General features: G+C 67.9%; 54 protein-coding genes and 3 pseudogenes (1 of these 57 only partly in view). 31 read left to right on the top strand and 26 right to left on the bottom strand.

Features of this window, described 5'->3' with window-relative positions:
* The 3 genes and pseudogenes from FXN61_RS08755 to argS all read right to left on the bottom strand — a co-directional run.
* Positions 1-822, bottom strand: partial view of a homoserine dehydrogenase gene (locus FXN61_RS08755; protein ID WP_167972037.1) — the 5' portion only. It extends 483 nt beyond the left edge of the window; the window shows 822 of its 1,305 coding nt (coding positions 1-822); its start codon is at positions 820-822; the stop codon falls past the left edge of the window.
* 1 nt (position 823) lies between these two features.
* Positions 824-2,242 (bottom strand): diaminopimelate decarboxylase, encoded by a 1,419-nt coding sequence (gene lysA, locus FXN61_RS08750; protein WP_167972035.1) that lies wholly within the window; start codon positions 2,240-2,242, stop codon positions 824-826.
* Positions 2,242-3,869 (bottom strand): annotated as a pseudogene (gene argS, locus FXN61_RS08745) (arginine--tRNA ligase). Before argS ends, lysA begins: the two are co-directional and overlap by 1 nt.
* 169 nt (positions 3,870-4,038) lie before the next feature.
* Between argS and FXN61_RS08740 the strand changes: the two are divergent.
* The 3 genes from FXN61_RS08740 to FXN61_RS08730 all read left to right on the top strand — a co-directional run bounded on the left by FXN61_RS08740 (position 4,039) and on the right by FXN61_RS08730 (position 7,555).
* Positions 4,039-4,863, top strand: a complete 825-nt coding sequence (locus tag FXN61_RS08740; protein ID WP_167972063.1) for a thioredoxin-like domain-containing protein — start codon at positions 4,039-4,041, stop codon at positions 4,861-4,863.
* Positions 4,863-5,546: a DUF305 domain-containing protein gene (locus FXN61_RS08735; protein ID WP_167972033.1), complete on the top strand. Its 684-nt coding sequence runs from the start codon at positions 4,863-4,865 to the stop codon at positions 5,544-5,546. The genes FXN61_RS08740 and FXN61_RS08735 overlap by 1 nt, the downstream gene beginning before the upstream one ends.
* A 134-nt stretch (positions 5,547-5,680) precedes the next feature.
* The gene (locus FXN61_RS08730) at positions 5,681-7,555 is read left to right on the top strand and encodes an acyl-CoA dehydrogenase family protein (RefSeq protein ID WP_167972031.1); all 1,875 of its coding nucleotides are present in this window, start codon (positions 5,681-5,683) and stop codon (positions 7,553-7,555) included.
* Positions 7,556-7,774: 219 nt separating this feature from the next.
* Here FXN61_RS08730 and FXN61_RS08725 read toward each other — a convergent pair whose 3' ends face one another.
* Positions 7,775-8,944, bottom strand: a complete 1,170-nt coding sequence (locus FXN61_RS08725; RefSeq protein WP_167972029.1) for an ROK family transcriptional regulator — start codon at positions 8,942-8,944, stop codon at positions 7,775-7,777.
* 91 nt (positions 8,945-9,035) lie between these two features.
* Between FXN61_RS08725 and FXN61_RS08720 the strand changes: the two are divergent.
* Positions 9,036-11,984, top strand: a pseudogene (locus FXN61_RS08720) (GH92 family glycosyl hydrolase); the annotation flags it as partial.
* 545 nt (positions 11,985-12,529) lie between these two features.
* On the opposite strand, the gene FXN61_RS08715 reads toward FXN61_RS08720, so the two are convergent.
* The 4 genes from FXN61_RS08715 to FXN61_RS51690 all read right to left on the bottom strand — a co-directional run bounded on the left by FXN61_RS08715 (position 12,530) and on the right by FXN61_RS51690 (position 15,411).
* Complete coding sequence (locus tag FXN61_RS08715) at positions 12,530-13,330, bottom strand: SAM-dependent methyltransferase (protein ID WP_167972025.1); 801 nt, start codon at positions 13,328-13,330, stop codon at positions 12,530-12,532.
* A 102-nt stretch (positions 13,331-13,432) separates the two neighbouring features.
* Complete coding sequence (locus FXN61_RS08710; RefSeq protein ID WP_167972023.1) at positions 13,433-13,876, bottom strand: hypothetical protein; 444 nt, start codon at positions 13,874-13,876, stop codon at positions 13,433-13,435.
* The gene (locus FXN61_RS08705; RefSeq protein WP_167972021.1) at positions 13,854-14,471 is read right to left on the bottom strand and encodes an RNA polymerase sigma factor; all 618 of its coding nucleotides are present in this window, start codon (positions 14,469-14,471) and stop codon (positions 13,854-13,856) included. The genes FXN61_RS08710 and FXN61_RS08705 overlap by 23 nt, the downstream gene beginning before the upstream one ends.
* 109 nt (positions 14,472-14,580) lie before the next feature.
* Positions 14,581-15,411: a S8 family peptidase gene (locus FXN61_RS51690; RefSeq protein WP_312877604.1), complete on the bottom strand. Its 831-nt coding sequence runs from the start codon at positions 15,409-15,411 to the stop codon at positions 14,581-14,583.
* On the opposite strand from FXN61_RS51690, the gene FXN61_RS51685 reads away from it, so the two are divergent.
* Together FXN61_RS51685 and FXN61_RS08695 are read left to right on the top strand one after the other, a co-directional pair.
* Positions 15,382-16,272: a tetratricopeptide repeat protein gene (locus FXN61_RS51685; RefSeq protein ID WP_246291063.1), complete on the top strand. Its 891-nt coding sequence runs from the start codon at positions 15,382-15,384 to the stop codon at positions 16,270-16,272. The genes FXN61_RS51690 and FXN61_RS51685 overlap by 30 nt on opposite strands.
* Before the next feature lie 35 nt (positions 16,273-16,307).
* Positions 16,308-18,389: a CHAT domain-containing protein gene (locus FXN61_RS08695; RefSeq protein WP_246291061.1), complete on the top strand. Its 2,082-nt coding sequence runs from the start codon at positions 16,308-16,310 to the stop codon at positions 18,387-18,389.
* Here FXN61_RS08695 and FXN61_RS08690 read toward each other — a convergent pair.
* Positions 18,386-21,631, bottom strand: coding sequence for an NACHT domain-containing protein (locus tag FXN61_RS08690; RefSeq protein WP_167972018.1), 3,246 nt, complete (start codon positions 21,629-21,631; stop codon positions 18,386-18,388). The two genes, FXN61_RS08695 and FXN61_RS08690, sit on opposite strands and share 4 nt — an antisense overlap.
* Before the next feature lie 132 nt (positions 21,632-21,763).
* Here FXN61_RS08690 and FXN61_RS08685 point away from each other — a divergent pair, with 132 nt between their 5' ends.
* Positions 21,764-22,594 carry a helix-turn-helix domain-containing protein gene (locus tag FXN61_RS08685; RefSeq protein WP_167972016.1) on the top strand — a complete coding sequence of 277 codons (831 nt, stop codon included), beginning with the start codon at positions 21,764-21,766 and terminating at the stop codon, positions 22,592-22,594.
* Positions 22,595-22,606: 12 nt separating this feature from the next.
* Positions 22,607-22,780, top strand: coding sequence for a DUF397 domain-containing protein (locus FXN61_RS08680; protein WP_167972014.1), 174 nt, complete (start codon positions 22,607-22,609; stop codon positions 22,778-22,780).
* Here FXN61_RS08680 and FXN61_RS08675 read toward each other — a convergent pair.
* Positions 22,756-23,550: a hypothetical protein gene (locus FXN61_RS08675; RefSeq protein WP_167972012.1), complete on the bottom strand. Its 795-nt coding sequence runs from the start codon at positions 23,548-23,550 to the stop codon at positions 22,756-22,758. The two genes, FXN61_RS08680 and FXN61_RS08675, sit on opposite strands and share 25 nt — an antisense overlap.
* 93 nt (positions 23,551-23,643) lie before the next feature.
* On the opposite strand from FXN61_RS08675, the gene FXN61_RS08670 reads away from it, so the two are divergent.
* Positions 23,644-25,179 (top strand): FAD-binding oxidoreductase, encoded by a 1,536-nt coding sequence (locus FXN61_RS08670; protein ID WP_167972010.1) that lies wholly within the window; start codon positions 23,644-23,646, stop codon positions 25,177-25,179.
* On the opposite strand, the gene FXN61_RS08665 is transcribed toward FXN61_RS08670, so the two are convergent.
* Positions 25,160-25,432, bottom strand: coding sequence for a YggT family protein (locus FXN61_RS08665; protein WP_246291059.1), 273 nt, complete (start codon positions 25,430-25,432; stop codon positions 25,160-25,162). The two genes, FXN61_RS08670 and FXN61_RS08665, sit on opposite strands and share 20 nt — an antisense overlap.
* Positions 25,433-25,516: 84 nt before the next feature.
* On the opposite strand from FXN61_RS08665, the gene FXN61_RS08660 reads away from it, so the two are divergent.
* Together FXN61_RS08660 and FXN61_RS08655 are read left to right on the top strand one after the other, a co-directional pair.
* Positions 25,517-25,846: a TfoX/Sxy family protein gene (locus tag FXN61_RS08660; protein WP_167972008.1), complete on the top strand. Its 330-nt coding sequence runs from the start codon at positions 25,517-25,519 to the stop codon at positions 25,844-25,846.
* Positions 25,843-26,358, top strand: a complete 516-nt coding sequence (locus FXN61_RS08655) for a hypothetical protein (RefSeq protein WP_167972006.1) — start codon at positions 25,843-25,845, stop codon at positions 26,356-26,358. The genes FXN61_RS08660 and FXN61_RS08655 overlap by 4 nt, the downstream gene beginning before the upstream one ends.
* 2 nt (positions 26,359-26,360) lie before the next feature.
* Here FXN61_RS08655 and FXN61_RS08650 read toward each other — a convergent pair whose 3' ends face one another.
* The 3 genes from FXN61_RS08650 to FXN61_RS08640 form a co-directional block, all read right to left on the bottom strand.
* On the bottom strand, positions 26,361-27,839 hold the full coding sequence (locus FXN61_RS08650; RefSeq protein WP_167972003.1) for an Nramp family divalent metal transporter: 1,479 nt from the start codon (positions 27,837-27,839) through the stop codon (positions 26,361-26,363).
* 72 nt (positions 27,840-27,911) lie between these two features.
* The gene (locus FXN61_RS08645; protein WP_167972001.1) at positions 27,912-28,190 is read right to left on the bottom strand and encodes a S8 family serine peptidase; all 279 of its coding nucleotides are present in this window, start codon (positions 28,188-28,190) and stop codon (positions 27,912-27,914) included.
* Positions 28,187-28,363 (bottom strand): hypothetical protein, encoded by a 177-nt coding sequence (locus FXN61_RS08640; protein WP_167971999.1) that lies wholly within the window; start codon positions 28,361-28,363, stop codon positions 28,187-28,189. The genes FXN61_RS08645 and FXN61_RS08640 overlap by 4 nt, the downstream gene beginning before the upstream one ends.
* A gap of 186 nt (positions 28,364-28,549) precedes the next feature.
* On the opposite strand from FXN61_RS08640, the gene FXN61_RS08635 reads away from it, so the two are divergent.
* Both FXN61_RS08635 and FXN61_RS08630 read left to right on the top strand, forming a co-directional pair.
* Complete coding sequence (locus tag FXN61_RS08635; protein ID WP_246291054.1) at positions 28,550-28,996, top strand: nucleoside deaminase; 447 nt, start codon at positions 28,550-28,552, stop codon at positions 28,994-28,996.
* A 41-nt stretch (positions 28,997-29,037) separates the two neighbouring features.
* On the top strand, positions 29,038-29,724 hold the full coding sequence (locus FXN61_RS08630; RefSeq protein WP_167971997.1) for an SDR family NAD(P)-dependent oxidoreductase: 687 nt from the start codon (positions 29,038-29,040) through the stop codon (positions 29,722-29,724).
* 1 nt (position 29,725) lies between these two features.
* Here FXN61_RS08630 and FXN61_RS08625 read toward each other — a convergent pair whose 3' ends face one another.
* From FXN61_RS08625 to FXN61_RS08615, 3 genes and pseudogenes are all read right to left on the bottom strand, one after another.
* Positions 29,726-30,088: an STAS domain-containing protein gene (locus tag FXN61_RS08625; RefSeq protein WP_167971995.1), complete on the bottom strand. Its 363-nt coding sequence runs from the start codon at positions 30,086-30,088 to the stop codon at positions 29,726-29,728.
* A gap of 20 nt (positions 30,089-30,108) precedes the next feature.
* A complete protein-coding gene (locus tag FXN61_RS08620) occupies positions 30,109-30,876 on the bottom strand; it encodes an iron-containing redox enzyme family protein (protein WP_167971993.1) in 768 nt (255 codons plus the stop codon).
* Positions 30,876-31,942: pseudogene (locus FXN61_RS08615) on the bottom strand (carboxylate-amine ligase). The gene FXN61_RS08620 and the pseudogene FXN61_RS08615 overlap by 1 nt, the downstream one beginning before the upstream one ends.
* Before the next feature lie 49 nt (positions 31,943-31,991).
* Between FXN61_RS08615 and FXN61_RS08605 the strand changes: the two are divergent.
* Positions 31,992-32,915, top strand: a complete 924-nt coding sequence (locus tag FXN61_RS08605) for a DNA topoisomerase IB (RefSeq protein WP_167971987.1) — start codon at positions 31,992-31,994, stop codon at positions 32,913-32,915.
* Here FXN61_RS08605 and FXN61_RS08600 read toward each other — a convergent pair.
* The 3 genes from FXN61_RS08600 to FXN61_RS08590 are packed head-to-tail and all read right to left on the bottom strand — an operon-like array spanning position 32,902 to position 34,566.
* Positions 32,902-33,327: a DUF4383 domain-containing protein gene (locus FXN61_RS08600; RefSeq protein WP_167971985.1), complete on the bottom strand. Its 426-nt coding sequence runs from the start codon at positions 33,325-33,327 to the stop codon at positions 32,902-32,904. The genes FXN61_RS08605 and FXN61_RS08600 overlap by 14 nt on opposite strands.
* Positions 33,328-33,369: 42 nt before the next feature.
* A complete protein-coding gene (locus FXN61_RS08595) occupies positions 33,370-34,089 on the bottom strand; it encodes a SigB/SigF/SigG family RNA polymerase sigma factor (RefSeq protein WP_167971983.1) in 720 nt (239 codons plus the stop codon).
* 12 nt (positions 34,090-34,101) lie between these two features.
* The gene (locus tag FXN61_RS08590; RefSeq protein WP_167971981.1) at positions 34,102-34,566 is read right to left on the bottom strand and encodes an SRPBCC family protein; all 465 of its coding nucleotides are present in this window, start codon (positions 34,564-34,566) and stop codon (positions 34,102-34,104) included.
* A 200-nt stretch (positions 34,567-34,766) separates the two neighbouring features.
* On the opposite strand from FXN61_RS08590, the gene FXN61_RS08585 reads away from it, so the two are divergent.
* From FXN61_RS08585 to FXN61_RS08555, 7 genes are all read left to right on the top strand, one after another.
* Positions 34,767-35,540 (top strand): ABC transporter ATP-binding protein, encoded by a 774-nt coding sequence (locus FXN61_RS08585; protein WP_167971979.1) that lies wholly within the window; start codon positions 34,767-34,769, stop codon positions 35,538-35,540.
* Positions 35,537-36,316, top strand: coding sequence for an ABC transporter ATP-binding protein (locus tag FXN61_RS08580; protein WP_167971977.1), 780 nt, complete (start codon positions 35,537-35,539; stop codon positions 36,314-36,316). Before FXN61_RS08585 ends, FXN61_RS08580 begins: the two co-directional genes overlap by 4 nt.
* A complete protein-coding gene (locus FXN61_RS08575; RefSeq protein WP_167971975.1) occupies positions 36,313-38,133 on the top strand; it encodes an AMP-dependent synthetase/ligase in 1,821 nt (606 codons plus the stop codon). The genes FXN61_RS08580 and FXN61_RS08575 overlap by 4 nt, the downstream gene beginning before the upstream one ends.
* Positions 38,126-39,013 (top strand): branched-chain amino acid ABC transporter permease, encoded by an 888-nt coding sequence (locus tag FXN61_RS08570; protein ID WP_167971973.1) that lies wholly within the window; start codon positions 38,126-38,128, stop codon positions 39,011-39,013. The genes FXN61_RS08575 and FXN61_RS08570 overlap by 8 nt, the downstream gene beginning before the upstream one ends.
* Positions 39,010-40,128, top strand: a complete 1,119-nt coding sequence (locus FXN61_RS08565) for a branched-chain amino acid ABC transporter permease (RefSeq protein ID WP_223165348.1) — start codon at positions 39,010-39,012, stop codon at positions 40,126-40,128. Before FXN61_RS08570 ends, FXN61_RS08565 begins: the two co-directional genes overlap by 4 nt.
* Before the next feature lie 13 nt (positions 40,129-40,141).
* On the top strand, positions 40,142-41,428 hold the full coding sequence (locus tag FXN61_RS08560; protein ID WP_167971971.1) for an ABC transporter substrate-binding protein: 1,287 nt from the start codon (positions 40,142-40,144) through the stop codon (positions 41,426-41,428).
* Positions 41,429-41,490: 62 nt separating this feature from the next.
* Positions 41,491-41,745 carry a hypothetical protein gene (locus FXN61_RS08555; protein WP_167971969.1) on the top strand — a complete coding sequence of 85 codons (255 nt, stop codon included), beginning with the start codon at positions 41,491-41,493 and terminating at the stop codon, positions 41,743-41,745.
* A 115-nt stretch (positions 41,746-41,860) separates the two neighbouring features.
* Here FXN61_RS08555 and FXN61_RS08550 read toward each other — a convergent pair whose 3' ends face one another.
* Positions 41,861-42,166, bottom strand: a complete 306-nt coding sequence (locus FXN61_RS08550; protein ID WP_167971967.1) for a putative quinol monooxygenase — start codon at positions 42,164-42,166, stop codon at positions 41,861-41,863.
* Between the two features lie 128 nt (positions 42,167-42,294).
* Here FXN61_RS08550 and FXN61_RS08545 point away from each other — a divergent pair, with 128 nt between their 5' ends.
* Positions 42,295-42,897 (top strand): class I SAM-dependent methyltransferase, encoded by a 603-nt coding sequence (locus FXN61_RS08545; protein ID WP_223165347.1) that lies wholly within the window; start codon positions 42,295-42,297, stop codon positions 42,895-42,897.
* 9 nt (positions 42,898-42,906) lie between these two features.
* Here the strand turns inward: FXN61_RS08545 and FXN61_RS08540 are convergent, their stop codons facing one another.
* The 3 genes from FXN61_RS08540 to FXN61_RS08530 are packed head-to-tail and all read right to left on the bottom strand — an operon-like array spanning position 42,907 to position 46,420.
* On the bottom strand, positions 42,907-43,863 hold the full coding sequence (locus FXN61_RS08540; protein WP_167971963.1) for a TolB-like translocation protein: 957 nt from the start codon (positions 43,861-43,863) through the stop codon (positions 42,907-42,909).
* Positions 43,860-45,065 carry an MFS transporter gene (locus FXN61_RS08535; RefSeq protein ID WP_167971961.1) on the bottom strand — a complete coding sequence of 402 codons (1,206 nt, stop codon included), beginning with the start codon at positions 45,063-45,065 and terminating at the stop codon, positions 43,860-43,862. The genes FXN61_RS08540 and FXN61_RS08535 overlap by 4 nt, the downstream gene beginning before the upstream one ends.
* 20 nt (positions 45,066-45,085) lie before the next feature.
* Entirely contained in the window at positions 45,086-46,420 is a 1,335-nt protein-coding gene (locus FXN61_RS08530; protein ID WP_312877603.1) for a CBM96 family carbohydrate-binding protein, read from the bottom strand.
* Between the two features lie 196 nt (positions 46,421-46,616).
* Between FXN61_RS08530 and FXN61_RS08525 the strand changes: the two genes are divergently transcribed.
* On the top strand, positions 46,617-47,204 hold the full coding sequence (locus FXN61_RS08525) for a hypothetical protein (RefSeq protein WP_223165346.1): 588 nt from the start codon (positions 46,617-46,619) through the stop codon (positions 47,202-47,204).
* On the opposite strand, the gene FXN61_RS08520 is transcribed toward FXN61_RS08525, so the two are convergent.
* Positions 47,167-48,153, bottom strand: coding sequence for a PHP domain-containing protein (locus tag FXN61_RS08520; RefSeq protein ID WP_167971955.1), 987 nt, complete (start codon positions 48,151-48,153; stop codon positions 47,167-47,169). The two genes, FXN61_RS08525 and FXN61_RS08520, sit on opposite strands and share 38 nt — an antisense overlap.
* 74 nt (positions 48,154-48,227) lie before the next feature.
* On the opposite strand from FXN61_RS08520, the gene FXN61_RS08515 reads away from it, so the two are divergent.
* From FXN61_RS08515 to FXN61_RS08485, 7 genes are all read left to right on the top strand, one after another.
* Complete coding sequence (locus FXN61_RS08515) at positions 48,228-48,881, top strand: TetR/AcrR family transcriptional regulator (RefSeq protein WP_167971953.1); 654 nt, start codon at positions 48,228-48,230, stop codon at positions 48,879-48,881.
* Between the two features lie 14 nt (positions 48,882-48,895).
* A complete protein-coding gene (locus FXN61_RS08510; RefSeq protein WP_167971951.1) occupies positions 48,896-49,699 on the top strand; it encodes an SDR family NAD(P)-dependent oxidoreductase in 804 nt (267 codons plus the stop codon).
* Complete coding sequence (locus FXN61_RS08505; RefSeq protein WP_167971949.1) at positions 49,699-50,112, top strand: DUF3237 domain-containing protein; 414 nt, start codon at positions 49,699-49,701, stop codon at positions 50,110-50,112. The genes FXN61_RS08510 and FXN61_RS08505 overlap by 1 nt, the downstream gene beginning before the upstream one ends.
* An 83-nt stretch (positions 50,113-50,195) precedes the next feature.
* Positions 50,196-51,599 (top strand): alpha/beta fold hydrolase, encoded by a 1,404-nt coding sequence (locus tag FXN61_RS08500; RefSeq protein WP_167971947.1) that lies wholly within the window; start codon positions 50,196-50,198, stop codon positions 51,597-51,599.
* Positions 51,596-51,766 carry a hypothetical protein gene (locus tag FXN61_RS08495; protein ID WP_167971945.1) on the top strand — a complete coding sequence of 57 codons (171 nt, stop codon included), beginning with the start codon at positions 51,596-51,598 and terminating at the stop codon, positions 51,764-51,766. Before FXN61_RS08500 ends, FXN61_RS08495 begins: the two co-directional genes overlap by 4 nt.
* A 351-nt stretch (positions 51,767-52,117) precedes the next feature.
* Positions 52,118-52,726 (top strand): hypothetical protein, encoded by a 609-nt coding sequence (locus FXN61_RS08490; RefSeq protein WP_167971943.1) that lies wholly within the window; start codon positions 52,118-52,120, stop codon positions 52,724-52,726.
* An 89-nt stretch (positions 52,727-52,815) separates the two neighbouring features.
* On the top strand, positions 52,816-53,160 hold the full coding sequence (locus FXN61_RS08485; RefSeq protein ID WP_167971941.1) for a hypothetical protein: 345 nt from the start codon (positions 52,816-52,818) through the stop codon (positions 53,158-53,160).
* 97 nt (positions 53,161-53,257) lie between these two features.
* Here the strand turns inward: FXN61_RS08485 and FXN61_RS08480 are convergent, their stop codons facing one another.
* Positions 53,258-54,478: a serine hydrolase domain-containing protein gene (locus FXN61_RS08480; RefSeq protein WP_167971939.1), complete on the bottom strand. Its 1,221-nt coding sequence runs from the start codon at positions 54,476-54,478 to the stop codon at positions 53,258-53,260.
* A gap of 276 nt (positions 54,479-54,754) precedes the next feature.
* On the opposite strand from FXN61_RS08480, the gene FXN61_RS08475 reads away from it, so the two are divergent.
* Positions 54,755-55,926: AAA family ATPase (locus tag FXN61_RS08475; RefSeq protein WP_167971937.1), on the top strand; the 1,172-nt coding region annotated here is incomplete at its 3' end.

Here is a 55,926-nt window from a genome sequence, read left to right as displayed (position 1 = left end):
CATGGCCGGGTGAACTCGAACGGCGACTGACTCCTGGCCGGACGGGGAGGTGACGCGCTCGCAGATCGCGAGCAGTTTCACCGTGCGGCCGAGGCCCTTGGCCGCCGCGATGTCCGCGGCGGACACCGAACGGATGCCCTCGCGGTACACGTCCGCTGCCGTCACGCGCGTGTGGAACGCAAGGGACGCAAGGATTGCGGCCTTCGAGGCCGCGTCGAACCCGTCGACGTCGGCGGTCGGGTCCGCCTCGGCGTAACCCAGGCGCGAGGCCTCCTCGAGCGTCTCGGCGTAACCGGCGCCCGTGGCGTCCATCGCGGACAGGATGAAGTTCGTGGTGCCGTTCACGATCCCCATGACGCGCGTGATCCGGTCTCCCGCAAGGGATTCCCGCAACGGGCGCAGCAACGGGATCGCGCCGGCGACGGCGGCCTCGAAGTAGAGGTCCGCACCGGACGCGTCGGCTGCCTCGAAGAGGTCAGGCCCGTACTCCGCCAGCAGCGCCTTGTTCGCGGTGACGACGGACTTGCCCGCCTTCAACGCGTCCAGCAGCAGCCCGCGCGTCGGGTCGATACCACCGATGACCTCGACGATCACGTCGACGTCGTCCGACGCCACCAGCGCGGCGGCGTCCGTGGTGAGCAGGTGCTCCGGCACCTCTCGGTGTTTGTTCGGCCTGCGCACGGCGATGCCCGCGAGCTCAACCGGCGCGCCGACGCGCTGGGTGAGGTCCTCAGCCTGGTCCGTCAGCAGCCGGACTACCTCCGTGCCCACCGTGCCACAACCGAGCAGGGCGACCCGAATAGGTTTCACTACGTCCGACACCTCATACCTCCAGACGGAACAGATCGTCCTCGGTCTCACGACGCAGCAGCAGCCGCGCCTCACCGTCGGTCACCGCGGCGAGCGCGGGCCTCGGAAGTCGGTTGTACCCGCTCGCCATCGAGTAGCAGTAGGCCCCGGTCGCAGCGATCGCCACCAAGTCTCCCGGTGCGAGGTCGTCCGGCAGCCAGCAGTCGCGAACCACGATGTCACCTGACTCGCAGTGCTTGCCCACGACGCGGCACAGCACGGCGCGCGATTCGGGCTCCGCGGCGCGTGAGACGAGCTTGCAGTCGTAGACCGCGTCGTAGAGCGCCGTGCGGATGTTGTCGCTCATCCCGCCGTCGACGCTGACGTACCGGCGCCGCGCGCCACCGTCCAGCTCGACGTCCTTGATGGTGCCGACCTCGTACACGGTGACCGTTCCGGGGCCGACGATCGCGCGACCCGGCTCGACCGCGATGCGAGGCATCTCCAGGCCGTTGTGCTCGCACTCCTTCTGCACGATGTTGTGCAGCTGCCGCGCCAGCTCCGCGGGCGGGGGCGGGTCGTCGTCCGGCGTGTACGCGATGCCGAGACCGCCCCCGAGGTCGACGACGGTCAGCGAGGCGATGTCGCCGTGCTCCTTGCGGACGTCGGCGAGCAGGCCGATCACGCGACGGGCCGCGACCTCGAAGCCGCTGGCGTCGAAGATCTGCGAGCCGATGTGGCTGTGCAGGCCGACGAGCTTGAGTCCGCTCGCCTTGAGCACGCGGCGCACGGCCTCGGCGGCGTCGCCGGAGGACAGCGAGAAGCCGAACTTCTGGTCCTCGTGCGCGGTCGCGATGAACTCGTGCGTGTGTGCCTCGACACCGACCGTCACGCGGATCAGCACCGGCTGCACCACACCGCGTTCACGCGCGATCTGGTCGAGACGCGCGATCTCGTGGAACGAGTCGAGCACGACCCCGCCAACGCCTGCCTCGACGGCCGCGATCAGCTCGGGAACGCTCTTGTTGTTGCCGTGCAACGCGATTCGCTCGGCCGGGAAGTTCGCCCGCAGTGCGATGGCGAGCTCGCCGCCGCTGCAGACATCGATCGAGAGGCCCTCTTCCGCGACCCACTTCGCGACCTGGACGCTCAGAAACGCCTTCGAGGCGTAGTGCACGAGCGTCGGGTCGCCGAACGCCTCCGCGTGCTCACGGCAGCGTGCGCGGAAGTCCTGCTCGTCCATGACGAACAGCGGCGTGCCGTACTGCTCGGCGAGTCCGCGCACGTCCACGCCCGCCAGCTCCACGACGCCAGAGGCGTTCCTGGAGGCGTTGCGCGGCCACACCGTCGGGTGCAGGTAGTCGAGCTGGTCGGCGGTCGATGGGCGGTCACCGGCGGTGGTGCCGGGGACCATGACGTCGGCGTGCCGGGGTCCGGCCGGATGCGCGCGCATCACATGCGCTCCGGGGCGGTCACGCCGAGCAGGCCGAGGCCCGCGGCGAAGACGCGCCTGGTGGCGCTGACGAGCTGAAGCCTGACCTGGTGCAACGGAGTCGTCTCCTCGTCGCCGCGCGGCAGCACGCGGCAGTCCTGCTGGAAGCGGTGGTACGTGCCCGCGAGCTCCTCGAGGTAACGAGCGACGCGGTGCGGTTCACGGAGCTCGGCGGCGGTGGCCACCACTCGCGGGAACTCGCCGATGGTGCGGATGAGGTCGCCTTCGCGCTCGTGGGTGAGCAGCGCGAAGTCCTCGCCCGGGGTGATGCCGAGGTCGGCGGCGTTGCGCAGGATCGACGACGTGCGCGCGTGGGCGTACTGCACGTAGTAGACCGGGTTGTCGTTGCTGTGTTTGCGCAGCAGGTCGAGGTCGATGTCGAGGCCGGAGTCGACGCTCGACCGAATCATGGCGTAGCGGGCCGCGTCCACGCCGACCGCGTCGACCAGGTCCTCCATCGTGATCACGGTGCCCGCGCGCTTGCTCATCCGCACCGGCTGGCCCTCGCTGACGAGGTTCACGAGCTGGCCGATCAGCACCTCGACCGTGTCCGGGTCGTCGCCCAGGGCGGCCGCCGCGGCTTTGAGGCGCGCGATGTAGCCGTGGTGGTCCGCGCCGAGCATGTAAATGCAGAGGTCGAAACCGCGGGCGCGCTTGTCGACGAGGTACGCGATGTCACCGGCGATGTAGGCCGGGTTGCCGTCGCTCTTGATGACGACGCGGTCCTTGTCGTCACCGAAGTCCGTCGACCGCAGCCACCAGGCGCCGTCCTTCTCGTACAGCGAGCCGTTCGCCTTGAGCTTGGCGACCGCCTCGTCGACGCGGCCGCTCTGGTGCAACGAGTCCTCGTGGAAGAAGACGTCGAAGTCGGTGCCGAAGTCGTGCAGGCTGCTCTTGATCTCCTCGAACATCAGCCCGACGCCGACCCTGCGCACCGTCTCCTGGTCGCCCAGTGCGCCCGGCTCGCGGCGCAGCACTTCGGCGGCGATGTCGCTCACGTAGGTGCCGCGTAGCCGTCCTCGGGGGCCGGCTCGCCCTTCGCGGCGGCGATCAGCGACCGGACGAACCTGTCGATCTGGGCGCCGGCGTCGTTGAAGTAGTACTCGCGGGTGACCTCGGCGCCACGGGCTTCGAGGACCCGGCCGAGCGCGTCGCCGACGGCCGCCCAGCGCGCGCCACCCAGGTGGATGGGGCCGGTCGGGTTCGCGGAGACGAACTCCAGGTTGATCTTCTGACCGGCCAGCTCCGCGCCGGTGCCGTAGCCGTCCTTCAGCGCGTCCTCGACGATCGCGCCCTGGGCCTCGGTCGCGATGGTGAGGTTGAGGAAGCCCGGTCCGGCGACGTCGGCCTTGGCGATGGCGGCCCTGGTCAGCAGAGCCTCCGCGAGCCACGTGGCGAAGTCGCGCGGCGCGACGCCGGCCTTCTTGGCGAGCTGGAGCGCAATGTTCGTGGCGTAGTCCCCGTGCTCGGGGTTCCTGGGTCGCTCGACCGTCACCTGCTCGGGGAGAGCGGCGGCGTCCAGACCTCGGTCGGCCAGCAACTGGGCAACCGTGGTCCTGACGAGATCGGCGAGCGCTTCAGGGGTCACGCCCCGAGAGTCTAGAGAAGCGTTGTCGCAGGTCTCGACCGGGTTACCGGGTCTCGGAGGGTGAGACGGCAAGTGTTAATGGCCACGTGGTATCGCTACGCGCTGACAGTGATCAGACACGAAGTCCCTACACTGGCGCCGGTTGACCAGGACGACATCTGAGGCGGACATGACCAGCGGCAAGAAGACGAAGGCCACACGCAACAGCGTGGCCGCAGCCCGTTCCTCGGTGGTGGCGAGCAAGCCGAAGCCGTGGGGCACGATCATCGCGGTGATCGCCGTGCTGGGCCTCGCGGGCGGCGTGTTCGGATATGCGTACACGCAGATCCACGCGAACAACGTCAAAGAGGCCGCCCTGGCCAAGTGGAAGCCCTCGGACACGAACAAGGATCCGTCGCAGCAGCTCGCCGGCATCGTGACCAAGGAGTACAAGGGCTCCCGCCACGTTCAGCCGACGCAGCGCGTCGCGTACGACCAGACCCCTGCCTTCGGCGGCCCGCACGACGGGACGTGGGCCGACTGCACCGGCGTCGTCTACGACAAGGCCGTGCGCACGGAGAACATGGTCCACGGCCTCGAGCACGGCGCCGTCTGGATCGCCTACAACCCCGACCAGGTCAAGGACGACCAGCTGGCCAAGCTCAAGGCCAAGGTCGAGGGCATCCCGTACATGATGCTGTCGCCATTCCCCGGCCTCGACAAGCCGATCTCGCTGCAGTCCTGGGGCCACCAGCTGAAGCTCGAGAAGGCCGAGGACGAGCGCGTCGACCAGTTCATCTCGTCGCTGCTGCGCAACCCGAACACCTACCCCGAGGTCGGCGCGTCCTGCGAGAACGCGCAGTTCCTGTCGAACCCGGCGCCGTTCGTGGCCGAGAAGCCGGGCGCCGACGCCGTGCCGATGGACGGCGGCCAGGACGAGTCGAAGACCGAGGCCCAGCCGAACGCGAGCACGCCTCCGACATCGGGCTCCGCCTCGACGCCGCCATCGAGCTGATGAGTTCTGACGAGACCGTGTCCGAGCGTCCTTCCGGGGTCGCTCGGACCCTCGTGATCGGCGCCGCGGTGCTGGCCGTGCTCCTGCTGGGCGCGGCCGTCGGCCTGCTGGTGAAGCTGCCGGGCTCGACCTCGTCCGCGGCCCCTGCCTCCGGTTCCGCGGACGTCGGCTTCTGCCAGGACATGTCCATGCACCACCTGCAAGGCATCCAGATGGCCAACATCGCCCGTGATCGCTCGGCCGATCCGGAGATCCGCCAGCTGGCCTTCGACATCGCCTCCACCCAGCTCGAGCAGGTCGGGCGCATGAAGGGCTGGCTGATGATGTGGAACGAGCACGAGCAGAACGTGTCCGGCGTCTACATGGCGTGGATGAACGACGCAGGCATCCACGGCCACGGCGCCACCACGCCCGAGGCCGGCAAGCCGCTCATGCCCGGCATGGCCACGACCGAGGAACTGACCAAGCTTCGGACGCTGTCCGGAGGCGAGTTCGACGTGTACTTCCTGCAGCTCATGCTCCGCCACCACACGGGCGGGGCGCCGATGGCCGAGTACGCGGCGACGCGGGCAGGGCAGTCCGTCGTCAGGACCCTGGCCGACAACATGCTGAAGTCGCAGTCCGCCGAGACCGAGCTGATGAAGGACTACCTGGCCAAGCGCGGAGCCGCCCCGCTGCCGTGACCCGGTGTCCGTCGTGAGGGCCGTCCCCAGGTGGGGGCGGCCCTTTGCTTTGCGGCGAAGCTTTCACCCGCCGAGCCTGTGGACATCCGCCTACCGCTGAGTAACGTGGGTCACACCCCTACTCGGAGGTAACCATGACCGTCGACGAGCGCGCGGCCAGGCAGGTCGCCGAACAAGCACGGGAAACCCGCTGGCAGCGACCGAGCTTCGGCAAAGAGCTCTTCCTCGGTCACTTCCGCATCGACCTCATCCACCCACATCCGAGTGGCACGGCCGAGGACCGTGAGCGAGGCGAGGCCTTCCTCGAAAAACTCCGAAAATTCACCGAGTCCCACATCGACAACACCGTGATCGAGCGGGACGCGCAGATCCCCGACGACGTGCTCAAGGGCCTGAAGGACCTCGGCGCGTTCGGCATGAAGATCAAGCCCGAGTACGGGGGCATCGGCCTCACGCAGGTCTACTACAACAAGGCCCTCATGCTGGTCGGCAGTGCCAGCCCGGCGCTCGGCGCCATGCTGAGCGCGCACCAGTCCATCGGCGTCCCGCAACCCGTCGCGATGTTCGGCAGCCCTGAACAGAAGGCCGAGTTCCTTCCGAGGTGCGCCAAGGGCGAGATCACCGCGTTCCTCCTCACCGAACCGGACGTCGGCAGTGACCCCGCCCGGCTCGGCACCACAGCCGTGGCCGACGGCGACGACTACGTCCTCAACGGCGTCAAACTCTGGACCACCAACGGTGTCGTGGCCGACCTCCTCGTCGTCATGGCACAGGTACCGGACAGGGGCATCACCGCGTTCGTGGTCGAAGCCGACGCGGAAGGCATCACCGTCGAGAACCGCAACGCGTTCATGGGCCTGCGCGGCCTGGAGAACGGCGTGACCAGGTTCCACAACGTCCGGGTGCCCAAGAAGAACGTCATCGGCAAGGAGGGCGCCGGTCTCAAGATCGCACTGGCCACCCTCAACACCGGCCGCCTCAGCCTTCCCGCACTGTGCGCGGGCAGTGCCAAGTGGTGCTTGAAGATCGCACGCGAATGGTCCACCGAACGCATCCAGTGGGGTCTGCCGGTCGGCAAGCACGAGGCCATCTCCGGCAAGATCGCCTACATCGCGGCGACGGCCTACGCTCTGGAAGCCGTGCTGGACCTCAGCTCCGAGCTCGCGGACGCCGGCAGCCACGACATCCGCATCGAAGCCGCGCTGGCCAAGCTCTACGCGAGCGAGAAGGCCTGGCTGGTGGCGGACGAGCTCGTGCAGGTCCGCGGCGGGCGCGGTTACGAGACGGCGGAAAGCCAAGCGGCGCGCGGAGAACGCGGCATCGCGGCCGAGCAGGTCCTGCGGGACCTCCGCATCAACCGGATCTTCGAGGGCTCCACGGAGATCATGCACCTGCTGATCGCGCGCGAAGCGGTGGACGCCCACCTCAGCGTCGCCGGCGACATCATCGACCCCGACGCTGACCGCCAGAAGAAGATGAAGGCGGCGGCCAAGGCCGGTGGGTTCTACGCGAAGTGGCTGCCCACGCTCGTCGTCGGCAAGGGCCAGAGCCCTGCCGGGTACACGGAGTTCGGCCCTCTCGCGAAGCACCTGCGGTTCGTGGAACGGTCGGCGCGCAAGCTGGCGCGGCAGACGTTCTACGCGATGTCGCGGTGGCAAGGGAAGATGGAGCGCAAGCAGCGGTTCCTCAGCCGGATCGTGGACATCGGCGCCGAGCTGTTCGCGATCAGCGCCGCCTGCGTGCGGGCCGCCCAGGACGAGAACCCGAACTCGCGGCTGCTGGCGGACGCGTTCGCGAAGCAGGCGCGCATCCGGGTCGACGAGCTGTTCGAGAAGCTGTGGAAGAACACCGACGACAGCGACCAGGTGCTGGCCAAGCAGGTCATGGACGGTGACTTCACGTGGCTGGAGGAGGGCGTGCTGGACGCGTCCATCCCCGGCAGGTGGATCGCGGACTCGACTCATCGCGCGGCGTCCGTGCCGAACGTCCACAGGCCCACACCGCGCTGAGCCCGTTACTGCACTGGGCAGGCTGATGGGTGCGGGCGCGGCACCTGCCCAGTGCACGGTCGGTAGGGGGCTACGTCCCCCGCATCCCCCTACCGACTCCCCTTGCAACGGAAGGACACAACACCCTCCAGGTGGAGGTTCCGTAACGCTAAGCCACAAAACGCCGTTAACAGTTACGACAATTGAGTGAACTACCAGGTGGGGGTCGCTCAATTACTCTCAGAGAGTAACTTCGAAGACCACTTGACGGGCCGCCTCCAGGCCCATCGCGAGTGCTCCGGAGAGCACCGCGCCGTCACCCAGCGAACCCGCCACGATCCGGGGCGCCAGCGGCGTCATCGTGCGCAGCGCGGCCTCCAAAGGGGACAGCAGCAGGTCCACGTTCGACCCGACGCCGCCGCCCAGCACGACCAGCTCCGGGTCGATCACCGCGGACACCGAGGCCACGAGGAACGCGAGCCGTTCCGCCTCCACCCGCACGACCTCGAGTGCCTGAGCGTCACCGGAACGCGCGGCCGTGAACACCTCACGAGCCGAGCGCGCCGACAGTCCGCGCTCACGAGCCAGTGCCACAACGGATTCCGCCGCCGCAGCCTCCTCGAACTGTCCACGTTGGACGTCCGAAGCGGACTTGCCGAACGGCAGGAAGCCGACCTCGCCCGCAGCCCCGTGCGCACCGCGGAACAGCACGCCGTCGACCACGATGCCCATGCCGACGCCAGTGCCGACCGTCGCGCACACGAACACACGAACGTCCTGAGCCGCGCCGTAGACGTGTTCCCCCAGCGCAGCCAGGTTGGCGTCGTTCTCCACAAGCACCACGGGCCCGAGCGACGACTCCAGCCCGTCCAGCACCCCGGCGGACTCCCAGCCCGGCAGGTTGGGCGCGTGCCGCACGACGCGCGAGCGTTGATCGATCACGCCGGGGCTGCCGATCACCTTCACCACGACGTCCGCCAACGCGATCCCCGCGTCGGCCACGGTCCGGGAAGCCAGCTCCGTCACCGTGCGCACCAGAGCGGCAGCCGACCGGCTGCGGTTGCGCTCGTCCACGCGCGCGACCACGGACCCGCCCAGATCGGCCACAGCCGCCCGGATCCGTTCCCGCCCGATGTCGACGCCCAGCACGTACCCCGCGGCCGGATTCGGCTCGTAGACCACCGCGGAACGGCCGGGTCCCGCTGTGGTGCGGCCGATCGGGCGCACGAGGCCGTGGCGTTCGAGATCCACCAGCGCCTGCCCGACCGTCGGCTTGGACAGCCCGGTGTCCTTCGCGATCTGAGGCCGGGTGGCGGCACCCAGACGGCGCAACCGGTCCAGCACAGCGCGTTGGTTGAGCACGCGCATGCCCGCTGGTGTGCCCACCTCTGGCGGCTTGCGGTCGGTCACCGATCGAGTCTAGATCTTGACCGGTGTTCCGTGCCCGCGACCGTGGAGAGGACAGGTTCGAAGACAGTTTCCGCCTGATCTCTTGACAACGATGTCACGTGCCGAAACGCTCCCTCGCGAACGGGGCAGGCAAGGCGGCGGAAGGGTTGCAATGAGGCAACTGGGGAAGAGACGAACCAGAACTCTGTTGAGCGTTGCGATCACTGCGACACTGGTGTGCGGCGTCACCAACGGCCTTGCGGCCGCCGCACCAGAGGAGCAAGGCGTGGGCTTTTCGTCGTCCTTTGAGGACGGTCAACCGCAACCATCATGGGTGAGCACCGTCGAGACCGACGCGGCGGGCAACCCGAAGTCGGCGGGCGTGATCGGCTCGGACGGCACGGGCATCCCCGGCAACGTCGCCGAACATGCGACGGTGACGGCCAACGGTGAGTACGCGGAAGCCGGCGAGTACGCGACGAACCTCACCGACGGCAGCGTCAACACCAAGTGGCTGGTCTTCGCCACCACCGGCTGGGCGAAGTTCGACTTCACCAAGCACGGCGCCCAGACCATCAGGAAGTACGCGCTGTCCTCCGCCAACGACGAGCCGGGGCGCGACCCCAAGAACTGGACGCTGCAGGGCTCGAACGACGGCACCGACTGGACCGTGCTCGACACCCGCACCGGCGAGACGTTCGCCGAGCGCTTCCAGACCAAGCTCTACGACATCGCGGCGCCGCAGTCGTTCACCTGGTACAAGCTCGACATCACGCTGAACAACGGCTCCTCGAACATCGTGCAGCTCGCCGAGGTGCAGCTTTCCGACGGCTCCACGAACCCGCCGTCGCCGAACATGCGCAGCATCGTCGGCAACGGCCCCACGGGCGGCTACACGTCCAAGTCGCGCGTCGGCTGGACGGGCGTGAAGGCGTTCCGGACCCAGGGCAAGCACACCACCGAAGGTCGCGCCTACAGCTACAACAAGGTCTTCGACGTCGACGTCAAGGTCGAGCCGCAGACCGAGCTGTCGTACATGATCTTCCCGGACTTCGTGACCGACAACCTGAACTACCCGAGCACGTACTCGTCGGTGGACCTCGCGTTCTCCGACGGCACGTACCTGAGCGACCTCAAGGCGGTGGACCAGCACGGCGCTGTGCTGTCGCCGCAGGGCCAGGGCGCGGGCAAGTTCCTGTACTCCAACCAGTGGAACAAGGTGGCGTCCACGATCGGCGGGGTCGCGGCCGGCAAGACGATCAAGCGGATCCTGGTCGCCTACGACGGCCCCAAGGGCCCCACGGAGTTCGGTGCCTGGTTCGACGACATCAAGATCGGCGATGTCGTCAGGAAGCAGTACGCGAAGCCCTCTGACTACGTGCTGACCACACGCGGCACCAACTCGAACGGCTCGTTCTCGCGGGGCAACAACTTCCCGGCGACCGCGGTGCCGCACGGCTTCAACTTCTGGTCCCCGATGACCAACGCGGGCTCGATCTCGTGGCTCTACGAGTACCAGCAGCGCAACAACGCGCAGAACCTGCCGACGCTGCAGGCGTTCACCGCGTCCCACGAACCCAGCCCGTGGATGGGTGACCGCCAGACGTTCCAGGTCATGCCGTCGGACAAGGCTCCGACGCAGGACCGCGCGCTGCGGTCGCTGCCGTTCAAGCACGACAACGAGATCGCGAAGGCGCACTACTACGGCGTGACCTTCGAGAACGGCATGAAGACCGAGATCGCGCCGTCCGACCACGCGGCGATGTTCCGGTTCACGTTCACCGACGAGGGCCAGAAGAACCTGGTGTTCGACAACGTCAGCAACCTGGGTGGTCTCACCCTGGACGCGGAAAACGGTGTCGTCACGGGCTTCTCGGACGTGAAGAGCGGCCTGTCGACGGGTGCGACGCGCCTGTTCGTCTACGGCAAGGTCGACAAGGCCGTCACGGGCAGCGGTCGCCTGACGGGCGCCGGTCGTGACGCGGTCGGCGGCTACTTCTCGTTCGCGGACAAGACGGTCCAGCTGCGGATCGCCACCTCGTTGATCTCGGTCGATCAGGCTCGCGCGAACCTGGACCAGGAGATCAGCGGCTCGGACACCTTCGAGGCCGTGCGCGACCGTGCGCAGGCCGCGTGGGACAAGGTGCTCGGCATCCTCACCGTCGAGGGTGCGTCTGAAGAGCAGCTGATCACGCTGTACTCCAACATGTACCGGCTCTACCTCTACCCGAACTCGGGCTACGAGAAGGTCGGCGACAAGATCCAGTACGCGTCCCCGGTGGCGCCGCTCGTCGGTGAGAACTCGCCGACCCGCACGGGCGCCAAGATCGTGGACGGCAAGATCTACGTCAACAACGGGTTCTGGGACACCTACCGCACGACCTGGCCCGCCTACAGCCTCTTCACCCCGTCCAAGGCGGGCGAGATGGCCGAGGGCTTCGTCCAGCAGTACAAGGACGGCGGCTGGATCTCGCGTTGGTCCTCCCCCGGTTACGCGGACCTGATGACGGGCACGAGCTCCGACGTGGCGTTCGCGGACGCTTATCTGAAGGGTGTCAGCAACTTCGACATCAAGGCCGCCTACGACGCCGCGGTGAAGAACGCTTCGGTGGTGCCGCCGAGCAACAACGTCGGCCGCAAGGGCATGGACCGGTCGATCTTCCTCGGCTGGACCGGCAACGACCAGCTCCACGAGGCGTGGTCGTGGGCGATCGAGGGCTACCTGAACGACTTCGGCATCGCGTCGATGGCGAAGGCGCTGCACGAGAAGACGGGCGAGAAGCGGTACGCCGAGGAGTACGAGTACTTCCTCAACCGAGCCCAGAACTACGTGCTGACGTTCGACAAGCGGATCGACTTCTTCCAGGGCCGCAACGTCGACGGCTCGTGGCGCGTCGAGGACCCGGCGAAGTACAACCCGCAGGACTGGCGCTACGACTACACCGAGACGAACGGCTGGAACATGGCGTTCACGGTGCCGCACGACGGACAGGGCCTCGCGAACCTGTACGGCGGGCGGGACAAGCTGGCTTCCAAGCTCGACCAGTTCTTCACGTTGCCGGAGACGGCCAAGTTCCCCGGCGGCTACGGCGGCGTGATCCACGAGATGATCGAGGCGCGGGACGTGCGGACCCAGGATGGTGGCCAGGGCCTCGTTCGCCTCCACGACCGTGCCGTGCACGTCGAAGATCGCGATGCCCATCGCCGTCGACGCGAAGACCTGGGCGAAGCGCGCCTCGCTGTCGTGCAGGTCGCGCTGGGCGTCCTCGACTGCCTTCAGCAGGGCGTTCTTGACCTTCTCCTGCTCGGCGAACAGCTGGTCGCGCGTCGCCCGCACGTACCCGGCCGCCAGCCCGCCGAGCACCTCGGCTGGGAACTCACCGGACAGCACCTCCAGCGTGCGCCGCAACGAGTCGGGCCCGGTGAAGTGGTTGCGCACCAGCCATTCGCCGACGGCGGGTGCACCCCCATCGACACTGGTCCGCCCAGCACGCAGCCGGACGGCATGTTCCTCGAGATGCTGCGTCAGCCTTCGCCGCGACATCGGCGAGTACGCGCTCTCGATCAGAACAGCCGCCCAGCGCTTCGCGAAGGGCGAAGTGGCCATCAGAGTTTGCGGCCCACCGCGGCGTAGAGGTTGGCCTTCGACGGATCCGAGCCGACGTCCTCCGGCGTCTCCGGCCGCCACTCGGGCGTGAACACGATGCCGGGCTCCACGACCTCCAGGCCCGCCAGCATGTCCGCGACCTGAGCCTTGGTGCGCGGCGTGATCGGCTCGGCGGTCTTGGCGAAGATCTCCTTACCGGCCGCCATGGCCGCCGGCATGCTGTCCGCGGTGAAGTGCGACAGCGCCAGGTACGAACCGGACGAGAGCGATTCCACGTAACGGGACAACACGCCCCAGGGGTCGTCGGAGTCCGGGATGAACTGCAGGACACCCACGACCAGAAGGCCGATCGGCTGCGAGAAGTCGAGCAGTTCCCGAGCCTGAGCCACCACCTTCTCCGGCTCGCGCAGGTCGCCCAGCAACGCCGTCACGTTCGGCTCGCCGGCCAGCATCAGCTCGGCGTGCGTGATCGCGACCGGCTCGAAGTCGACGTACACGATCTTCGACTCGGGTGCGACCTCGTGCGCCACCTCGTGCACGTTGCCGACGGTCGGGATGCCCGAACCGAGGTCAAGGAACTGCCGGATGCCGAGGCCAGCCAGTTCCAGGACGACACGGCGCAGATAGGCGCGGTTGCGCCGCGCCATGTCCCGCACCGGCAGCACCTTGATCAGGGCCTCAGCCGTCTCGCGGTCCGCTTCGAAGTTGTGCCCGCCGCCGAGGAGGTAGTCGTAGATCCTGGCGGAACTCGGGACGTCGACGTTGACACCTTCCGGGACCCAGCTGACTCGATCGACCACAGCAGCACACACCTCTCGCGATGTGAATTCTGAGCGTCGACAACCCTACTGGCCGCAGATGTGGGCCGAACGAATGAATTCCACTGTCACTCGAATGGTGAGTCAGAGGATAAACCAATCGGTGCACCCGTTTGCGAACCGGAACTTCACCGGTCCTCGCGGTGCTACCCCCATCACGAACGTCCCCAGTTCGTCGACGGGCGCGGTTTCGTGGTCGCCGTTCGGCGTCACCAGCGTGACCGACCCGGACGCCGGCATCAGCTGACCGGTGATCCCCGCCGCCGACACCTCCACCTGCAGCATCACGCCGTCCGCGTCGAACACGAGCTGCCGCGCCGTCGCCGTCGACCGCGCACGGGCGAACAGCGTGTCGTCCAGCACGGAGTCGTACGACGTGATCAGCAGCAGCTCCTCGTCGATGTTCCGCCAGGTGAACGCGGCCTTCGCGGCCTCGACGAACTCCGGCGGAACCTCCTCCGAAGGTGTGCTCAACGCGTCCCGCAAGGCATCGAGCAGTACTTCGTCACTGTCCCAGTCGTGCCGCACCCAGCACACCTCCTCTCTGCACCGGCGATCCCAGGAATGCTGCGATCGCAGGGGTCTTGCGCAACTTCTCGAGGCAACGGATCCGCGTCGGGCCGATGCTGCCTACCGGCATCGCGAGCTCTTCGCTCACGATCTGGTAGCTCGGCGGCGGATCGGTCATCAGCTTCGTCAGCAACCGCTTGCACTGGTCCGTGAGCTCGGCGAACCCGTCCCGCAGCGCCTGGCGCCGCTCCACGGCCAGCAGGTCCGACTCCACGTCCGCGTCCGTCTGCTCCGACTCCAGCGCGTCGGACTCGGACAACGGGTCGTAGAGGTGCGTCCGCTGCTGCACGCGCAGCACGCGCAGACACTCGTTCCGGGTGGTCGTCATGATCCAGCCGGGCAACGCCTCCGGCTCGCGCAGCCTTCCGATCTGCTCCACGAGCCGAAGCCACAGCGTCTGGTTCACGTCGGACGCATCCGCTGGGCGCAGCCGGTGCTTGTAGATCACCGACACCACCAGCGGCGTGTAACGGTCCACGATCTCGTTCCACGCCGACTGGTCGCCCTCGGCCGCCGCGCTCACGAGCGCGGCGATCGGGGATCCAGAGGTCACGTCGACTCCTTGCGGTCACAACTTGCGGAGGCCGAGGTTGCTCCCCAGATACAACTATTTGACGAAAACACCGTAGCCGGGATGGAACTCCGGCCCGCTCAACAGTTTGTCACGTGCCTGAGCTGCGCTGATGCCGTCCGCCACCATCGTGGCGGCGATCCGGCCGGTGACCAGGGCGCGGCGAACGACGTGCCGTACCAGTACGCCCACAGCGCGAACGGCGTCGCGGCGGTTCGCCCGGCAGCTGCCACTCACCCTTGAGGTAGGTCGACGCCCGGTTGCCGATCGCGCACGCGTCCACCCAATGACCCCAGTTCGAGTACGACGCGGGCCCCACGGAGCCGTCCCGGTTCTGCTCGGCGGCGGCGACGGCGGTGACCCTGCACAGCGCGGCAGGCCAGCTCGGCCGCTGCGTGCCCTGGTTGCCCGCAGAACCCACCACGACGACGTCCGCCGGCAGCTCGTCGATCGCGCGCCGCAGCGGTTCTGAGGCCACGTCGTCCTCGGTGAAGCAGCCCAGCGACAGGTTGAGCAGGTTGATCTTCTTCTGGCCCAGCTCCGAGATCTTGCGGCAGAGCCCTTCTTCGTCACCGAACCCGTTCTGGTCGAGTGCGACCTCCGGGTCGAACGTGACGCCGGGCGCCGCGTTCTGGATCACGCCGGCGACGAACGTGCCGTGCCCGCCCTGCAACGCGAACATGTGGCCGCTGCTGTAGGCGGGGTCGACGTCGTCCGTCTCCTTGTCGTAGCGGCCGGCGAACCAGTCGGAGTGCTCGCTGTCGGCGCCGGAGGAGATGCCGGTGTCGATGATGCCGACCCTGACGTTCTTGAGGCGCTCGTCCGACTTGGGGACGGAGACCGGGTCGGTGGGGTACGGCCGGTCGCCGGGGTTGCCCATGACGAGGCCGCCGTGGCCGACGATCACGTGGTGCGGCTGCACGAGCGGCACTCGCTGGTTCGGCCAGTTCCGCTGGTCGCGCAACAGGCGGACAATCCGCGGAACGTCCTCCGCGTTGTTCGGCAGGATCAGTCGAGCCAATCCGGCGAATCCGTCGACGGGCCGGGCGACGATGTTGTTTTCACGCAGCTTTGCGATCACGCGTTCTTGGTCGTCGATGCCGACGACCAGCTGGCCGGGTCGATAAAGGAATTCACGCCCTCGTTCGGCGTGGAAGCTGATGTTCTTGTCCTCGGCGATGAGCTGCAGAAAAGCTCTTTGGTAAAGCTCTGCGCTTTCTGGCGACTTCGACACCACGGCCTCACTAAAGCAGCGTTGACGGGCACCCCGACCGAGCTTGATCAAGCTACCACAGCGGATAAAGTGATGCCCGTGACCGACTTTTGTGCGGAGGACGCGCTGGAGGCCAGGCAGCGCAACCCGCGCGAGGCCGTCGAGATGGCCCGCGCCGTCCTCCGCACGACGGAAGATCGAGCGGAATGGTCGATCGCCGAGCGCGCGATCGGTCTCGCGTTGCGCGAGATGCACGACTTCAGCGGAGCGGCCCGGCATCTGCGCCGCTCGATCAGGATCGCCTCCGACGCTTCGCTGCCGCGTTTGTCCGCTTTGGCGCAGATGAGTCTGGCGTGGGTGCTCGCCTACACGGGCAAGCAGAAGCAGGCGTTGAAGGCGCTCGACGACGCGATGCCGGAGCTGACCGGCGCCGACGCGGTGGCCGCGCTGATGCAACGCGGCGTCGTCTTCCACTATTTGACGAGGTACGACGACGCGCAGCGCGACTACACGGCGGCCATTGCCGGTGCGCGCCGCGTCGGCGACCAGCTCGTCGAGCGCGCGCCCTGAACAACCGGGGCCTCGTGCGCGCGTACGTGGGGAACATGCGTGAGGCGTCGGCGGACTTCGAGCTGGCGGCCTCGTTGCTCGGGGAGCTCGGCCAGGAGCTCGGTGTCGCCGACGTGCACTGGAACGCCGGCATCATGGCCACCCGCGGCGGCGACGTCCCTGCCGCGCTGACCTTGTTCGACAAGGCGGAAGAGGTGTACCGGCGGCTCGACGTGATGCGCCCGGTGCTGCTGGTGAACAGGCTGGAGCTGCTCGTCTCGGTGCCGCTGCTGGACGAGGCGCGCGCCGCGGCCGACAGGGCGATCACCGAGCTGAAGGCGTTGAAGAACCCGCTGGGCGTCTCGGAGGCCCTGTACTTCCGGGCGCGCATCGCCCTGCTGGACGACGATCCCGATGCCGCCCATGGCTTCGCGGCCGAGGCGCGTCGCCGGTTCCGCCGCGAGCAACGCCTGCTGTGGGCTGCCGGTGCGCGGTATCTGGAGCTGCACGCAGCCGTGCTGCGCGGTGACCGCACCCGGCCGTTGCGACTGGCGTTGTCGCGGGTTGCTTCTGAGCTGGACGCGATGGACTGGCGGCTGCCCGCACTGGAAGCCAGGATCGACGCCGGCCTGGTCGCCGCCGATCTCGGTCATCGCGCCCGTGCCGTTGCCGAGTTGTCTGTCGCCGCTGCTTCGCGTTTTCGGGGCCCTGCCGGGCTGCGAGTGCGTGGCTGGTACGCGGAAGCGTTGCGCCGCAAGCTTTCCGGCGATGTTCGTGGGACTTCGTCCGCTCTTCGTCGCGGTATCGGGCTGCTGGACGAGTACCGGGTGTCGCTGGGGGCGGCCGAACTGCGGGCGTCGACCGGTGTGCAGGGCCAGGCCTTGGCGCTGGAGGGTTTGCGGCTCGCCGTGGCCTCGGGCAACGCCGCGCGCGTGTTGTCGTGGACCGAGAGCTGGCGGGCCGGGGCGCTGCGGATGAAGTCCGTGTCGCCACCTGACGACCCTCGGCTGGAGGACGCTCTGGCGTCGTTGCGCGCGGTGGCAGCGGACGTGGAATCCGCTGTGCTGGCGGGAAAACCCGCCGGTGCCCTGCGCGTGCAGCTGATCCGTGCCGAGCAGCGCGTCCGCGACCTCACCCGGCAGGTGTCCGGTGAGGTCTCGGTGTTCAAGCCACCGCCGGTCGGGTCGCTGGCCGCGGCTTTGGGCTCGTCGGCGCTGATCGAGTTCGTCGAGTACGACGGTGTGCTGATGGCCGTCGTACTGGCGGGTGGTCGCGCTTCTCTGCATTCTTTGGGCGCCGTGGAGGGTGTGGTCCGCGAGATCCGGCTCCTGCGCTTCGCCTTGCACCGTCTCGTGACGTTGCCGCCGCACCTGCCGAACCTCGCCGTGGCGCGGTCTTCGGCCGCACACGCCGCTTCGCTGCTGGCTCAACGACTGCTGGCGCCGCTGGCTTCGCGGATCGACGGCCGGCCGCTGGTCGTGGTGCCGACGGGCGCGTTGAACGGCCTGCCGTGGTCGGTGCTGAACTGCCAGGTGACCGTCGCGCCCTCGGCCTCGGTGTGGTTGCGGGCTTGTTCGGTTGCCGATGCCTCGGGGGAGGCGGTGCTGGCCGCCGGACCCCGGATGGCCGCCGCGCCCGCGGAGATCAAGGCGATCAGCTCGCACGTGCCCGGCCGCGTTCTCGTTGACTCGGAAGCGACGGTGAGCGCCGTTGCGTCCGCAATGGACGGTGCTGCGCTTGCCCACATCGCCGCGCACGGGTCGTTCCGCGTCGACAACCCGCTCTTCTCGGCTCTGGAGTTGGCCGACGGGCCGCTGACCGTCTACGACATCGAACGTCTGCGCACCCCGCCGACCGTCGTGGTGCTGTCGGCGTGCGACACCGGTCAGTCCGCTGTCCGGCCCGGTGATGAGTTGATGGGCTTCACGGCGGCGCTTCTCGGGCTCGGTACTCGTACCTTGATCGCGCCTGTTGTGCCGGTGCCGACCGACGGCACGGCTCCGGTGATGGTGGAGCTGCACCAGAAGCTGGCAGCGGGGATGGCGCCCGCCGAGGCTCTCGCCGCTGTGCAGCGGGCCGCTGCCGATGACGCTGCTTACGCCGCTGCCGTTGGCTTTGTCTGCTTCGGGGCCGGTTAGGCCTGGAGCCAGGCCAGCAGCGCTCTGTGGCCGGCGGCCGCTTCGATCGCCTGGGCACGCTGACCGACCTGCACCAACTTGGCCGCCGCCTCCACTCCCTTTGCGATCTCCAGGTCGTGGTGCCGCACGACGTCCAGCCACAGCATCACGGCGTGGTCGAGCAGGCCGTCGTTGATGAACAGGTCCGCGATGTTCATCCGCTGCCACACACTGAGGTTCGACTCCCTGACCTTCTGTACCACGACGTCCGCGTGAGCGGACCCGCTGACGTCGAGCAGCGTGCCGACGCAGTTGTCCACCTCGTAGTCGCCGAGCGACCGCAGGAACGCGTCCAGCGCGACCTCGGCCGCCTTCTCCGGTTGGCCGACCCGGTGCAGGATCGGCGCGAACCGCCGTGCGACCGCAGGATCGTGCTGCCCGACCACGACGCGCAGATGGTCGTACAACCGTTGGGCTTCCCTTGGGACCTTCTTGGCGATCATCCTGTCGAGGCAGATGACAGCGGACATGGCGTCGAGCGGTTCGGTGAGCAACGTGCCGACGAGGTGTTCGGCCTGGGTGGTGTGGCCGGTCTTGAAGAGCGCCGCCGCTGCCGTGGCGCGCTGTACGGGCAGGCCGTTCACGACTTCGGTGTGCAGGCGGTCGCCGTCGAATCCCAGGCGCAGCATGCCGGCCATCAGCTCTGCCGACCGCTGTTCACCGTCGACCTGGGCCACCTCGACCCGCTGGAGGAGTTTTCCCACCTGGGAAAGGTCCTGGAGTGATGTTATGTCGGCCAGCCGGATCAGGTCGTTCAGGTCGAGTGACCGGCGGTCCGCGACCAACTTGTGCACTTCTTTCGGCTCGAACAGAACCATGAGTTGGCAAGCTCGGACGAACTGGTCGTCGTCCGCAGTCGGACGCGTTACGACGGAGCGCGCGAGTTCGACCGTCACGCGGTGGTCGACGAGACTGTGCTCGGCGACGATCAGGACGTGTTCCGGTGTCAACGACCGAGCACGGGTTATGACGCCGTCGAGCGAGGATTCGCTGCCGTGCCTCAGCAGGACGCCGACCGCAGTCGCCCATTCATCTATGTCCACAGAGGACTGTGTGAGGATCCGTTCGGCCAGCCACGTGGCTTCGTCGGGGCACTCCAGTTCGATCGCGTGAACGCAGAGGGTGTCCCAGCTGAACGGAGTGGTGTCCGAGAGCGCGCCGAAGTGCGGGACGTGTGGGCTACCCGGCCTGGCGGCCTCGTCGGTCTTGAGCCGCCGCACCAGGTCGCGCAACAACCGGCGGGCGGGCTCGCGGCGTTCGATGTCGAACCTCAGCGTGTCGATCACCGCGATGACGAGGCTGTAGCTGTCGGTGGTCTTCGCCAGCCGCAACAGGAGTTCCTCCGCCAGGTCGGCGCCGTTCGGCAGGATCTCCGCGAGTCCCGTCGCGATAGCGGCCAACGCGTGCGAGCGGCGTACGTCCGCGTACTCCTGCAACCAGGTGGCGGCGTTCTCCGGCGATTCGAGGTGCCCGAGCGCCACCGTGCAACCGATCCGCACCACGTCCGGGAGGTCACCGTTGTCCCGCAGTCCGCGCAGCTTCGGGATGAGCAGGTGGGCGATGGCGTCGTTGTCGAGACCGGCCAGCACGCGACCGATCTCGCGGGCGTCGTCCCAGGGGATCTCTCTGACTCCGTTGGCGAGCAACAACTTCACGAGGCGGTCGACGACCTCGGCCGCCCGTGCGGAGGTGATGGAGACGTCCTCGGCCAGTAGCCGTCCCGCGAGCAGCGCGTGTTCGACGCCGCCTTCCAGCAGCGGCTCGATCACCAGATCGAGGTCGTGGCCGGGTTTGCGGCCCCACAGGACGAACGTGAAGAGCACAGAGGTCTCGCGGGCCTGCTGGGTGCCCAGCTCGACCCACTCGTCGAGGTTCGGGAAGTCGGCGGGGATGGTCGCCGCCCGCACGCGTGCGGCGAGGAACTCCGCGAACGAGTGGTGCAGGAACTTCAGCCCCGCGTCGCTGTGCACGAACAACCCGGTGCTCGTCAGGACCGCCAGAACGTCTTCGGGCTGGGCCTCGTGGTCCCAAGTCGCGGCGATGTCGAGCAGGGCCCGTTCGGACTCCAGGCGTTTCACTGCCAGCTGTTCTACGAGGTCCTTGCGGCGTTCGTAGAGCCACTCGATCTGTTCGACGCGGGCCGGGTCGTCGGCGTGTGCCTTGCGAAGCTCCGCGAGGGTGTTGCGGCCGCTGGCCTTGTCGTCGAGCAGGTAGCTCATGAACCGCTCATAGAGGTCCGCGCGGTTGTGGGGGAGTTTGCGGTGGGGTTCCAAGGTGTTCGCGATGGCCGCGATCGTGGCGAGCAGCGGGTTGCGGACGAGCTCACGAAGGCGGCCGTCGTGGACCTGGCTGACGAACTCCGCGGCGCGGTCCTTCGAGTTCGTCGGGTTCTGGGCGCGGAACCAGGCGGAGGCGAAGTCCTGCAGCTCGACCGGCCCGAACGGCTGGATGGTGAAGAGGTCGATGTCCTGGCCGTGCAGCTTCTGGAGTTCGTCTGGCGGGAGCGGGCGGGTGGTGATGACCAGGCGGTGGTCGCTACCCCGGCGCATGCGGCTGACCAGCGCGTCGATCACGCGGTCGCGACGTTCTGGCTCGGCGATCTCGTCCAGGCCGTCGACGAAGACCAGCCAGCGGGCGCCCAGTGCGCGCTTGGCGAAGAGCTCCGGTTTGAGGGTGGAGTTCAGGCGGCTGCTGCGAACGGCGTTGGCGAGGAGCTCGCTCCACGGCAGGTCGTCGGCCAGCGCCTTCGCCGGGATGCGCAGGGGCATCACGGGTTCCGGCAGTGGCGGGTCGGCGCTGGCTTCGAGCCACTCGGTGGCCAGGCGCTGCACGTACATCTGGCCGAGGGTGGACTTGCCGGCGCCGGGTTCGCCGGTGATCAGAAGGTGTTTGCCGCGGGACAGAGCCTCGCCGATCGGGAACGGGCGGTCGCCCTGCTTGCGTTCGGTTTCGCGGACGCTCTGCTGGACGTAGACGCGGGTCAGTTCGGGCTGCCGCACGCCGAGGAGGCGGTAGGGGAGCGTTTCCGCCGCGTCGCGTTGCACGTGGAGGAGGTCTTCGAGCTCCTCCGTGAGTGCTGGGCGGTCCTGCCACGAGGTCAGCGGTGGGTGCGGGACCTCGTTGCCGTGCAGGTGCAGCTCGCCGATTTCCTGCGCCTGGACGACGTGGCCGTGCACTGTGCTGCCCTGGACCTCGTTGTGCATGGGGCACTTTCTACCGGATATGCGCACACGGACCCTATGAACGTGATGGAGGGTGTCCAACGACCGCCTTTTCGGTTGGACCTGGCCCGAAACTGTGTTCGGTGCGGTGGAATGCGGCTTACGTTCGTGCGCATGCCAGCTAGAGCTTCCACGGTGCGCGGTCGCGAGTTCGGAGCGAGTGTCCGCGCTGTTGTCGACGCGACCGGTATGTCGCACCGCGCCATTGCGGAACTGTTGGGATGGGACCCGCAGAAGATCTCGGACCTGTTGACCGGGAAGGGCGGGGTCGACGAGATCGACTTCGCCCGGCTGTTGGGCCTTTGTCGTGTGCGGGAGGAGGAGTTCAACCACCTCATGGCCCTGTTGAAGGTGTCGAGAGAGAAGGGCTGGTGGCAGCACTACAAAGGCGTCCTGCCCATCAAGATGCGGACGCTCATCGAGCACGAGACCGTGGCGAGCGAGATCCACAGCTGGCACCTGACACTGGTGCCGGGCCTGTTGCAGACTCGAGAGTACATCCGGCCGCTGTTCGAGGTCTGGCCGAAGATCGAGACCAAGGACATCGACAAGCGTGTGGAGGCACGAGTCGGTAGGCAGCGGATTCTGGAGCCAGGGCACAAGTTCTTCTTTTATGTGCACGAACAGGCGCTGCTGCTGCCGGTCGGTGGCGAAACCGTTTGGCGGGACCAGCTTCACCACCTGTTGAGGTTGTCGGTGCGGCCGTACATCTCGATCCGGGTGGTTCCGACGCGGATCGGCGCACACGCCGGAACCATGGGCGAGTTCAGCCTGATGAAGTTCAAGAAGATCTCGCCGGTCGTCTACGCCGACACGATGAACTCCGGCCTCTTCATGGAGGACGACGCGTCAGTCGACCTCTACTCGGAGATTCTCAAGTCGCTGGCCGGTGTGGCTCTGGATGAGGAAGAATCGAGGAGGTTGATCACCGACATCGTCTCCTGAGGAGGCCACGCCATGTGGCGCAAGAGCAGCTACAGCCCGGATGGCAACAACTGCGTGGAGATCGGTGTGGGAGTCGGTGTCCGGGACAGCAAGGCTCCCGCCGCCCACATGCCGGTGTCACCGTCGGCCTGGGAGGCGTTCCTCTCCTCGGCCAAGAGCGGTCACTTCGGCGGCGGCACGTTGTAAAGCGCCAGCGCGCTCTGGCCGGAGCAGCCGTACTCGCCGGGCTGGGTCTGCACGCGAGGCGGGTACCACGCTGCAACGGTGCCGTTGGTCAGGCGCACGCCGTTGAGGCACGAGCCACCGCCCCCGGCGATGATGCCGACGTTGCCGTCCTTGACGAAGGCGTCGAGGCGGGGCTCGACCCAGGGCAGCTTGGTCTGTTCGTCGACCGGCACCGGTGGCAGCTTCGCGCGCAACGCGGCGAGCACCTCGTCCTGCGTGGGAGCGGGCGGCAGCTCGGCGAGGATCGTCTTGAAGGCTTCGAGGTAGGTGTCCGGCACGCCGGTGCGCTGGGCTGGTGGCGGAGTGATCGGTCTGGCGTCCTGCGGGCAGCGGATGCGTTCGGGTCCGCCGTCCGTGACGCCGTAGTAGTTGAAGTCCGCGCGGTAGCACGCGGTCACCGGGTCCTCCTCCCAGAGCCGCCAGCTCGGCGGGGACTCGCTGGTGCCGGGGTCGTAGACGCGGAACACCAGGCTGGTGCGGATCTTCTGCGGGTCGTTCGTCGGGCTGTCGGTGATCTCGAGAACCGCGAAGTACTTCGGGTCGGTGTTGCCCTCCAGTGCGGAGCGGGCGTAGGAGTTGCCGTCGGTACCGACCGGGTAGCCGATGCGGTCCGCCACCTCCGCGGCCTTCTTGTCGGTGTCGCCGTTGCCGTCCGGACGGGTGACCACGTACGTCGTGATGCCCGCCGCGACAACGGCCGTTGCCAGAAGTGCGATCCCCCCACGCTTCATGACGGCGACGCTAGCGCCGCGGCCGTCGCGAGCGCGCGAGTAGTTGTACTCATGTCATTCCAGAACGGTGACGTTTCGCTTATGTTGCTCGGCATGACAACGAGGTCGTGGTGGGGCTGGGGCAACGTCGAGGACGCCGTCACCCCGGATGAACGCCGTGCGCTGGTCGACCGTGTCCGCGCTGTCCTGCCGGACGCGGACCTGACGTTCCACTCGCCGCCGGATCCTTCCTCGCTGGACGTTCCACCGTCCCGGATCAAGCCACCCGGCGATCTTTACTCGACTGATGTGGTCGATCGGCTCAGCCACGCGCGTGGTCAGGCCTATCGCGATGTCACCCGCAACCTCGTCGGCGACGTCGGCCCGCTGCCGGACGCCGTTGCCCGCCCGCGCACCGAGCAGGACGTCGTCGACGTGCTCGACTGGTGCGGCTCGAACGACGTTGCCGTGATTCCGTTCGGCGGCGGCACTTCCGTGGTCGGCGGTGTCGAGCCTCGCGACCTGGATCGTGTTGTGACGCTGGATCTTCAGCACTTGGACCAGGTGCTGGAGGTCGATCCGGTGAGCCGTGCCGCTCGCATCCAGGCGGGCGTGTTCGGGCCGTCGCTGGAAGCACAGCTGAAGCCGCACGGGTTGACGTTGCGGCACTTCCCGCAGTCGTTCGAGTTCTCGACCCTCGGCGGCTGGCTCGCCACGCGCGCCGGCGGCCACTACGCCACGCTCTACACGCACATCGACGACCTGACCGAGTCGCTGCGCGTGGTAACACCGAACGGGATCTCCGAGTCGCGTCGCCTGCCAGGGTCGGGCGCGGGGCCGTCGCCCGACCGGCTTTTCCTCGGCTCCGAAGGCACTCTGGGTGTGATCACCGAGGCGTGGATGCGCCTGCAGTCACCGCCGGTCCACCGCGCGGGGGCTTCGGTGCGGTTCGCGTCGTGGGAACGTGCCGTCGAGGCGACGCGGCTGATCGCTCAGTCCGGGCTTCACCCGGCGAACTGCCGTCTGCTGGACCCGGCGGAAGCGTTCCTCAACGCCGGTGCGCAGTCTTTCGTGCTGGTGCTGGCTTTCGAGTCCGCCGACCACCCGGTCGACGCGCAACTGGCCCGAGCGCTGGAACTCTGCGGCGACGGCGAGGTCGTCGAGGGCGCGGCGCAGCAGTGGCGGAAGTCGTTCCTGCGCATGCCTTATCAACGTGACGCGATGGCCCAGCACGCGATGATCACCGAGACGTTCGAGACGGCCTGCACCTGGGACCGCTTCTTCGACCTGCACGCGGCGGTGGTGGAGGCGGCGACCACAGCACTGCGCGAGGTGTGCGGAATCGGCGTCGTCACGTGCCGCTTCACCCACGTCTACCCGGACGGCCCCGCGCCCTACTACGGCATCTACGCGCCGGGCCGGTGGGGCAGCCTGACCGCGCAGTGGGACGAGATCAAAGCCGCGGTGTCCGAGGCGTTGCTGAACGCCGGCGGCACGATCACCCACCACCACGCCGTCGGCCGCGACCACATGCCCTGGTACACGCGCCAACGTCCGGACGTGTTCGGCGCGGCGCTGGCCGGAGCCAAAGCCGCGCTGGATCCTCAGGGCGTGCTCAACCCCGGCGTCCTCACCACACGATCGACCTGAGGATCAGCGCCGCGATGAACACCACCGTGAACGCGAGATCCAGCCCGAACCCGCCGAACCGCACCGGCGGCAACACCTTGCGCACCGGCGCCAGCACGGGCTCGGTCGCCGCGTGCGTCACCCGGCGCACCTTCCACACCCAGTCACCTCTCGCCTGGAAGGTGACCGCCCAGTCCACGATCATCCGGCCGATCATCACGAGGATGAACAGCGTCAAGAGCCAACCGAGCACCCAGCCGACCAAGCCGAACAAGATGGCCTCCTAATGTCCTGTACGTCCATGAAGCCACATGAATCTGAGAGGCGCCTGGCAACTCGCTGAGACAGTATTCAGCGTGTGGCGTACGACGAAGGTTTGGCCCACCGCCTGGGCGACGCGCTGGGCGGCCTACCTGGCATGGGCTCGAAGAAGATGTTCGGCGGCATCGCGTTCCTCTGGCACGGAAACATGCTGGTAGGAGTGATCGGCGACGACCTGATCGCCCGCGTTGGCCCGGAGGCCCAGGAAGACGCGCTGACCCAGCCGGGCGCCCGCGTCTTCGACTTCACCGGTCGCCCGATGAAGGGCTGGGTGATCGTCGACGGGGCCGCAGTGTCCGAGGACGAGGCCCTGGAGGACTGGATCGCGCGCGCCCGCGAGTTCGTGGAAGCGCTGCCGCCGAAGTGACCCTTCTGGACCGCGTCCGGGCGGCGCTGGACGGCTACCGGTACGTCAGTGAGACATCGGCGCTCGGCGGTGTGGTGTTCGAGTGGGGCGGCGATCCGCTCGTCGGCGTCGTGAACGACGAGCTGATGGTGCGCGTTCCTGGAGGTGGCTGGGCAGCCGTGACCGGTGACGTCGCCGACTGGCTCGAACGCTCGTCCGAGGTGGTGATCGCGGAGTGTGTGGTGCGCTGGCACGACCAACTCCGCGCGGGCGGTTTCGAGGCCTCCCAGGCCATGCTCGGCCTCGTCCACCACGAGCCGGACCGCGAGCAGCTGCAACGGATCCTGCTCGACCACACGCACCATCCCGCGCTGCGTCAGCTCGCCGTCACCTGCCTGGGGCACGTGGGCAGGCTCGACGGCGAGGTGCTGCCCGAGGTCGTGCCTCGCCTTCGCGAACTGCTCGACGATCCTGAGGTCGGCGGCAGAGCCGAGGACGCGCTCGGGGACATCGAGCAGTTCACCCGCTGTTGACGTCAGAACCGCACCAACGGACCTCCCGTGAGGAACTCGTAGACGAAGTTCACGAAGAAGAACCCGAAGAACACCACGTTCAGCCCCAAGATCACGTAGTGCCACCACCGCGGCCGAGCAGGTCGCGGCAGCCGGGAGTTCAGGTACATCAACGCGAACGGGAACATCAGCGCGCCCAGGTTCGACATGTTCGCCGAGATCTGCACCAGTTCCACCGGCAACGCGAGGTGCAACGCGCCGGCGATGATCACCAGCACCAGCAGCATGAACGGGTAGTAGAACCGCCGGGGGTCGCCCTCGATCCGTTTGCGCAGCCGGGGAGAGACCGCGTGCACCGCATCGGTGAAGTTCCGCACCAGGGCCTCGAAGATGCCGAGCTGAGTGGAGAACAGCACCAGCACGCCCACCACCAGCATCAGGTAGAACATGCCCTGGCCGTACAGGATCCCGAGCTGTTCGGCCGAGAACGTCGGCACGTTCGCCGCGGTCGGTTGCTGGCCGGACACCGCCACGACGTGTGCCATGAGCACGGTCGGCAGCAGCATGCCGAGCATGGCACCGACGAAGAACACCGCCCACTGGTCGATCAGCAGCAACCTGTACCAGCGGCGCCACAACGACGCGTTCGCCGGAGTGTCCACAAAGGTCACGCCGACCGGTCGCACCTCCTGTTTGCCCCCGCGCAGGCCCGAGATGAACCCGACGCGGTGTCCCATCCCGTAACCCTTGTCGCGGTAGTGGCTCATCGCGTACCAGTTCAGCCCGGACGCCAGCGCCGTGAACCCGGCCAGCGCTCCCAGCTGTGTCGCCGTGATGCCCGCGGGCGGCGCGGCGGGCGTCACGAGACCGCGCACTCCCTCCGACCACACGGAGAACGGCACGATCAGGACCGTCACCACGATCAGGACCAGCAGCAGCGTGCCCACGAGCACCCAGTTCGTGAGCTCCAGGGCCCGTGACACCTTGCGGGCGCCCGCCGTGATCGCGAAGACGACGATGAGCAGGCCGATCGCGAGCAGCCGCACGTACTCGATCTCGTCCGGCCGGTAGCCGCGTCCCGCGATCAGCGCGAAGAGTCCCTGACCGGCACCCGCCGCCCAGCCGCCGAAGATGAACGCGAAGTAGAAGACCGCCAGCGAGACTGGCACCCAGAACTTCCAGCCCGGCGGCACGCGGCCCCAGCCCACGATCGGGACCTCGCCCGTCGCCACGACGTAGCGGGCGACCTCCACGTTGTAGAACGTCTGCAGCAACGCCGACACGGTGATCACCCAGCCGATGCCGACGAAGCCGAACTTGCCGACCGCCTGCGGACCGAGCAACCACTCGCCGCTGCCGATCGAGATGCCGAGCGCGATCAGGCTCGGGCCGATGACGAACTGGACCACCTGCAGCGGCCCCAGCTTGCGAACCTTGAACACTTCCTCGGGTTCTGGCAGGTCAGCCACGTCCAACGGTGGCCTGCTCACTCCGATTTGCATCGACGACACTGTCGACCTCCCGACACGTCGGGGAACGGAAGCTCCCACTCTCCCGACGTGCCGGGCACTCGGTCAACCGGCCGCGGTCACCGCGTCGTTCGCGAACACCCACCCGTGCCCGATGGCGTCCGCGCCCCGGGTCTCGACCAACGGCTCACCGGTCCGGTGCGTCACGGTCACCGAGCCGGGCGCCAACGGCGTCGCCGATGCCTCCAGACGGCGTTCCAGCTCGCCCGGTCCCCACGACGCGGGATCGGTCTGCGCGTCCGCATTGGACAGTCCGGGGTTGCGTTCCAGCATCAGCGCCACCACACCGGCCACAGCGGGTCCGGAGAAACTGGTGCCGCTCATGAGCCTCGCGCACGGGTACGGCAGCAGGTACCGGCCTTCGGGCACGACGTCTTGTCCGGGTAGTCGTTCCACTGCCGCGTCCAGCCGCCCACGCCGACCGAGATGACCGGCGCGCAGGCGGCAGGGAAGCCCATGCCCGCGTCGCCCTCGTTGCCCGCCGAAGCCACGAACACGACACCCGCGTTGATGGCGCTGCCGAAGCAGCCGAGCGGCCAGCACCAGGGCGGCGGCAGTCGCGATGAGACGTCTCATGTGGACTCCCTGGGACAGCCCCGACCCGCTGTCGGTTGTACGCCGAACGGCCGCCCACCGAAAGGCCCACCGGGTGTGGCAAGCCCGCCTCCGTTAGCTTGGGCGGCATGACCGCTGCTTCAGACATGCTGGCCGTCGCCGTCGAAGAGGCGCGGATCGGACTCGCCGAGGGCGGAATCCCCATCGGCGCCGCACTTTTCGACGGCGACGGCCGTCTGCTGGGCAGGGGCCACAACCGTCGTGTGCAGGACGGTGACGCCTCCATGCACGCGGAGACCTCCGCCTTCCGCAACGCCGGCCGTCAACGCAGCTATCGCGGTACGACCATGGTCACGACGCTGTCGCCGTGCTGGTACTGCAGCGGCCTGGTCCGCCAGTTCGGCATCTCAAACGTGCTGATCGGCGAGGCCACCACGTTCTACGGCGGCCACGACTGGCTGGCCGAGCACGGCGTCGGCATCACGATCGTGGACGACCCTTCGCTGATCGAGCTGATGAGCAACTTCATCTCGGAGCGGCCGGAGCTCTGGTACGAGGACATCGGCCAGGACTGATCCTTTGACCTGGAGCGCGCTCCAGGTCGTAGCGTGGACGCATGGCTTCTGTGTTGGTCACCGGCGCGAACAAGGGCCTCGGCCTCGAGACCGCCCGTCAACTCGTTCTCGCCGGCCACACGGTGTACTTGGGCAGTCGTGACCCCGAGCTGGGGCAGGCGGCTGCCGCCGAGGTGGGTGCGCGGCCCGTCCAGCTCGACGTCACCTCCGACGAGTCGGTGGCGGCCGCGGCCGAGGCGGTGGGAGAGCTGGACGTGCTGGTCAACAACGCCGGCATCGCTCCGGAGTGGCAGGAGTCGGGCGTCGTCGGCGCCGCGGACGTCACCGCCGACCTGATGCGGGAGACGTTCGAGGTCAACCTCTTCGGCCTGGTCCGCGTGCTGCACGCTTTCCTGCCGTTGCTGGAACGGTCCGGCTCTCCGGTCGTGGTGAACGTCAGCAGTCGCCTGGCCTCGCTGGCCACGGCCGCCGCCGGCAGCGGGTATCCCGGTGTCGCCTATCCGGTGTCGAAGGCCGCGGTCAACATGGTCACGGTGCAGTACGCGAAGGCGTTCCCGAACATGCGGATCAACGCGGTCGAGCCCGGCTTCACCGCCACCGATCTGAACGGTGGTACCGGTCAGCAGACCGTCGAACAGGGCGCGGAGATCATCGTGCGGATGGCGCAGATCGGGCAGGACGGGCCGACCGGCGGCTACTTCGACGCCGAGGGCACCCTGCCCTGGTAGGTCAGGACGAGTAGCGCTCCACCGCCTCGTCCACCGAACCCAGGATCGTGAAGACCGAGTCCAGTCCAGTCGCCTCGATCGGCCGCAGGGCGGCCCGAGTGGAAGCGACCACGACGAAGTCGACCTCGGCCTGGGAAGCGCGCTGCTGTCCCAGCACCAGCGCCTCCAAACCGGCGGAGCCCAGGAACTTCACGCCGCCGAGATCCACGACGACGGCCCGGTTCGCCTCCACCACGTACTTGTCCAGCGGGGTGGTCAGCTCGCTGCTGCTCGTGGTGTCGAGCTCTCCGGACACGTGCAGCACGACGACGTCGGGTGCGATCCGGTCGACGACCACCGAGGCCAGAGCTGTGGGGTCGGGCACGCTGTCTCCCTTCAAGAACGTCAGCACCCCACGTTAACGCGGCCCTGCGAGAGCAGCCAACGGCCCCTCAGCGAGGTGCGGCCTGCCTGCAGACAGGCGTGAACGTGGTGCGTCAAGCGTGCGTGCAGCTCGTGGCACACGGTGAAGCCGAGGCGGACGTCGTCGGGCGGGCACTGGACCGGCAGCAGCTGTGCGAACGGGTCACCGCCGATCGTGTCGACGGCGGTCAGGAACCCGACCAGAGCCCCCACCAGGCGCTGGTGCAGGCCGAACAACGAAAGCGCGTTCACCAGGGCCAAAGTCGGCGCGGGCATCTCGTCCACGCCGACAGCGCAATTCAGGTCGCGCAACGTCACGGTGAACAGCACCGAATGCGTCCGCTCTGAACGAGCGCCGTACGCGTCGCCCTGGATGTCGCGCAGCACCGAGCGCATCTCCCGGCGCGGCCGCCAGAACGCGTGGTGCTTGCGCAGCTCGTCCAGACCCTTTTCGGACAGGGAAGCGGGCTGGGTCACCTCCGGCAACGACCGCAGCCCTTCCTCCCAGCGCGCTTCCAGGATGGCGTGGAACTGCGTCAGCGCGGGGTGGTCCTCCCAGCCGGCGTGAACGTCGTCGAAGCCGCGCATCCGCAGCTCGTAGCAGATCCACAACGACAGCTGCAGATCGTCGTCGAGCCAGGTCTCCCTGGTGCCTCCGCCGGCGAGCAACGCCGGCCGCGGCACCGGCGGAAGACGGAGTGCGGTGACCAGGGCGGAGCTCATGTGGCCGCGGGGAGCGGGGAGGCGCATCAGGTTTCCTCACGCGTTCGGGCGATCAGCTCGTCCACAAGGGACTCGGGGTCCGGGCAGCGTCGTTGCCGGGCCGCACCGCTGCCGTTGTGGCGCAACCAGTCCATCTGGCGCTCCACAGTAGACAGAGTGCCGCGATCGCGCAGCGCGACCGCGACGTGCTCAACCAGGTCTTCTGCTCGGTCGAACGCGGGGGAGAGTTTTCCGGTGTGTGGATCGGCGGCCAGTCCGTCGACCCCGTCGCGCGACGCCCGCCAATATGCCGCTCGCAGCACGGGATCGTCCACCCTCTGTTCGGAGGGTTCGGACGCGACGATCGCACGGACGAGTTCCGCGAGAACGATTGCTTCCGTTGCCAGTTGCGGAATGTCCGCCACGCGCACCTCAACCGTCGGATGATCCGCAGACGGCCGCACGTCCCAGTACACCATCGCCCTGTCCAGCAACGCCTGGGTAGCGATGATCGCCTCGACGGTGCGGTCGTAGTGCTCGGGGCCGTCCCACAACGGCGGCGGTCCGCTCACCGGCCAGCGCGACCACACCATCGACCGCCAGCTCGAATATCCGGTGTCCTCTCCCCCGTAGATCGGGGAGTTCGCGCTCAGCGCCAGCAACGTCGGCAACCACACCCGCAGCTTGTTCGACGCCCGCAGCGCCTCTGCCTTGTCCTCGACGCCCACGTGGACGTGCAGCCCGCAAGCGCCCTGCCCGAGGACGAGTCTTCGGTGGGAGTACTCGATCTGGTGATATCTCGGCTCATCCGTTCCGGGTGGGGGACCGGCCTTGCCGATCGGCGGCATGCCGGTCGCCACCAGCCGGCACCCGGCCTCGTCGGCGCCTCGGCCAGCACCCGCCGGGAGCACCGCACCTGCTCGTTCAGCTCTTCGAAGCTGTGCGTGATCCCGGTGGCGATCTCGATCTGGAACGGCGTGAACTCGCCCTGCACGTCGAGGTCACCGGTGGCGCGGGAGAGTTCCCGGACTCGGGGCGCCAGTGCTACCGGCCGCCGCGACTCGGGGTCAACGAGGAGGAACTCCTGTTCCACACCGACCGTGTAGTGGTTCATCGGCGAGCGGGTACCCGCATTTCGTACTGATCAACCACGAGGTGGCCACATGAGACTCCGCCGCAGCGCTCCGTCCGGTCCCGGCTGGACGCGCGTGAAGCACGGCAAGGGCTTCCGGTACCTGGACGCCCACGGCCGGCCGCTCGCGGCTGACGACATCGCGCGGGTGAAAGCCCTGGTCATCCCACCTGCATGGCGCGAGGTCTGGATCTGTCCGCACCCCAACGGCCACATTCAGGCGGTCGGCTACGACGACGCGGGCCGCCGCCAGTACCTCTACCACGAGCGGTGGCGCACCGACCGCGACGCCGAGAAGTTCGACCGCGTGCTGAAGCTCGCCAAGCGCCTGCGGAAGTTCCGCGAGCAGATCGTGAACGACATGAGGTCACGCGGCCGCAAGCGACTGCTCGCCATCGCGCTGCGCATGCTCGACCTGGGCGTCTTCCGCGTCGGTCACGAGGAGTACGCCGAGGACAACGGCACCCACGGCGTGGCGACGCTCCTTTGTGAGCATCTCAGCGTGCGCGGCGACCGGGTCAGGTTCCGGTTTCCCGCCAAGCACGGCGTCGAGGTCGACGAGGAGATCATCGACGCGATGCTCGCGCGCGCCGTCCGGTCACTTCTCCAGGGCCAGCCCCCGGACTGCCGCGTCTTCGACCTCACCGCTGACGACATCAACGATCGATTCCGCGAACTGGTCGGCGAGGAGTTCAGCGTGAAGGACCTCCGCACCTGGCACGCCACGGTGCGAGCAGCCCAGGCGTTCGCGCGAGCCCTCCTGGAACGAGGCAAACCGTCGAAACGAGCGGTCAGCGCGGTGATGAGGGAGGTGGCGGAAGACCTGGGCAACACGGCGGCCGTCGCGCGGAAGTCCTACGTCGACCCACGCCTGGTCGAAGCGTTCGAACGCGGCGAGGTCATCGGCAACGGCGATCCGGAACGGGCGGTGCGGAAGCTGCTCACACGCTCTTGAGCGCCGCCGCCCGATCACACTGCCGGCACCAGACGGCGCCCTGCGCCGCCGCCAGAGCGGCGAACCCGGCCAGCAGGTGCAGCGCGTTGCTGCCGGGGTTGACGTTCAGCACGTTCACGACCTGGTCGTCGTACCTGGCCGTGCCCAGGCCGAACGTCACCAGCAGCAGCATGGACGTCAGCAGCCCCACTCCGCTCAACGCCTTCAAGCGGGGAACCGCCAGCAGCAACGCGACGCCGAGGACGACGTGGATGGTGTTCTGCAACGGGTTCACCCTCAGCCCGATCAACCACATGTCGGACTCGCCGGCAAAAGGGGAGAAGCCGGTCACGAAGAACCCCGCCACCCCCCAGAGTGCGAGCAGGGCACCGGTGCTGATCGCCAGCTTCTGGGGCCACCGCAACCGGTTCATGCGGCCAGTATCGCGAAAACCCGACATTCCCGCTCGCCCATTTCACTCCTCCGCCAGCAGGTCGTGCCGCAGCTGCTCCAGCGACTTGGTGAGCAGGCGCGACACGTGCATCTGGGAGATCCCGACGCGACGCGCGATCTCCGTCTGGGTCAGCCGTCCGAAGAACCGCAGGACGACGATGGTCCGTTCACGCCGCGGAAGGCCCCGCAGCATCGGCTGCAGGGCCTCGTGGATCTCCACGCCTTCCAGGGCGGGGTCGTCGACCGTCGAGCCCTCCAGCGAGTCCAAGGGCGCGAACGCGACGTTCTTCTCCACGCGCAGGCCCTCGTAGACGTCGGAAATCGACACCCCCAGGTGCCGGGCGATCTCGGAGGGAGTGGGAGATCGCCCGGTCTTGTGCGACAGCTCGGCGGTCGCGCCGTCGATGGAGTCACACAGCTCTTTCAACCTGCGCGGCACGCGCACCGCCCAGCACTGGTCGCGGAAGTGCCGCCGCACCTCCCCGGTGATCGTGGGCACGGCATAGGACAGGAAGTCCGTCTGCCGGTTCACGTCGTACCGGTCGATGGCGTTGATCAGTCCGACCGCGGCCACCTGCGCGAGGTCTTCCATCGGCTCGCCGCGTTCGCTGAAGCGGCGGGCGATGTGCCGGGCGAGCGGGAGGTATTCGCGCACCAGCCGATCCCGCAGCGCGTAGTAGCGCGGCGAGTCACGTGCGGTGCGGGCGAGTTCCTCGAACGCCGCGTGTTGATCTGGCGTCAACGGGCACCGCGATCAGACCTGGGGCGGCGGCGTGACGTCGCCACGCCAGGCACCGGTCTCGGTGCCGCGGTTCTCGATGAACTCCTTGAACCGCTTCAGGTCGCCCTCGACCCGGTGGCCGACCACGCCGAGCGCGGCACCCGCCTTCTCGGTGATGGTCTCGGGGTCGTACTCCATCTGGAGATGCACCCGAGTCGTGTCGTTGTCGAGGCGGTGGAACGTCACCACGCCACCCTGCGGCGGCCCGTCGACCGTGGTCCACGCGACGCGCTCGTCCGGGTGCTGCTCGGTGATCTCCGCGTCGAACTCGCGGACGACCCCGCCGATCTTCGTGGTCCAGTGGGTCCTGGTCGGCGTGACCTGGTCGATCTTCTCGACGCCGTCCATGAACGCCGGGAAGGATTCGAACTGAGTCCACTGGTTGTAAGCCGTGCTCACCGGCACGTGGACGTCCACCGACTTCTCAATGGTGGTCACGAAACCTCCTCCTACTGAGTTGCTTGCACGAGGTGAGTACCCAAGGCACGGCTCGTTACACATCGTGTCCGGTCCACTCTGGACGGACACGGAGAGTGCTGAACCAATCGCGACATGCGCATCACGAAATTGCGCACAGTAGTCAAAATGGTTGTGATCCACGTCATACTGATCGGCATTCCAGGCCCTAGGAGGCGCCGGTGCTCGAGGCGAACAACCTTGAGGTTGTCTACGACGACGTGATGCTGGTGCTCCGCGGCGTGAGCCTCAAGGTGCCCAAAGGCAAGGTCGTCGCCCTGCTCGGTGCCAACGGAGCTGGGAAAACAACGCTGATGAGGGCGTTCAGCGGCCTGCTCGACGTGCACGACGGCAAGGTCACCAAGGGCTCGATCACGCTCGACGGTGAACCGATCCACCGCCTTTCACCAGCGAAAATCGCCGACAGGGGCATCAAACAGGCCCTGGAGGGCCGCAGAATCCTCGCCGAGCTGACCGTCGACGAGAACCTCAAGGTCGGAGGTCACGCCCGCCCCAAGAGCCTCAAGAGCAACCTCGAACGGTGCTACGAGCTCTTCCCGCAGCTCGCGGAACGGCGAAGGCAGAGCGCCGGCTACCTGTCCGGCGGGGAGCAGCAGATGCTTTCGATCGGCAGGGCGCTCATGTCCGAACCCGCCTACCTGCTGCTCGACGAGCCCAGCCTCGGGCTCGCGCCGCTGCTGGTGCAGCAGATCCGCGACCTCGTCGTGAAGATCAACGAACAGGGCACCACGGTCCTGCTGGTCGAGCAGAACGCCAGCATGGCGCTGTCCATCGCCGATCACGGGTACGTGCTGGAGACCGGCAAGGTCGTCATGGACAAGCCCGCCGCGGCGCTCCTCGCCGACGACGACATCCGCGAGTTCTACCTCGGGCTCGGCACCTCCTCGTTCCGTGCGGTCAAGCACTACAAGCGCAGGAAGCGGTGGCTTTCATGAGCGTGCTGGAAGTCGAGGGCATCCGGCTCGCGTTCGACGGGGTCGTGGCCGTCGACGGTGTGTCGTTCGAGGTCGAGGAGGGCGAGCTCTTCGCCATCATCGGCCCGAACGGTGCAGGCAAGACCTCCATCTTCAACGTCCTGAGCGGCGTCTACCGGCCGCAACAGGGCACGGTGCGGTTCCAGGGCGACGACCTCATCGGCATGCGCCCGCACCGCATCGCCGCGAGGGGCCTGGCCCGCACGTTCCAGAACATCGAGCTGTTCTCGCACCTCACCGTGGTCGAGAACCTCATGCTCGGCCGCCACAACCACATGAACTACGGCGCTCTCTCGGCGTTCTTCTGGCTCGGCAGAGCGCGCAACGAGGAGCTGAAGAACCGGTTCGCGGTCGAGGACGTGATCGACTTCCTGGAACTGGAGCAGTGGCGCCGGTACCCGGTCGGACTGCTGCCCTACGGCGTGCAGAAGCGCGTCGAACTGGGCAGGGCGCTCGCGATGGAGCCGAAGCTCCTTCTGCTCGACGAGCCGGTCGCGGGCATGAACGTCGAGGAGACCGAGGACATGGCCCGGTTCATCCTCGACGTCCGGGAGGAGCTGAACATCCCGATGATCATGGTGGAGCACGACATGGGCCTCGTGATGGACCTCGCCGACCGGGTGATGGTCATGGACTTCGGCCGCCCGATCCGCACCGGCACGCCCGCCGAGGTGCAGCAGGATCCCGACGTCATCCGCGCCTACCTCGGCGAGCAGCACAAGAGCGTGACGCCATGACCACCACCGTCGTCACGCGGGTGAAGAACAGGGCGGTCAACACGCCTGACCAGATCGCGTTGCGCGCCAAGGACTTCGGCATCTGGCAGGAGGTCAGCTGGGCCTGCTACTGGGCGAACGTCGAACTGGTCGGGCACGCGCTGCTGGCACTCGGGCTGAAGCCGGGCGAGCGGGTCGCGATCCACTCGGAGAACCGGCGCGAGTGGCTCTACGCCGATCTCGGCATCGTCGCGGCGCGCGGCATCACGGTCGGCCTCTATCCGACGAACCCCGCCTCGGAGGTCGCCTACCTCCTGTCGCACTCGGGCGCGCGGATCCTGATCGCCGAGGACCAGGAACAGGTCGACAAGGCGTTGCTGGTGCTGGAGGACACCCCCGATCTCGAATGGATCGTCTACCTCGAACCGCGCGGGATCAAAGGACGCTACGACAACCCGAAGCTGATGTGGTGGGACGACTTCCTCGCACTCGGCGCGGCACATCGCGACGAGTTCGGAGCCGAGCTCGCCGAACGGATGGCGGCGACCGAGCCGGACGACGTCATGACGTTGATCTACACGTCCGGGACCACCGGGCCGCCGAAGGGCGCGATGCTCACCGTGGCGAACGTCGAGTTCGCCGTTCACGTGCTGGTGGAGGGCGGCGGTTTCACTTCGCCACCGCCGTCCTCCACCGATGTGACGCTGTCCTACCTGCCGCTGTGCCACGTCGCGGAACGCATCTTCACCACGTGGTTCAGCGCGGCCAGCGGCGTGCAGGTGCACTTCGCCGAGTCCATCGAGACGGTGCAGGCGAACCTGCGCGAGGTGCAGCCGACGATCCTGTTCGGCGTGCCCCGCATCTGGGAGAAGGTGCTGGCGGGCGTCACGATCGGCGTGTCCAGCGCGTCGTGGCTCAAGCGTTCGGTCACCCGGTTCTGGCTCAAGCGAGCGGAAAGCATCGGCGAGACGCTCGTCAGGACCGGCGGCACGCACACGGCGCAAAGCAGACTGATCTACGCGCTGGGCTGGCTGTTCTGCTTCCGCGCGCTGAAGGCCAGGATCGGCATGCGCCACGTCAGGTACGCCGCGTCCGGCGCCGCGCCGATCGCGCCGGACGTGCTGAAGTTCTTCATGGGCATCGGGGTTCCGATGCACGAGGTCTACGGCATGACCGAGAACACCGCCGTGGCAACGGGAAACAGGCCGGGACGGGTCAAGGTCGGCACGGTCGGCGAACCGCAGCCCGGCATCGAGCTGCGGATCGACGAGGAGACCGGCGAGATCCTCACCAGGCACGCAGGCACGTTCGCGGGCTACTGGCGCGATCCCGAGGCCACGCAACGGGTCGTGTCCGACGGCTGGCTGCACACCGGTGACGTCGGCGAGTGGGTCGACGAGACGCACGTGAAGATCACCGACCGGATGAAGGACATCATCATCACCGCGGGCGGCAAGAACATCGCGCCCTCGGAGCTCGAGAACGCGTTGAAGACCTCGCCGTACATCAAGGAAGCCGTGGTGATCGGCGACCAGCGGGCGTACCTGGTGGCGTTGATCGGCATCGAGTACGAGACGGTCGGGCACTGGGCGCAGCAGCGCAAGCTCACCTACACCACCTACCGGGACCTGTCGGAGAAGCCGGAGGTCCTGGAGCTGGTGCAGTCGATCGTGACCGAGGTGAACAGCAGGTTCGCCAACGTCGAGCAGATCAAGAAGTTCAGGATGTTCCCCAAGGAGCTCGACCACGAGGACGGCGAGCTGACCGCGACGCAGAAGGTGAAGAGATCCGCGCTGGGCAAGATGTTCGACGACCTCGTGGAGAGCATGTATGGATGAGTTTCTCCAGTCGTTGATCCGGGGTCTCGGCACCGGGTCCATCTACGCGTTGCTGGCGCTCGGCTTCGTGATCATCTACAAGTCGACGCAGGTGATCAGCTTCGCGCAGCCGGCGTTCATGCTGGCGGGTGCGGTGCTGGTCTCCTACCTGTCACCGGCGGTGTCGTTCTTCGGTGCGGTGCTGGTGGCGGCCGCGCTGATCGCGGTGCTGGCACTGGGCGTGGAGCGCACGGTGCTGCGGCCCATGGTCGGCAAACCCGTGTTCGTGGTCGCGATCATCACCATCGGCGTGGACGTCGTGGTCAGGGTCGTGACGAACGCGTTCATCGGCCTGGACGTGCGGCAGGTCGGTGATCCGTGGGGCCTCACGACCATGTCGTTCCTGGGCGCCGAGGTGCAGCAGCGGTACCTGGTGATGATCGGGACCACCGCCGTCGTGACGGCCGCGTTGTTCGCGTTCTTCCGGTACTCGCGGATCGGGCTCGCGATGCGGGCGGTCGCCTACGACCAGGAAGTCGCGCTGGCGCAAGGGATCTCGGTCGGGTCGGTGTTCGCGCTGTCGTGGGCACTGGCCGGCGGGCTCGCCGCGCTGGCCGGCGTGTTCGTGGCGACCGGCGCCGGAGTCGACCAGCAGTTGTGGATCGTCGCGCTGAAAGCGTTGCCCGCGATCATCCTCGGTGGACTCGAGTCGCTGGGCGGTGCGGTCGTGGGCGGACTCGCGGTGGGGATCGTCGAGTCGCTTTTCGGTACCTACCAGGGTGATTTCGCGCCGTGGCTCGGGCCGAACTTCGCGCTCGTCGCGCCGTACGCGTTGATGCTGCTGGTGTTGCTCGTCAGACCCTATGGACTGTTCGGCAAGAGGGAGGTGGAACGGCTGTGAATGGGCCAAAAACCATCAAGGGCAGGCCAGAGCTGTACACCTCGTACGGGCAGGACATGGCGTTCCTGAACACGCGCCCGAAGCGGGCGTGGACGGGTGGCCTCGTCGTGCTCGCCCTGCTGGTCCCGTTCCTCATCACGGACGACCTGCTGCAGCTGCTCGCGACCGGGTTCGTGGCCGCGATCGGCGCGATCGGGCTGAACATCGTCACGGGCTACGCGGGCCAGGTGTCGCTGGGGCACGCGTTCTTCCTCGCGATCGGCGCGTACACGGGTGCGGCGCTGTCGGGATCAGAGACCGGGCGGGTGATCGGGTTCGGCATCACGTCGCTGCCGATCTGGCTGCTGGCCTCCGGTCTGGTGGCCGCGTTCTTCGGCGTCCTGGTGGCGCCGGTGGCGGTGCGGTTGCGGGGTCTCTACCTCGCGATCGTGACGCTGGGGCTGGTCTTCCTGGGAGAGCACGTGTTCCGGGAGTGGACGTCGCTGACCGGCGGGCCGGGTGTCGGGCGGCCCGCGGCCGTGCCCGAGCTCTTCGGGGTGCGGCTGGACAGGGACAACGCGTTGTTCACGGCGGCGCAACAGCTCTATCTGGTGATGTTCGTGCTGCTGGTGATTTTCGGTGTGCTGGCACGGAATCTGGTGCGCTCGCGGGTCGGCCGGGCGTTCGCGGCGGTGCGGGACAGGGATCTGGCCGCGTCGGTGATCGGCGTGGACCTGACGAAGTACAAGGTCCTGGCGTTCGCGGTGTCCTCGTTCTACGCGGGTGTCGCCGGCGCGCTGCTGTTCGTGGTGAACGGGTTCTTCGATCCGGGCTCGTTCAACCTGCTGTTGTCAGTGCAGTACATCGCGATGGTGCTCATCGGCGGCGCGGGCACCATCTCCGGCGCGATCATGGGCGCGCTCTTCATCACACTGCTGCCACGCATCACCAGGGAACTGCCCGCGGTGCTGCCGTTCATCAGTGGTGACGCGACCGGCGCGGTCACGGTCTTCCAGCTGGAGGCCGTTCTCTACGGCGTGCTCATCATCGTGTTCCTCATCGTCGAGCCACGCGGGTTGTTCGGCATCTGGGTGCGCATCCGCAACTACTGGCGCACCTGGCCGTTCTCGTACTGAGGAGAGAATCCCCATGTCTGGTAAGAGATTCGCAGTCATATTCGTAGGAGCGTTGGCTCTTGCCTCATGTCGTGGCGGGGACGGCGCCGCGCCGCAGGAGGGCGCGGGCGGCATCAAGGTCGACGTCGGAGTCACGAAAGAGGCGTGTCCCAACGCCGTCGACAAGTCCAAGGGCTGCATCTACCTGGGCACCATCTCGGACCTCACCGAAGGCCCGTTCAAGACGCTGGCCGTGCCGATCACGGACGCGCAGAAGGCGTTCTGGAAGCGCGTGAACGACAAGGGCGGCATCGGCGGCTACGAGATCGACGTCACGAAGTACGTCAAGGACAACAAGTACAACCCGCAGATCCACAACCAGGTCTACCAGGAGATCAAGGGCAACGTCCTGGCTCTGACGCAGACGCTGGGCTCTCCCACCACCGCCGCGATCCTGCCGGACCTCGAGAACACCCAGATGGTGTCGGTGCCCGCGTCGTGGACCTCGTTGTGGGGCTTCGAGGAGGTCGTGCTGGAGTCCGGCACGAACTACTGCGTCGAGTCGATGAACACCGTCGACTACGCCGTCGAGAAGCTCGGCGTGAAGTCCGTGATGGCCGTGCACCTCGCCGGTGACTACGGCGACGACGCTGCTGCCGGCGCCCGCATCGCCGCCGAGAAGCGCGGGTTGTCGTTCGAGAACGTGACGACGCAGACGGGCCAGGACAACCAGGGCGGCGCGATCGACGCCGTGGTGTCCAAGAAGCCTGACCTGGTGGTCCTGACGACAGGTCCGACCGATGCGGCCGTGATCATCGGGCAGGCCGCGGCTCGTGGGTACAAGGGCAAGTTCATCGGCACCTCGCCGACGTGGAACCCCGGCCTGCTGAAGTCGCCGGCCGCACCCGCGATCAAGGCGCTGTACCTGCAGTCGGCACCGTGGAAGGCGTGGGCGACCGAGTCCGTCGGCCACACCGCGATGCGCGCCGCGCTGCCCGGCGTGACGCCGAACGACGGCTACACGGCCGGTTGGGTGTGGGCGTACGCGCTGAAGGCCGCGCTGGAGAAGGCGGCTCAGAACAAGGACCTGACGCGTGCCGGTGTCCTCGCCGCCGTGCGCCAGCTCAGCTCGGTGGACTACGAGGGCATGCTTCCTTCGGGTGCTGGCAATTTCTCCGCTTCGCCCCAGGACGCACTGTTCCGTCAGTCACTCATCTACCGCCCGGACGACGCCGCTCCGACCGGAGTGACGCTGGTGGAGGACTTCTTCACCGGCTCGACGGCAAAAGATTTCAAGTTCGAGAAGCCCTGCTACCAGTGAACCGAACGGGTGACACCCGCCGCTGACCACCGCGATCTCTGGCTAGTCTCGCTGGTGAGCCAGTGCAGGAGGTAGTAGCGGTGATGTCGTGCGTCGAGGTTCGCCGATCCGCCGGAGGCCTCCGGTTGTTCGTTCGTCCCCCGGCCGCGCTGCGCTGGAGCGCGCGGCTGGGGTACGAACGGGTGTCGGAGCTGCTGAGTGCGATTCGTCAGGCCGAGTCGTGCACGGTGCCGGACGTGGCACTGCGGTACGTACCCGACCAGCGCACCGGCGAGGCGGTCCTGGCGTGCCCGCGGGTCCGTCCTTCTGGACGCTGACGAGGTGTCCGCGTTACGAGACATCCTGCGCGCGCACATGCCCGACAGGATGCGGCCTCTGCCCGTGTAGGCACCGCCGGCTCGGCTACACGCCGAGCGTGCGCGCCAGCCACCCTCAGAAGGCCGCCTTGCCGCCGACCGGCACCTCGTCGACGTACCGCGACTCGCCGACGAGCAACGTCTGGAGCTTCGCCACCAGCGTCTGCGCGTCCTCGCTCGCGAAGAACGTGCTGTGCGCCTCCGCCGTCGTCCAGCCCTCGGTGACGTGGATGACGTCCGGGTCGGCGGCCGAGCGGCCCACCAGGAAGACCACGCAGTCGTCGTTCGCGAGCGAGGGCGCGTCGAGCAGGAACTCGACGACCTCGTCGCCCTTGCCGGGTCGTGCGGTCAGGGTGGCGTGGAAACCGTGCTCGACACTCATCTGTTCCTACCTCTCATCCGGTATTGCCGTGCTGGCGATGCACCAATCAGATCAGTCTGAACAGGGCAAACACGAGAACAATGCTGCCGGTCTCTTGCTCGATCCTGCCAAACGGCACTGTGTGCCGGGTGACGATCGAACACACGAGCCGGGCGTACGGACAGCGGGCCGACGAGTACATCGACGCCGTCGGCACGATGGAGGCCACCTCACCCGTCGACCGCGACCTGGTCGGCGCCTGGGCCCGAAAGCACTCCGGCGGGCAGATCCTCGACGTCGGGTGCGGGCCTGGACAGTGGACGAACTGGTTGCGGGAACAGGGCATCACCGTCACGGGCGTCGACCCGACACCGGAGTTCCTCGACCGCGCCCGAACCCGGTACCCGGACGCCCGTTTCAGGGCAGGCCGAGCCGAAGCGCTCGACGTCGCCGCCGGCAGCCTCTCCGGGATCCTCGCCTGGTTCTCGCTGATCCACACGCCCCCGCACGAGGTGCCCGCGATCCTCGACGAGTTCGCCCGCTGCGTCGAACCCGGCGGCGGGCTTCTCCTGGGGTTCTTCGAGGGCCCGGAGCTCGTCCCGTTCGATCACAAGATCGTCACCGCGTACTTCTGGCCGATCGACGAGCTCAGCCGCGTGGTCGAAAAGGCCGGATTCACCGTCACGAGCCGTGATGCGCGCGTCGACCCCGGATCACGGCGGCAGGGCGCGATCACGGCGATCCGGACCTGACCGGAGCTTTCAGCTGATCGGCGCCGGTGAACTGGCTTCGGGGACCACGACCGCGGGTGTGCCGGTGCCGTCGGAGGGCACGGCCCAGACGTCGTTCAGCCCGTCGTCGCGCTGGATGCCGTACGCGACGGTCTTGTCGTCCAGCCAGACCGGCTGGTCGTCGACGCTGCGGGTCTCGGCGAGCGGCGTGATCTTGCGCGTCTGAAGGTCCAGCACGGAGATCCGCCATCCCTGCTGCGGATCACCGTTGACCGCCGCCTTGTAGGCGATGCGGGTGCCGTCCGGTGACAGCGACGGGCACTCGACGTTGTCGGCGTCCACGAGCGGGCGGACCTTGCGGGCCGCGAAGTCGCCCTCGACGAGGTAGCGGTGCCCGCCGGTGGACATGGTGGCGTAGAAGCGGTTGTCGTCGGCGGTGAACGTGACGCCCCAGAAGTTCGTGTCCACCGGCCGCTGGGGCATGCCCTCGACGGCGAACTCCTCCAGCGACTCCACCAGCGTTCCGGTCTTCGTGTCGAGGACGCCGGTGCTCGTGGAGAACCCGTTGGCGGCGTAGGAATGCCCGTCGACGAACAGCGTCCACGCCACCATGCGGCCGTTGGCCGAAACCCGCGTGCGGTTCGGGAATCCGGTCAGCGGGACCGTGCGCAGCTCCTTCAACTGGCTGTCCAGCACGGCCAGTTCGCTCGCTTTCAGCGCGCCGACCGGGCGCAGGCAGGAGATGGTGCCCGCGGCGGAGTACGCGCGGTCGCAACGTTGTTCGGTGACCTGCCGCGATCCGGCCGGATCGTCGCGGGACACGGTGGAGAGCTTGCCGTTGCTGAGCACCATCAGCCGCGGGCCCGTGCCAGTCGGAACGGAGTGCGCGGCCTGTTCCGGAGCGGACCCCGACAGCACGGTGTAGCCGATCGCGACGCCGCCCAGCAGCACGGCGGAGATCAGGGTGATCAGCAGGCGGTTGTTCATGAGCGTCGGCGTCCCAGCAGTGCGGCGGTGGTGATCAGGGCCAGGACGACCGCGACCGCGGCGGCCCTGGTGGCGGTCTCGGGGCTCCAGAACTGCCAGGCGAGCCCGAACAGCACGGACGAGCCGAGGTAGGCGATCGCCTGTCCACTTTGGATCAGCGCGATGCCGGTGGTGCGCAGGCGTTCCGGCAGGACCGGGCCGGCGAGCGCCATCAGCACGCCGTCCGTGGCCGCGTAGAAGACGCCGTAGAGCAGCACCACCGCGACCAGCAGCGGCCAGCCGCCGATCGGGCCGTGCAGCAGCAGGTAGACCAGCGTCAGCGCGCCGTAGCCGCCCAGCATGATCTTCAGCCTGCCGACCCGGTCGGCGAGCGCGCCCAGTGGTGCGGCGAGCAGCAGGTAGACCAGGCTCGTGCCGACGGCGAGCAGCGGGAACCAGCCGAAAGCCAGCCCTTCCCGCTTCTGCAGCAACAGGTACACGAACCCGTCGCCGACGGTGACCAGCCCGAGCAGCGCCGCGGCCAGCACGATCCTCCGGACGGCCGGGTCTTTCAGCAGGCCGAGCTTCAGGGGTTCTTTGCGCTGCACGGGTTCTGGCCGGTCCCGCACGTAGAGGACCAGGACCAGCACGCCGAACACGGCGATGCAGAAGCTGGTGACGAACACCGCGTCGAACGACTGTGCCGACGCGGCGAGCACGGCCATCGCGACCAGCGGCCCGGCGAACGCGCCGATGCCGTCCATCGCCCGGTGCACGCCGAACGCTCGTCCCAGGTCACCGCTGGGCGTCGACAACGTGATCAGCGCGTCCCTCGGCGCGGTGCGCAGGCCCTTGCCCGCGCGGTCCGCGGTGATCACGAACCCGAGCGCGGTCATGGAGTTGCCCGCGGCCAGCAGACCGAGCTTGGCCACCGCCGAGAGGCCGTAGCCGAAGCCGGCGACCGCCTTGCGCCTGTTGGTGCGGTCGGCGAGATAGCCGCCGGCCAGCCTGAGCAACGTGGTGGCGCCGGTGTAGACGCCGTCGATCAGCCCGTACGCTGCCGGGCTGAGCTGGAGGCCGATGACCAGGTACAGCGGCAGGATCGCGGCCACCATCTCCGACGACACGTCGGTGATCAGGCTGACCGTGCCGAGCGCGAAGACGTTGCCGCTCAGCCCTTTCCAGTTCGCCGTCCTGGGTTTGTCTATTGTGGACAGATACACGATCGGCCTCCAGCAGCCCGTCAGTGGCAGTTCGTGGTGCCGCTGTCGGTGTAGGTCTTGCCCGCCTCCGGGACGAACTGCCAGTCGAAGCTGTTGCTGTGCAGCGTCAGCTTCAGCACACCGCGGGTGCCGGTGTTGCGCGCCTCGCTGTTCGGCTTGATCGTGCCGAAGCTGTAGGCCCCCGCGCCGCCCATGCCCGCGACGAACGTCCGGATGCCGCGTGCCGTGTCCAGCCCGCCGTTGGGGTTCTGCGGGGCGAACCGCTCGTAGTGGTGGTTGTGCCCGAAGAGCACCAGATCGGCGTTGGCGTCGTACAGCGCCTGGAACAACGGCCTGGTGGCCGTCGAGGGCGCGTGGTTGGAACCGCTGGTGAACAGCGGGTGGTGCCAGTACGCCGCGGTGCACGGCTTCGTGCTCGCCGCCAGGTCCTGCCGCAGCCACTGCTCCTGCGCGCTGCCCGCCGACATGCTGATGTTGGAGTTCAGCGACACGATGTGCCAGTTGCCGAGGTCGTAGGAGTAGTAGCCCCGCCCCGACGGCCCTGCCTGCGCCCCGAAGTAGTTGTAGTACCCGGTGGCACCAGTGGTGTGGTAGTCGTGGTTGCCCGGCGACGGCCGCGTGCGTGCCTTGTGCCGGCCCCACGTGGGCTCGTAGTAGCTCGCGAACTGCGACGCGGTGCCGTCCGGGTAGACGTTGTCGCCCGTGGTCCAGACCGTGCCCTGGATGTTGTCCAGCAGCGCGGCCGTGGCGGAGTCACCGGAACCCGAGTCGGCGATGTCGCCCGCGCCGACCCAGACCGGGTCGCCGGGCGGCTCTGTCGTGCCGCTCGTGACCACGAGCTGGGGTGCCGTGGTGGCACCGGACTCGCGCGAGTCGTAGTCGGCGCCGTCCGAGCTGCTCGACGTGACGCCGATGCTGAACGTGCCGTTGCCCGTGACGTAGCTCGTCACGTCGATCTCGTACCAGGCGTTGCGCACGACCGACCCGAGGGAGCCGAGCGTGCTGCCGTCGACGGCGGGCTGGTTGTTCCAGGTGACGCCGGTTTCGGACCAGCTGACGTTCGTCATGGACCGGAACGTGCCGCCGTTCGGGCTTTCCGCACCGGCGACGTCGTCGGTGTGGATGCGCAGCTTGGCGTTGCTGACCGCGCCGCTGATCCCGGAGACGGCGAACCTGAGGAACGTCCGCTTGATCGACGAGTTGTCGACGCCCAGCTGGCCGGACGTGCCGTAGTTGGTACCGGTGGCGGCGTTGTCGACGTAGGTGTCGGCGGTGGGGGTGAACGTGGTGGTGGCTGCGTGAGCCGCTGTGGAGGCGGTGAGGGTGGCCGCCGTGACGACGACCGTGGTGAGCACGGCTAATGGAGCCCTGCGACGTGACATGCCAGCGCACTTCCTTGTTGGCGGACATGGGCCGTCGCGAAGGCTAGGGCTCAAATGAGCTTCACGCGGTGATCGTTCGGCGGCAGTTGGGTGAACGGCCGGGAAATCCCCCTCAGGGGTGGAACTGCCGCGGAAGTATTTCCGCGGCGAATGGATGCTCCTAGCAGATATGGGAGTCGAGGTCCACGATCTTCGCTGGCTCAGCGCCGTGCCGGGAGCCGAGCTCGTGGTCGGGCTGGACGAGGTGAGCGAGTGCGCCGCCGGCGGTCACCGGGTGACGGTGTTGATCGACCTGGTGCCGGACAACGTGTCGTTGCTCCGGAGTATGGCCGCCCACGCGGTGGGGGAGGGCGCGCGCAAGGTGCGCGTGCGGCCCTACGGCGTCGATCGGGTCGACCTCGTCTACGCGGCCGTCGAGCTGAACCGGGTCGCCGAGGACGACGCCGTCGAGGTCCAGTTCGACGTCACGTCCGCCGCGCTGCTGCGGGCGGACCCGTCGGCGTTCGTGCGAGTCGATCCGCTGGTGGTCAAGCCTGACGGCACGGTCGTGCCGATCTGCGCTGGGCTGGAGCAGTACGCGCTGGGCTCACTGGGCTCGCTGGGCTCGCTCGACGAGCTGCTGGCCTCGTGGGATCCCGAACCGGTCAGGGACCTGTGCGAGGTCGCGCTGTCCCGCGCACTGGCCGACACCGGGCCCCTGGTCTCCTGGTACGAGCACCTCACCCGGACAGCAGCCGGGATGCGGGCCTGGTGTTGATCACGAGGTCCGGCGTGATGCCGCAGTCCTCCGCCCGCGCACAGCCGTAGTTCAGCCAGTCCAGCTGGCCGGGCGCGTGCGCGTCGCTGTCGATCGAGAACGTGCAGCCCGCGTCGACGGCGAGGCTGAGCAGCCTGCGTGGGGGATCGAGCCGCTCCGGTCGTGAGTTGATCTCCACCGCCGTGCCGCCCGCCGCGCAGGCCTCGAAGACCCGTTCCGCGTCGAACTGGGACTCCGGCCTGCCCTTGCCCACGACCAGGCGTCCCGTGCAGTGGCCGAGGATGTCGACGTGCGGGTTCGTCACTGCGGTCACCATCCGTTCGGTCATCTCGGCCCTCGGCATCTTCAGTTTCGAGTGGACGCTCGCGACCACGACGTCCAGCCGTGCCAGCAGGTCCTCGTCCTGGTCGAGCGAGCCGTCGTCGAGGATGTCGACCTCGATGCCGGTCAGGATCAGGAACGGCGCCAGCTCCACGTTCAGCTCGGCGACGACCTCGAGCTGCTTCTCCAGGCGTTCGCGCGACAGTCCATTCGCGACGGTCAGACGCGGTGAGTGGTCCGTCAGCACCATGAACTCGTGGCCGAGATCCCGTGCCGCCTCCGCCATGTCCCTGATCGGGCTGCCGCCGTCTGACCAGTCCGAGTGGACGTGGCAGTCGCCCTTCAGCTTCGCCCGCAGCTCCTCGCCGCCGCTGATGTCGACGTGCCGCAGCTTCGCGAGATAAGCGGGTTCACGGTTCGCGAGCGCGTCCAGGACAACGCCCGCGGTGGACTTCCCCACGCCTTTCAGGTCGGTGAGAGTGCCCAGTTTCGCCCGCTTTTCGACCTCCGCGGGGTCGAGATCGGCGAGAACGGCGGCCGCGTTGCGGAACGCCTGGACGCGGTAGGTCGGCTCGCCCGCCCGTTCGAGGTGGAAGGCCACCTGCTTCAACGCCTTGACCGGATCCATACCTCTTCCTACCTCATCCACTCCCTGTACGCCTTCTGTTGTTGGAGCCGCGCCGATCCACGATGATGTCGGCCATGTCCCCACGCCCGGCCGGTGTCCCGCCGGTGAACGGAGCCGGCTCGCGGCGCAAGCGCAGCAAGGGCGACCTGACCTCGCAGGCCATTCTCGACGCGGCGGAGCGGCTGCTCGAGACGAAGTCGCTCGACGAGATCGCCGTCGACGAGCTGACGTCGGGCGCGGGAATCTCCCGATCCACGTTCTACTTCCACTACGAGTCGCGCGAAGCCGTTCTGCACGCGTTGTCGGAACGGGTCGCGGACGACCTCTACGACTCCGCGGCGCTGTGGTTGCGGCGCGGCAGCGAACCTCCGGCGGACTCGATCCGGCGCGCGATCGCGGGAACCGTCGCGTTGTGGAGGGCACACGGCCCTGTTCTGCGCGCGGCGGTGCGTGCCCGTGACACGAGCGAACTGGTGCGCGGGTTCTGGACCGGGGTCGCGCGGAAGTTCGTCGAGTCCGCGGCGCAGCAGATCGAGATCGAACGGGACGCGGGCATCGCGGTACCAGGGCCGCCTACCGCGCGTGCTCTCGCGACCGCGCTGGTGACGATGAACGAGTCCATGTGCCACAGCCTGTCGCTCTCGCGGAAGTCGGCTGCTCGTGATCGCGAGGTCGTCGACACGCTGACCGCTGTGTGGCTGCGGGCCGTGTACGGGGTTTCCGAGTAGATAAGCGGTGTTCGTTGCCGCTCGACACCGTGTCGAATAATTTCGCCACCATGTCGAGCAACCCGTTTTCGCTGATCGGACACGTCGCGCTGGTCACCGGCGGCACCCGTGGCATTGGCCTGGAGTCGGTGCGAGCGCTGGCCCGCGCGGGGGCGAGCGTTGCCGTCGTTGCGCGCACGGCCGAGACCACCAAGGAGGTCGCGGCGGCCGTCGAGCGCGAGTTCCACATCGAGGCACTGCCCGTCGTCGCCGACATCGGCCACGACGACGAGATCCCCGGCATCATCTCGTCGGTCGTCGATCGCTTCGGCCGCATCGATGTGCTGGTCAACAACGCGGGCGCCGCGCCCCCGTTCGGTCCGCTGATCGACGTGTCCGCCAAGGCGTTCGACAAGATCATGGCCGTCAACGTGCGCGCGCCGCTGTCGCTGACCCGTGCCGCTGTGGCCGCGGGGCTGGGTTCGGGCGGCGGGTCGGTCGTCAACATCGTGTCCGCCGCCGGTCTCAAGGCCGAGCCGTACATGGGGCTGTACTCGGCGGCCAAGGCGGCGATGATCAGTGCGACCAGGACGCTGGCCCGTGAGCTCGGTCCTGCCGGGATCCGCGTGAACGCCGTCGCTCCTGGCGTGATCAGGACCGATTTCTCCGCTGCCATCGTGGCGAACGAGGACCTGCACGCCTCGGTGGTCGCGAAGACCGCGCTGGGGCGGGTGGGTGAAGCCTCCGAGGTCGCCGGTGCCGTGGCGTACCTGGCTTCCGCTGCCGCCGCCTACACCACCGGTTCGATCATCGTCGTCGACGGCGGGACGGTGGCGTGATGGAGCTCGTTCCACTCGGAACCATGACCGCGCGGCTGCGAAAGCCTTACAAGCTCCCGAAAACTCCCGTCGGAGATCGTCTGATCTACGAGGTCGAGTCCGGTTCGTTCGAAGGCGAGCGTTTGCGCGGCGTCATGCACGGCACGTCGAGCGCCGACTGGCTGACCATCGGCCCCGACGGCACGGCAACGCTGGACGTGCGCTCCGTGCTGCGGACTCACGACGACGCGTTCGTGTTCCTGCACTACTCAGGACGGGTTGACGTCTCGAATGGTTTCGGCGCGCCGTTGTACGCGGCCCCTTTGTTCGAGACCGGCGACGACCGCTACCGCTGGTTGAACCGCGTCCAGGCAGTCGCGAAGGGCGTGCTCGACGGCCTCGTCCTGACCTACGAGGTGTGCGAAGTGCGGTGAATTTCACCCGACCTTCGGGGGTTCCGATCGGGTCAGTGACTGCGGAAGCGTCAGTCGCTGACCAACAATCGGAGGGGTGCGCGGTGAGGAAGCGTTGGGGTGCGGCGGCTTTGGCTGCTCCGCTGTTCATGTCCCTGGTGGGAACGGCCCAGGCGGCACCGGGGCCGTTGGACGAGTACTACACCCAGACCGTGGCGTGGGCAGAGTGCCCGGCCGGCTGGGTTTCGCCCTCGACGGGAGTCGAGTGCGCCACGGTGATCGTGCCGATGGACTACAAGAACCCGGACAACGGCAACCTGGAAATCGCCATCTCGCGGAAGAAGGCCACGGATCCCGCGCGCCGCAGAGGTGTGCTGCTGACCAACCCCGGCGGGCCAGGCGGTTCCGGCCTGGGTGCCGTGCACTGGTTCAACGCCCAGACCGAGGTGTTGAAGATCTACGACGTGATCGGCATGGACCCGCGAGGTGTCGGCCGTTCCACGCAGCTGCGATGCATCTCGACGCCTACCGACGACGAGTTCCCTTCGCGTCCAACGGATTCGCAGCTCGCGAACTGGTCGGAGTACGCCCGCGCCGTCGAGGACAACTGCCAGCGCGGCGGTGGCGAGATGCGCCGGTTCGTCTCGACCATGAACACCGCCCGCGACATGGACGTCATCCGCGGTGCGTTGGGGGAGAAGAAGATCTCCTACGTCGGCTACTCCTACGGCACGCAGCTCGGCGCCGTTTTCGGCTCGATGTTCCCGAAGTCGCTCGACCGCAGCGTCCTCGACTCGGCTCTCGACCCGCTGAAGACGTGGCACGAGCAGGACGTCGACGTGGTGGACGCCATCACGGACAACCTGAAGAAGTGGACCGAGTGGACGGCCGCGCGCAACGGCACGTACGGCCTCGGGACCACGCCTGCCGCTGTGCGTGGAGAACTTGACGCGATCGCCGCGAAGCTGAAGGCCGGCCCGTACGGTGGCTACGCGGACGTGTCGTCCTTCGACTACGCGGTCGGGGCCACCCGTTACCGTCGCTCGTGGGCGGCGTTCTCGCGTCACATCGCCTCGATCAAGGCCGGTGCGGCTGACCCTGCCGAGGCCTCCGCGATCGTGGCGGCGCTGAAGAAGGGCGACATCGAGCCGACCTCCGCCGGTACGTACCAGGCCGTCACCTGTGAGTGGGACTGGTTCACCGACGTCAACACCTACTACAACGACATGAAGCGCTGGCGGGACACCAACCCCTACGGCGGCACGGTCGACTACATGGCGCCGACCAACTGCACGTTCCGCGCGTTCAAGCGACCCGAGAAGATCCCGGCGATCACGCGCAAGTACCCGGCCGGCCTCGTGGTGAACTCCGACGGCGACACCCAGACCCCGCTGGCCAACGGGCGGGTCATGGCAGAGCACCTCAACCAGCCGCTGATCAACGTGTCCAACGACGGTCAGCATGGCCACTACGCGTTGCGCCGCACGCTTGCGTGGACGCGCTGGTGAACAAGTACCTGGTGTCCGGCATCCTGCCGGCGTCGCGGGTGACCTGTGCCGGGACGGACATCGCCGAGAACGTGCCTCCGGGTGCGGCTGCCTCGCTGACGGCGCAGTCTTCACGGCCGTTGAGCGACGTCCTGGGCGAGATCGCGGCGGAGACGAAGCCGTTCTGATCGTCTGAACGATCTTGTCGGACCCTGTGAGTACGTTGAAACGCAGGGGTTCCCAGCTCACGGACCCCTGCGTCAGCGAGAACGCAAGGCCTCACTTTCCGCAGTGGCTGCTGCCATACTGGTGAGGTGGCTCTGGACAGGAGCGGATTCGCCTGCGAGCCGAGCGAGCTGGGTCTCGGTCGGTGGGTCCGCCATGCCTTGGAGCTCGAGACCAGGGAGTCCGTGCAGAAGGCTTTCGAGCGGCCCCCGCGATCCCCGCTCCCCGAACGCCGGGACGCGGTTGTCTCGTGGCTTGCCGGCGAATACGCCCCACGGTTGGTTGTAGGTCCTGGTGGGCAAGGTGCCACTCAGATGCGAAACACCACCGCTGACCTCGTCTCGCGCAGCTTGGCAGGTGATCGGGTTGTCATGGAGGTCAAGCGCTTCAAAGGGCTGCGGCGCCGGTTCAGGGAGGCCGACGAACGGGAAGCGTTCGTTGAAGAGCGCTTGCGCCTGGATTGGGACCGCCGAGCCGGCGGGAGTCAGGTAGAGGACTATTTTCGGACCCTCGTTGAGGGGTTCTACGAGGAACCGACCGAAGCCACTCACGCTGTCCAAGAGCCATGCCCGGCTCTGTCGGACGGCAATCCTCGGGACAACTCCCTGGTCATCGGTACTTGCGGTTCAGGCAAGACCGCTCTTTTCACGACGGCCTGGTACTACTTCGAGTCGGTCCACAACCGAGTGGTGGTTTCGCGCGACGACGATGCCTCCACTGTTGTCCTCGTCGCGCGCGACGAGGTAGAAGCGCTTCGTCTGAAGACGTGCAAACTCGCCGCCGTCAAACGGCTCGGCATGATTCTCCGGACTCGTCTGTCGCGGTTGCACGGTCTCATTCATGCGGCCCGTCGCCTGCTTGCGCCCCCTGGTCGTCTCGTCACCTCCTCGCCCCAGCACACTCGTGGTCCCAACACCCCGTGAATGACCGCACCCATCGTCATTCGCGGGATGTCGTTCGCTCACGCGTAGCGCAGCTGACTCGACTCCCCCCAGTTGGCAGGAGTCCATCAATGCTCGCGCCACTTCTCGCAGTTCTGTTCAAGCCCAGTGTCGGCCTTCCCGCGCTCCTCGTGGGCGCCGTGCTGATCGCGGTCGTTCTGATCTACAAGTACCGCTCGCAGATGAATCCCGAGCTGGCGAAGGTTCGCGCCCTGGAGAAGGTCATCAAAAGGTCGATGCCCTGGTGGCGACGAAGGGAGGATGCCATCGCCGACGAGTGCGTGAAGTCAGCGATCAACGCTCTGTCCACCAGTACCTCTGAGCCTGTGAACGAAGACCCTGCTGCCGCACAAGATGAAGCCCCGGCGGACGAACACAAGGACGACACCACTCCGGAGGGCAGAGGCAGCCCATAGCGGGGACCAGGTGCGTTGGAGGAAGCCAACAAGCGCTCCCCAACCATGTCTTTCTGTTCGGCTGGTCGTCGAGTCCGGCCCCTGCGTCTGCGTGTTCTCAGGCGAACCAGGTACCGCCACCGGTCTGCCGATAGCCAAGTGCCCGGTACACCGCGTCCACCAGCGACTGCCCGCGCTCGTTGAGGGCGAGCCCAGGCCCCTGCCTGTTCATCGTGTAGCCGAACGAGATCCGCGCCCGAGGATCGGCGAAGCCGAGCGAGCCGCCCATTCCGGTGTGCCCGAACGCCTCCTCGGGCATCAGCAGACCTTCGGCGTCGTTGGGCGGCAGGTGAGAGTTGTCGACGGCCTTCTGGAACCCGAGCGCGAACCGCGACGGCACGCCGATCACGGCGTCGAGCCCCGACACGGCGGCAACGGACATCTGTGGGATCTGCGACTCCTCGACCAGGCGCACGCCGTTGTAGGAGCCGCCGAGAGCCAGCGGCCGGTACATGCCGGCGAGTCCGCGGGCGTTCGAGATGCCGCCGATCGCGCCCATCTCGGCGGTGTGCGCGGCGCGGGAGTCGGACTCGCCGGGCGCCATGTAGCCGCCGTTGTTGAGCAGCATCAGGCCGGGCACCGACTCCGGCTGCGTCAGCGCGGTGATGAACAGCGACGGCAGCAGGATCCCCGGTTGTGTCGGGTCGACGGGGATCGTGTGCGCGACATGCGGTTCGAGGTCGTCCGGCAGGCCCATCCAGAAGTCGAGGCCCAGCGGCCCGGAGACCTCCTTCTCGAAGAACTGGCCCAGCGACAGCCCGGTGACGCGGCGGACGATCTCGCCGACCAGGAAGCCGAACGTCAGGCCGTGGTAGCCGTGCCGGGTGCCCGGCTCCCACAGCGGCTTCTGCGCGGCGAGCTTCGAGGTGATCAGGTCCCAGTCGTAGAAGGCGCCGGCGGGCAGCCATTCGGTGACCGCGGGCAGACCTGCCTGATGCGACAGGACGTGCCGGACCAGCGTTGCGTCCTTGCCCTCGACGCCGTACTCGGGCCAGTACTGAACCACCGGTGCGTTCAGGTCCAGCACACCGCGCGAGGCGAGGATGTGCGCGCACAGGGCAGTGGCGGCCTTGGTGCACGACCACACGTGAACGATGGTCTCCTCGGACCAGAGCTGACCCGTGACGGGGTCGGCGACACCGCCCCAGAGATCGACGACGGGCTCGCCGTCGAGGGTCACGTGCACGGAGGCGCCGACCTCGCCGCGCTCAGCGAAGTTGCGTTCGAACTCGGTGCGCACCTCGTCGAAGCGCGGGGCACACGTTCCCTGGATCGACATTGACCCTCCTCGTCACGGCGGCTGGACCTCTAGGGCATCACCGAGAGGAACCACGGATTAGTAGGGAACACTTATCGGCTAACACACTCAGCCCAACCGTCCTACCGAGAGTGACTGATCCGGTACGGAAAGCGGCCCTGCCGAGTCGAGACACCCACATGGAAGACTCAGCGCAGCTCCGCCGAAGTCCGCCGGGAGGCCGTCATCGTCGACACTCCGCTCCGCGCCAGTCCCCAGCGAGTCGAGCTCCACGGCCGCGAACCGGAACTGCGCGCCGTGCTCGACTGCGTCGACCACGCGCCCGCGACCGGGCTCGTCGTGGTCCAGGTGAGCGGCGAGCCGGGCATCGGCAAGACGAGCCTGCTCGCGGAGATCGCGCGCCGGCTGCGGGAGCGTCACCGCGGAGTGCTGGCCTCGGCATCGGACGTGCTGGGCAAACGCATCCCGTACGGCGCGGTGGTCGCCTTGATCCGGTCGCTGTCCGTGCCGCCGCCGCTGGACAAGATCCGCACGGACGCGCTGGCGGCGCTGGAGATCTCGGTGACCGAGGACTCCGGCGCGTGGTTCGGCCGCGCCTGCGACCGGGTCGTGCGCCTGCTCACCGAGCTCACGGCGACGCGCCCAGCGGCGTTGCTGATCGACGACCTCGACCACGTCGACGACGACTCCCTCGCCCTGCTGACGCTGGTTCTGCGGCGCGTGTCGGCCGCACCGCTCGTGCTGATCACCGCGAGCCGTTCGCACACCAGCGAACCGGGTGCGGAGAGCCTGCTCGACCGCGTCGAACAGCACGCCGAGGTCATGCGCATCGACCTGGCCCCGCTGTCGGGCGCCGACGTCGCCCGCATCGTCGAAGCCGTCCTGCAGACCGCCGTGGACGAGGGTCTCGCCCGCGAAGTCCAGCAACGATCCGACGGCAACCCGTTCTTCGTCACCGAGATCGCGCGCTCGCTGAGGGAGCTCGACCTGGTGACGGTCGACGGCAACCGCGCCCGGCTCGCGGTGTCCCCTGACGCGATCCGGCTGACCCGGCGCGAGGCCGTGCTGCGCCGCGTCGCGCCTCTCGAGAACGACACCCGGCTCGTCGCGCGAGCGGTCGCGGTGTTCCGCAGGGTGCGCCTGGACCAGATCTCGTTGCTGGCACGGGTGGCGTCACTCCCGGAGGAGACCGTCGTCGCGGCGTTCGACGAGCTTCTGCGCGCACACATCGTGGTGCACGACGACGACCGCGGCTACCGCTTCTCCCACGCCCTCGTCGGCGAGGCGTTGTACCACGAGGTCGGCCCTGCCCAGCGCCGTCACCTGCACTCGCTGATCTCGGCACGCCTGCTGGAAGACCGCGCCCACGGCCTGCCCGTCGACCTCCTCCAACTCGCCTGGCACCTCGCCGAGTCCGCGGCACCCGGCGACCGCGTGGCCGTCGGCGTGCTGGCCGAGGCCGCCTCGCT

This window comes from Lentzea indica (assembly GCF_012184385.1).
Lineage (GTDB): Bacteria > Actinomycetota > Actinomycetes > Mycobacteriales > Pseudonocardiaceae > Lentzea > Lentzea indica.
Note: the sequence above shows the minus strand (reverse complement) of the source record. Positions and strands in the feature narration are given on the sequence as shown.

What these genes read in the sequence shown, in the direction of transcription:
- lysA (WP_167972035.1), bottom strand. Translation starts at nt 2,242, where the DNA reads ATGCGCGCGCATCCGGCCGGACCCCGGCACGCCGACGTCATGGTCCCC.
- FXN61_RS08740 (WP_167972063.1), top strand. Translation starts at nt 4,039, where the DNA reads ATGACCAGCGGCAAGAAGACGAAGGCCACACGCAACAGCGTGGCCGCA.
- FXN61_RS08735 (WP_167972033.1), top strand. Translation starts at nt 4,863, where the DNA reads ATGAGTTCTGACGAGACCGTGTCCGAGCGTCCTTCCGGGGTCGCTCGG.
- FXN61_RS08730 (WP_167972031.1), top strand. Translation starts at nt 5,681, where the DNA reads ATGACCGTCGACGAGCGCGCGGCCAGGCAGGTCGCCGAACAAGCACGG.
- FXN61_RS08695 (WP_246291061.1), top strand. Translation starts at nt 16,308, where the DNA reads ATGCGTGAGGCGTCGGCGGACTTCGAGCTGGCGGCCTCGTTGCTCGGG.
- FXN61_RS08690 (WP_167972018.1), bottom strand. Translation starts at nt 21,631, where the DNA reads ATGCACAACGAGGTCCAGGGCAGCACAGTGCACGGCCACGTCGTCCAG.
- FXN61_RS08685 (WP_167972016.1), top strand. Translation starts at nt 21,764, where the DNA reads ATGCCAGCTAGAGCTTCCACGGTGCGCGGTCGCGAGTTCGGAGCGAGT.
- FXN61_RS08680 (WP_167972014.1), top strand. Translation starts at nt 22,607, where the DNA reads ATGTGGCGCAAGAGCAGCTACAGCCCGGATGGCAACAACTGCGTGGAG.
- FXN61_RS08675 (WP_167972012.1), bottom strand. Translation starts at nt 23,550, where the DNA reads ATGAAGCGTGGGGGGATCGCACTTCTGGCAACGGCCGTTGTCGCGGCG.
- FXN61_RS08670 (WP_167972010.1), top strand. Translation starts at nt 23,644, where the DNA reads ATGACAACGAGGTCGTGGTGGGGCTGGGGCAACGTCGAGGACGCCGTC.
- FXN61_RS08650 (WP_167972003.1), bottom strand. Translation starts at nt 27,839, where the DNA reads ATGCAAATCGGAGTGAGCAGGCCACCGTTGGACGTGGCTGACCTGCCA.
- FXN61_RS08645 (WP_167972001.1), bottom strand. Translation starts at nt 28,190, where the DNA reads ATGAGCGGCACCAGTTTCTCCGGACCCGCTGTGGCCGGTGTGGTGGCG.
- FXN61_RS08635 (WP_246291054.1), top strand. Translation starts at nt 28,550, where the DNA reads ATGACCGCTGCTTCAGACATGCTGGCCGTCGCCGTCGAAGAGGCGCGG.
- FXN61_RS08630 (WP_167971997.1), top strand. Translation starts at nt 29,038, where the DNA reads ATGGCTTCTGTGTTGGTCACCGGCGCGAACAAGGGCCTCGGCCTCGAG.
- FXN61_RS08620 (WP_167971993.1), bottom strand. Translation starts at nt 30,876, where the DNA reads ATGCGCCTCCCCGCTCCCCGCGGCCACATGAGCTCCGCCCTGGTCACC.
- FXN61_RS08605 (WP_167971987.1), top strand. Translation starts at nt 31,992, where the DNA reads ATGAGACTCCGCCGCAGCGCTCCGTCCGGTCCCGGCTGGACGCGCGTG.
- FXN61_RS08600 (WP_167971985.1), bottom strand. Translation starts at nt 33,327, where the DNA reads ATGAACCGGTTGCGGTGGCCCCAGAAGCTGGCGATCAGCACCGGTGCC.
- FXN61_RS08580 (WP_167971977.1), top strand. Translation starts at nt 35,537, where the DNA reads ATGAGCGTGCTGGAAGTCGAGGGCATCCGGCTCGCGTTCGACGGGGTC.
- FXN61_RS08575 (WP_167971975.1), top strand. Translation starts at nt 36,313, where the DNA reads ATGACCACCACCGTCGTCACGCGGGTGAAGAACAGGGCGGTCAACACG.
- FXN61_RS08570 (WP_167971973.1), top strand. Translation starts at nt 38,126, where the DNA reads ATGGATGAGTTTCTCCAGTCGTTGATCCGGGGTCTCGGCACCGGGTCC.
- FXN61_RS08560 (WP_167971971.1), top strand. Translation starts at nt 40,142, where the DNA reads ATGTCTGGTAAGAGATTCGCAGTCATATTCGTAGGAGCGTTGGCTCTT.
- FXN61_RS08550 (WP_167971967.1), bottom strand. Translation starts at nt 42,166, where the DNA reads ATGAGTGTCGAGCACGGTTTCCACGCCACCCTGACCGCACGACCCGGC.
- FXN61_RS08540 (WP_167971963.1), bottom strand. Translation starts at nt 43,863, where the DNA reads ATGAACAACCGCCTGCTGATCACCCTGATCTCCGCCGTGCTGCTGGGC.
- FXN61_RS08525 (WP_223165346.1), top strand. Translation starts at nt 46,617, where the DNA reads ATGGGAGTCGAGGTCCACGATCTTCGCTGGCTCAGCGCCGTGCCGGGA.
- FXN61_RS08520 (WP_167971955.1), bottom strand. Translation starts at nt 48,153, where the DNA reads ATGGATCCGGTCAAGGCGTTGAAGCAGGTGGCCTTCCACCTCGAACGG.
- FXN61_RS08515 (WP_167971953.1), top strand. Translation starts at nt 48,228, where the DNA reads ATGTCCCCACGCCCGGCCGGTGTCCCGCCGGTGAACGGAGCCGGCTCG.
- FXN61_RS08505 (WP_167971949.1), top strand. Translation starts at nt 49,699, where the DNA reads ATGGAGCTCGTTCCACTCGGAACCATGACCGCGCGGCTGCGAAAGCCT.
- FXN61_RS08490 (WP_167971943.1), top strand. Translation starts at nt 52,118, where the DNA reads ATGCGAAACACCACCGCTGACCTCGTCTCGCGCAGCTTGGCAGGTGAT.
- FXN61_RS08485 (WP_167971941.1), top strand. Translation starts at nt 52,816, where the DNA reads ATGCTCGCGCCACTTCTCGCAGTTCTGTTCAAGCCCAGTGTCGGCCTT.
- FXN61_RS08480 (WP_167971939.1), bottom strand. Translation starts at nt 54,478, where the DNA reads ATGTCGATCCAGGGAACGTGTGCCCCGCGCTTCGACGAGGTGCGCACC.